This is a genomic window from Actinokineospora sp. NBRC 105648 (genome assembly GCF_030269645.1).
GTDB lineage: Bacteria > Actinomycetota > Actinomycetes > Mycobacteriales > Pseudonocardiaceae > Actinokineospora.
Genome location: NZ_BSTR01000049.1, coordinates 1 through 56,036, shown reverse-complemented (window position 1 = coordinate 56,036; position 56,036 = coordinate 1). Strand labels below are relative to the sequence as shown.

The following is a 56,036-nucleotide window of genomic DNA, read 5'->3' as shown; positions in this document are numbered from 1 at the left end:
CAGAGCACCGCCGGGTGGTCGCCGCGCTCGGCGGCGTGCCGCGCCGAGGTCGCGGTCAGCGTCCAGTCGCTTCTCATCTTTTCTCTCCAGCGAGGCTCAGGTCCACGAACTCGGCCAGCAGGGTCGGGGTCGGGTAGTCGAAGGTGACCCCCGACGGCAGCGGCACGCCCACGGCGCCCTCCAGGGTGTTCTTCAGGTCGACCGAGGCCAGCGAGTCCATCCCCATCCGGACGAACTCGGTGCCCGCCTCGATGTCGGCGATGTCCTCGACCTGCAGGATCCGCGCCACCGTGGCCCGGATGAAGTCGCGGACCGCGGCCACCCGCTCCTCGCGCGGCAGCGCCCGCAGGGCGTCGGGGTCCAGGCCCCGGTCGCCCTCGACCGCGGTGAACAGCTCGCTGTAGAGGCCGCTGACCACGGGCTTGGCCGCGGTGAACTTGGCCCAGTCGACCTCACCGGCGGCGACCTGCGGGGCGCCGTTGCCGAGCAGGGCGGCCAACGCCCGCAACGCCTTCGTGGGGGTGAAGAACCGGACACCCTCGTGCTCGAGCGCCTTGACGTGCAGCTCGCTCAGCCGGGCGGACATGCCGACCTCCGACCACGGACCCCAGTTGACCGCCAGCGCGGGCAACCCTTGGGCGGCGCGGTAGTGGCAGAGCTGGTCGAGGAAGGCGTTGGCGGCGGCGTAGTTCGACTGCGAGACACCACCGACGACCGCGGCGGCGGAGGAGAAGGCGACGAAGAACTCCAGCTCGGGGATGTCCTTGGTGGCCTCGTGCAGCAGCCAGGAACCGTAGACCTTCGGGCCGAACAGGCCGTCGATCGTCGCCCAGGTCTGCGCCGGGATGGGCGCGTCGGCCAGGCCACCGGCGGCGTGCACCAGACCACCCAGCGGGAGGTCCAGGCTCGCGAAGATCCGCTGGACGTCCTCGGCCTTGCCCAGGTCACCCTGCAGGACGGTGACCTTCGCCCGCTCGTTCAGGCGCTCCCAGACGTCGATCGCGTCGGCCGCCGGGGTGGCCCCGCGGCCGACCAGGGTGACGTGCCGGGCGCCGAGGTCGACCAGCTTCTCGGCGGTGACCAGGCCGAGCGCGCCGAGACCGCCGGTGACCAGGTACGTCCGGTCGTCGCGGACCTCGACCTTGCGGGCGACGTCGGCCTCGGCGTCGTAGGCGCGCAAGCGCTTGGCGTAGCGGGTGCCGTCGCGGTAGGCCACCTGGAAGTCGCCGGTGTCGCGGGAGCGCAGCTCGTGCAGCAGGCCGTCGACGCTGTCGGTGTCGATCAGGGTGGGGCGGTAGGTCGGGTACTCGTTGAGCAGCACCTGGGCGAAGCCCCACAGGGTCGAGCCCGCGATCCGGGTGTCGGTGTCGCCGGGCAGGACCTGGGCGTGGTCGGTGACCAGCCAGAGCCGCTGCGAGCGGCCGAAACCGCTCTCCGACAACGCCTTGAGCGAGTCGAGCAGGCTGGTGAAGTTCAGCTCGTTCTCGGCCCGCAGACCGTCCACACCAGACTGGTCGAGCGACCGCCAGAACCACACCACGTCGGTCGGCTCGTCGGCTAGGCGCTCGGTGCCGAACTGGACGTCGACGCCCGCGACGTCGGCGGCGGCCGCCAACTCGGGGTCGACCTCGCGGCCGAGGACCACCACGCGCCGCGGGGCGAGCGCGGACGTCGGCTCCTCGGCGACCTGGGCGACCCAGTGCAACCGGTGCAGGAAGTGCGCGGGGGCGCCCTCGCGCAGGCCGACCTCGGACAGCTCCGCGACCAGCCGGTCGCCCTCGTAGACGGCGATGTCCACCCGGGTGTCCTCGTCGACCAGCTTCGGCTCGCCGGGCCGGACGACGATCCGCAGGTCCGCTGAGCGCGGCTTCTTGGCCAGCCGGACGGAGCCGACCCGGATGGGCGTACCGCCGTCGAACAGCGCCGACGGCAGGTACTCGCCCAGCTCGGTGGTCAGCGGCGTCGACAGGCCGTCGAACCCGCTCGGTGCGTCCGGGAGACCACCGATGGTCGCGGTGGCGGCCACGGTCTCTCCGATGTGGACAGTCACCTCGCCGTCGCGCAGCACGGTCCGGACGTCGACGCTGTCGGCGTCGGCGTTCTCGGCGACCGGGTGCAGCCGCACCTCGGACACCGCGCGGGCGATCTCGCCGTACACCTTGTCCTGCAGGGCGAACAGCAGGTCCAGCAGCGCCTCGGGGCCGGGCGCGGTGGGCACGGTGGCCCGGAACTCGCGGACGCCCGCCTCGCCGGTGACCTCGGTGCCCAGCACCGGGTGGCCGCCGCCGCGGGTCTGCGCCCACGCGCCCTTGCCCTCGGGCAGCCAGTAGCGCTTGTGCTCGAAGGCGTAGGTCGGCAGCACGAGCGTGGTGCCCGCGCGGTCGCCGTGGAAGTTCGCCCACGCGACGGTCGCGCCGGAGGTGTAGAGCTGGGCGACGGACTTGCGGACGGTCGCGCCCTCGGGGTCCTTGGGGTGCACGCTGGTCAGCCAGCGGTGGTCCTCGGCGGTGACGCACTTCTTGGCCAGCGAGGTCAGCGCGCCGGACGGGCCCACCTCGATGAACACGTGCTTCCCGCGCCGCTCCAGGGCCTTCATGCCCGCGGCGAAGTTGACCGCCTCGCCGATGTGGCGCACCCAGTACTCCGGGTCGGAGATCTGCGCGACCCGGGCGACCTTGCCGGTGAGGTTGGAGATCAGCGTGAGCTTGGGCTCGTGGAAGGAGATCTCGGCCAGCGCGGCCCGGAACTCGTCGAACACCTCGGTCATCAGCGGCGAGTGAAACGCGTGCGAGACGGCCAGCTGCTTGACGTTGACGCCCTGCTCGGTGAGCTTGGCGGTCACCGCGGCCAGCGACTCGGTGCCACCGGAGACCACGCACTGCGACGGCGCGTTGTACGCCGCCATCGCGAGGTCGGAGTAGCCCGCCAGCAACGGGAGCACGTCCTCGGCGGGCGCCGTCACCGCGGCCATGCCACCGGGTGCGGTGACCGACTGCATCAGCCGACCTCGGGCCGCGACCAGCTTGATCGCGTCGGGCAGCGTGAACAGCCCGGCGACCGTGGCCGCGACGACCTCGCCGATGCTGTGGCCGATGAGCGCGGCGGGCTTCGCGCCCCAGGAGATCCAGAGCTGCGCCAGCGCGTACTCGAGGGCGAACAGCGCGGCCTGGGTGTAGCGGGTCTGGTTGATCGCGCCGTCGTCCTCGGCGTTGCCGAGCACCAGGTCGCGCACGGAGCGGCCCAGCAGCGGCTCGAACAGCCGGTCGGTCTCGTCGAGGTGCGCGGCGAAGACCGGGTGCTCACGGTAGAGCGAGGCGCCCATGCCGAGGTACTGCGAACCCTGGCCGGTGAACAGGAACGCGATCTTGCGCGAGTCACCCGCACTGACCCCGTCGGTGTCCCGGCCCAGCAGCGCGTCGAGCTCGTCGCGGTCGCGGACCAGGCCCGCGACCCGCAGCGAGAAGTGCGAGCGGCCGGTGGTGACCGTGCGGCACAGCTCACCGAGGTCGACGTCCGGGTGCGCGGCCAGGTACTCCCGGTACTGCTCCAGCTGCGCCTTGAGCGAGCGCCGGTTCTTCGCCGACAGCGCGAACACCTCGCCCGCGACCGGACTCGGCCGACGCTCCACAGTGGACGTGGGTGGCGCCTGCTCCAGCACGGCGGCGGAGATGGTACCGCCGAAGCCGAAGCTGTTGACCAGCGCGCGCTTGGTCTCCGCCTCCCACGGCCGCACCTCGGTGGGGATCTCCACCGGGTAGCTGGCCCACGGGATGCGGCCGGAGGGGTTGGTGTAGTTCAGGTGCGGGAAGATGCGCGACTCGCGCAGCTGCAGCACGGTCTTGATCACGCCGACCACACCGGCCACCGGCTCCATGTGGCCCAGGTTCGTCTTCACCGAACCCACCACCACCGGCGCGTCCTTGGTGTGCGACTGGGCGAACACGTCGGCGATGGCGCCCATCTCGATCGGGTCGCCCAGCGGGGTGCCGGTGCCGTGCGCCTCGACGTAGGAGATGTCCTTGGGCGCGAGCGCGGCGGCGGTGATCGCCGAGCGCATCACCTTCTCCTGCGCGGGTCCATTTGGGACGGTCAGGCCGGCGCTGTCGCCGTCCTGGCCGACCGCGGTGCCGCGGATGAGCGCGAGCACGGTGTCACCGTCGCGGCGGGCGTCGGAGAGGCGCTTGAGCACCAGCACGCCGCAGCCCTCGGCGCGGGCGTAGCCGTCGGCGGACTCGTCGAAGGTCTTGCACTGGCCGTCGGTGGCGAGCATGTTCGCCGCCGAGAAGATCACCTGGGTGCGCGGGTGGTGCAGCGCGTTGACACCGCCCGCCAGCGCGATCTCGCACTCCCGCGAGCGCAGGCCCTTGACGGCCAGGTGGATCGCGGTGAGCCCGGACGCGCAGGCGGTGTCGACGGTCATGCACGGCCCGTGCCAGCCGAGGAAGTAGGAGAGCCTGCCCGAGAGCGGGAAGAACGTCACCCCGGAGGCGAGGTGGCCGTCGAGCTCGGGGTAGGCGAGCTGGTCCATCTCGAAGGCGTAGTCGATCGAGCTGGCACCGACGTAGACCCCGCCGTTGCCCTTGCGCAACGGGGTGGGGTCGAGGTTGGCGTGCTCCAGGGCCTCCCAGGCGGTCTCCAGCAGCAGCCGCTGCTGGGGGTCCATGTACTGGGCTTCCTTGGGCGAGATGTTGAAGAACGGCGCGTCGAACAGGTCGAGCCGGTCCAGGTAGCCGCCGTTCTCTGCGCGGATCTTGCCCTTGTCGTCGGGCCCCTGCGGGGTGAACGCCTCGGCGTCCCACCGGTCGCGCGGCAGCGGCGAGATGCCCGAGCGGCCCTCGCGCAGGAAGTCCGCGAACTCGGCCGGGGTCTCGCTGCCACCGGGGAACTTCAACCCGATGCCGACGATGGCGATCGGCTCGTACTTCTCCAGCAGCAGCGCCCGGATCGTGGCCTGCTGGCGCGCCAGCTCGTCGGTGCGACCGGTCTGGTCGTCGGGCTTAGCCATGTCCGCCTCCGGTAGGTGCGCCCGCTAGGCGCTGTACAGGTCCTTGAGCAGGTCGTCGACCAGCGCGCGGTCGCCATCGGAGACATCGCCGCCCGAGTCGGACGGGGCGGCGGCCCGCGCGGTCGGCTGGGGGAAGAGGTCGGTGAGCACGTCGGTGCTCAGGTACGCGACCAGCTCGCGCACGGTCGGTCGGTTGAACAGGGCGTTGGCGCTGATGTCGCAGCCGAGCCGGTCCTCCAGCCGCCGCTTGACCTCGGTGATCCGCAGCGAGGTCAGCCCGAGCTCGAAGAACGCCTTGTCCAGCGGCAGCCCCTCGTCCTCGGTCATCAGCAGCGCGGCGCGGAACTCGGTCACGACCACCGACTCCAGTGCTTCGAGGCGCTCGTGCCCGGGCAGCGCGAGCAGCGCTTGGACGGTCTCGGTCCGGTCGGTCATCGCACGCCTCCGCGACTGGGCTTCTGGTTCGCCGGAATCGGACCACGCGCGCCTGACCTGCTCCTGATCACCGCCTGACACGCGGCCGTTGGTGTGAACGCGGCGGGCGCGCTGGCATTCACCCGACAACAACCTGCCGAAATACCGCGACCCTCGGTAATGTCCTGCGCGGCCGAACACGCCCGTCGTCAAGGGGAGCCATGCCCGAAGGCACACAGCCGTCCACGCCGATTCCGCCGCGGACCCCGGCCGACATCCGGGAATGGGTCCGGGCGCACCCGCACGACACGGAGTCGGACGGACCGTGGGGGTCGATTTTCGGGAACTTCCTCCAGGGATTGGAGGAAGCGGCCGCGGTCGCCGGGGCGACTGGTTTCGCCATCTCCCCGGACATCCGCGCGGCGATCGTCACCCAGCTGACCACGGTCAAGGACAGCGTCGAGCAGATGTCACGGGCGACCCGCCAGATGTCCCTCGACATCCCGCTCGGTGGCGGTTTCGCGCACGAGATCAGCAGGTTCAACCAGGACTTGGCCGCGGGCGGCCCGGAGTCCGCTCAGGAGCTGCTGACCAGGTTCAGCCAGCACATCGACGAGCTGAAGGCGGCCGTCGAGTCCAACACGACCGCCTACAGCCACGCCGACGACGAGCACGCCGGGGCCCTGCGCGCGATCGGCGGTCCCGAGTGAGCGGGTCCGTGCGCGCACTCGGTGCGGTCTTGGCCGCGCTGGCGGTGCTGACCGGGTGTTCCGGTGGCGCGGTCAGCGGTAGTCCGCAGGCGGCCACCCCAGCGGTGACGACCCCGGTGGCGGAATCCGAGTCCGCCACCACGAAATCCCCGCCGACGACCGCCAGCGGATCATCGGCGTTGTCGCGGATCGAACCGTGTGAAATGTTCTCGGATTCGGAGCTGGCCCAACTCGGCGTAGCGGGCGGGGAACCCGCGGACACCGCCAAGTCGCGGGGATGCGACTGGACCAAAAGCGGCGACTACGGATTCGGAATCAGCATCCGCGAGAACTTCAGCCTCAAGGACGCCGACTTCCAGGGTGGCGTGCCGACGCCGGTCGAAATCGGCAGGCACGAGGCCACCGAACTGGCGAACCTGGGCGGCGGCGCGGGTGGCTGCGACATCTACGTCGTGATCACCGAAATGTCCTCGGTGCAGATCACCGCCACCGCCAGCGGGTTGAAGGACACCGCGAAGGCGTGCGCCAAGGCCCTCGTCGTCGCGCGGATGATCGACCCGAAACTGCCGTAGGGAGGCACCGAGGTGACCAGACCGGGTTGGCGGCACGTCCCGCGTCCGAACGTGAACTACCAGGCGCACGACCACGACGCGCTCAAGGCGATGACCGACCCGGCGGACGTGGGCACCGCCCAGAAGGTCGCCGACGAGTGGAAGAACCTGGGCGCCGAGCTGCGCCAGGCCGGAATCGCCATCCAGGAGGCGGTCGTCGGGTCCGAGGCGAGCTGGACCGGCCCGGCCGGGGACGCCATGCGCTCCCGGTTGCGCGAGGTCGCGGAGTGGAGCGTGCAGTCGGGGAAGCACTTCAGCGCCGCCTCCACGGCGATCTCCGGGCAGGTCGACGCCGCCGAGTTCGCGCAGACCACCATGCCCAAGCCGGTCCCGTACGACCCCGGGCAGATGTACCGCGACGCCTTCCCGAACCCGTTCAAGATGGTCGCGCTCACCTGGGAGATCCCCCAGCGCTACGCCGAGCACACCGCCGCGCACCAGGAGGCCGTTCGGGTCGTCGAACGGCGTGACCTGCTCATGACCGCCTCGGCCGCCGCCGTCCCCGCTTTCAGCGCGCCGCCTGAGTTGCCCGACGGCACCACCGAGCCCCCGGATCGGGACTCCGTCGAGGGACGCGGTCAATGGGGTGTCACGAACAGCCACGGCGGGCGGGACGGGTACCCGCGGCCGAGCACCAAGCCGGGTGACCAGGTCGGCGGGTCGTCCGACCGGACCGGGGGTGGCGGCCGGGATGGCGGTTCGGGCGGCTCCGAGCGGCCCGGTCCGACCGGCACCCAGCCGCCCGGCGGCGGTCCTGGCGGCCCGAGTGGCCCGGGAAACCCAGGTAGGCCTGGCAATCCCGGTGGCCCCGACGCCGGCACCAACCCGGATCGGTTCGCGCCACCGTCGGGCGGTGGTCTGCCCACCGGGCCCGACCTGGTCAACGGTGTTCGCCCCGGTCCAGTCGACGCGAGCACCGGCGGTCACCCCAACGGGTTGTCCGGCGGCTTCACCCCGGGCGGCTACGACCCGGGTGCGGCGGCGCGATCCGGTGGTCTCTCAGGCCGAGGGGGCGCGGGCGGCGGCGCGAGTGGTGGCGCGGGTGGTGCACACGGTTCCGGTGAGCGCGGTGGTGCGGCACGGACCGGGGTGGGCACTCCTGCCGCTGAGGCGGCAGCGGGGCGCGCGGGTAGTGGCCCGGCAGGCGGCCGCAGTGGCGCGATGGGTATGGGCGGTGCCGGTGCGGGCACCCGGGGCCAAGGCGAGGAAGACGACGAGCACACCCGGGCCGCCTACCTGCTGGAGGCCGATCCGGACTCGATCTTCGGTACCGACGAGCGGACCGTGCCCCCGGTGATCGGCGGTTGACGCCGCCGATGAGACCGGTGGCCGACCTCCCGCCCGCGGCCTTCGACGTGCTGTGGGACGACCTGCGGCTGGGCCCGCAGCCGTTCCCGCTCCAGGTCGCCTGCCACGGCGACACCCTGGACGAACGGGCCCGCATCAAGGCCGCCGTGTACGCCGAGCTGGACCGTCGCGGCCTGACCCGCGCGGGTGCACCGGTACCGGAACTGGTGAGCGGGCTGCGGCTGCTGGCTGCCCCGGACATGACCGTCGACTTGGTCGTCCTGCACAACGCGGAATCGGACGCGCGGCCGAGGGCGGTGGTGGCGACGCGCGGGCGGCACGCGGTGCGGGCCGTGCAGACGGCCCGGGCGATCCACCTCGCCGAGGTGCGCGACACCGCTGTTGTGGCATCCGTGTTGGAGTTGCTCCCCGCGTGCAAGCCCGGACCCGGCCGGTCGATCACCGTGCCCGCCTCGGCGGCACAACCGCAGGCGAGCGGTGGGTACACCGAATCGCTGACGGGCCAGGCCGCGCACCGCGTCGCGCTCAGTCACCTCAGTGCGGTCATGCAACGCCCGATCCAGCGAGCGGGCACGCTCGGCGTCACCGTCCGCGATGCACAGGGCAAGCCACGGCGGCACCCCGGCCTGCTCTGGCTGGACAACGACCAGGGCCGCTACCTGCTCAGCACCCAACACACGACCGACGGCGAGGACTGGACCACCCTGTCCCCCGCCGACACGGCGCGCTTCGGCGCGCGCATCACCGAGATCGTCGCGGCACTGCGCCAGGACTAGCGGCACCACAAGCCGAGACGGTGGGACCCCCGGGGGGTTCCACCGTCTCGGCTTGTGGCGTTCGGAACCATCACGCGGCGGCGAGGGCCAACACCGCGTTCTGGCCGCCGAAGCCGAAGGAGTTGCTCAGCACCAACCCCTGGCCCACCGGCGTGGCCGCGAAGGCCACGTCGATGTCGATCCGCGGGTCCAGCCGCTCGGTGTTGGCCGTCGGCGGGACCAGCCCGTTGGCCAGGGCGAGCAGGGAGAACACCGCCTCCGCGGCCCCCGCGGCACCCATCATGTGCCCGGTGACGCCCTTGGTGGAGGTCACCAGCGGGCGGTGCGGCAGCACCCGGGCGAGCACCTGCGCCTCGACCAGGTCGTTGAGCGGGGTGGAGGTGCCGTGCGCGTTGACGTGCACGACATCGGCCGTGGTCGCCTCCGCCTCGGCCAGCGCCGCCTCGATCGCCGCCCGCACACCCCTGCCGTCCGGGTCCGGCGAGGTGATGTGGTGGGCGTCGGCCGTGGCGCCGTAGCCCAGCACCCGCCCGCGCACCCGCCGCCCGGCCGCCTTCGCGTCCGCGGCCCGTTCCAGCACCAGCATCGCCGCGCCCTCGGCGCCGACGAAGCCGTCCCGGTCCAGGTCGAACGGCCGCGACGCGGTGCTCGGGTCGTCCCGTTTGGACAGTGCGCCCATCCGGGCGAACCCGGCCATGGTCACCGGGTTGAGCAGCGCCTCGGTGCCCCCGGCCAGCACGATGTCGCACCGGTCGCGGGCCAGCAGGTCCCGGGCGATGCCGATCGCGGTGGCCCCGGACGCGCACGCCGTGGCCACCACCATGTTCGGACCGCGGGCGCCGAACTCCATGGCGACCTGGCCCGCGGCCATGTTCGACAGGTGCATCGGCAGCAGCAGCGGGGACACCCAGGCCGGGTTCTCCTCGAGCAGCACCCGGTGCTGGGCCTCGAAGGTCTCGGCACCGCCACCCGCGCTGCCGATGACCACCCCGACCCGGGCACCGTCCCAGGTCGCGGTGTCCAGACCGGCGTCGGTCACCGCCTCCTTCGCCGCCACCAAGGCCAGCTGCACGAACCGGTCCAGCCGGTGCGCCCGGCGGCCACCGAGTAACGCAGCGGGATCGAAGCCCGGCACCCGGCAGGAGATCGAGACCGGGTTGTCCGCCAGTACGGGGTCGTGGGCCGCGGCCGAGCGGCCCGCCACGACGGCCGCCCAGCCTGCCTCGACCCCGATGCCGCCGGGGGTGACCAGGCCCAGCCCGGTCACCGCGACGTCGTCGGGGCCCGCCATCAGACCGTCACGCTCCGCTCGTTCATCAGGGCCACGATCTCGCCCACGGTGTCGACCTCGATCAGCTCGTCGTCGCTGATCTTGAGGCCGAGCTCCTTCTCCAGCACCAGCGAGAGCTCGACCACGGCCAGCGAGTCCAGCTCGACGTCCTCTTTGGACGCCTCCAGCGTGATCTGGTCCGGGGAGATCTTGAGCTTGTCGACGAGGATGGTCTTCAGCGTCTCGAACACGGCGATTCTCCTTAGCGTCGTTCAGGGTTAGAGCGGGGGGACTTCGAACCGACTACGCGGGCGGACCGGAGAGCCAGTCGGTGGGCAGGCCCATGTAGGCCATCCGCGACTCGGCCATCTCGTCGGTCCACCGCTCCGCCGCGTCGTAGCGCTCGTCGGGGGTGGTGTCGAGCATCCGCACACCGGGCCACAGCTCGTAGTCGCCGATCAGGTCGGCCTGCTGGTGCATGCCCTTCTGGAAGAGCTCCTCGCGGTGGATGACGTACTCGCGGTCGGGCACCTCGTTCCACAGCTGCCGACCGGCCTCGAGGATCTCCAGCAGCCGCGGCTTGTACTCCGGGGTCTTGATCAGGTGCTCGCGCAGGATGGAGCTGCCGACCACGAGGTGGCGGATCTCGTCGATCGAGGTGCCCCGGGAGATCTCGCCCGCCGCCGGGTTCAGCACGCCCCACTTGCGCTCGCTGAGCTCGGCCGCGGGCGCCAGCACGCCCTCGATGACGATGGTGAACACCGCGACGCCACCGTAGAAGTCCTTGCGGTCGCGGACGATGTCGAGCGAGTACTCCTCGACCGGGTTGAGCACGCGGCGGCGGTAGTCGGCCGTCATGTCCTCGATCTCGGCGAAGACCTTCTCCTGCGGGATGCCGAGCGAGACCAGGTGCTGGCGGAACACCCGGGAGTGCCGGGCCTCGTCGATGAGCTGGGTGGCGAAGAACTCCATCTCCGGGATGCCCGGGGCGTTGGCCACGTAGTGGGCGAGCAGGCGGGTGGCCAGCTCCTCGGACAGGGCGCGGTAGCCGAACTCCAGCACGAGCGCGTCGCGCAGCGGCCCGTCCTCGAGCATGAAGTCCGGGATGACCGCGTCCGGGCCGTGCCCGGTGGCACCGCGGCCCGCCAGGGTGCCCTGGGCGACATCGGTGAACCAGTAGGCGAGGTCGCAGTGCTCGGCGGTCAGCACCAGGTTCTTGGCCCCGTCGAGCAGGGTCGGCGCGGCGTCGAAGTCGGCTTCGGGGGCGATGGTCACGACTGTCCCTTTCGGATTCTCAAGCGGCCGGCTGCAGGGCGGGGGTCTTGGCTTCCTTGGGTTCGTGCCCCTTGGGCGCCTTCTCCTTGACGCCCAGCGCGTCGAGCATCTTCTGGTACGCGGGCTGGGCCTCCGGCTCGAACGGCAGCGCGAACGGCTTCATGAAGTTGCCGAACAGGCCGCGGTCGCCGAACAGGTGGAACGGGATGATCAGCAGCGCCCACTCGGGGCCGACGGTCAGGCACCAGATGAGGATGACCGCGCCCTGGGTGATGAAGCTGTGCATGAAGTTGTAGAGCACGTAGTAGATCTTCGGCACCGGGCCGCCGTTGGCCTTCTTGTAGGCGATCGCGCCCGGCAGGTAGCCGATCACGTCGATGTAGAAGAAGCCCGCGACGACGACCCACCAGCGCAGCTCGCTGAAGTTGGCGATCATCAGGCCGGTGACCACGGCGACGCCGAAGAGGTACTCGGCGCGGTGCAGTTGGAAGGTCTTGGGGGTCTCGTAGGGGTTGAGCTGGTCCATGTCTGGCTCCTCGGGCGGAACTGGCTACTGGCCAGGGGTCGCCGCGGCGACCGGCTGGAGCTGGAGGTCACCGGCGAAGGTGACCTCGGGGAAGGAGCCGTCGATGGCCCAGGCCACCGTCTCCCGGATGACCCGCTCGGCGATCGGGTCGAGGATGCCCTCCATCGAGGGGATGCCGAAGTCGAAGTCGGCGGCGAAGCGCACCGTGGTGTCCGCGCCGTCCTGGACGAAGGTCCAGGCGCCCTCGAAGGTGTCGAAGTCGCCGTCGTCCTGGGTGAAGGCGACGGTCAGGGTGTCCAGGTCGAAGGTCTCGGCCTCGGTCCAGCGCAGCAGGCCGCTGCGGAAGTGCAGCTCCCAGCTGGAGCTGCCGGTGGTCGAGGGCAGGCTCTGGTGCACCTCGGTGGCCCGCACGTGCGGCGCCAGGTGCGGGTAGCGGTCGAAGCGCACCAGCTGGGCCAGCACCACCTCGGCCCGCTGGTGGAGCACAGTGGCTTCCAGTTCGACGTGTCGCACTTTCCTACCGCCCTTCCGGCATGGTGGCCGACCCCGTGACGAGGTCCTTGGTGGCCTGGTCGATCGCATTGAGCAGGAACTCCACGTCGGCGGGGGTCAGGATCGCCGGCGGGGTGAAGCGCACGACGGCGCTCCCGGTCATCGAGTGGTTGGCGACCACACCGGCGTTGAACAGCTCGGTGAGCAGCTCCCCGGCCAGGCCCGGCTCGGCGAGCTCGACGCCGATCAGCAGGCCCTGCCCGCGCACCTCCTTGACCAGGTGGCCGATGTTGCGGGTGACGATCTCGGTGATCCGCGGCAGCAGCGCGGCGCCGAGCTCGGCGGCGCGGGTGACCAGCCGCTCCTCCTGCAGGGCCCGGATCGAGCCGCGCACCGCGGCCATCAGCACCGGCATGGCGGCGAAGGTCCCGGTGTGCAGGAAGGGGTCCTTGTCGAAGGGCTTGTACGCCTTGCGGCTGGCGATGGCCGCGGACACCGGCAGCACGCCGCCGCCGAGCGCCTTGCCCGCCAGCAGCACGTCCGGGGTGACGCCGTCGAAGTCGGCGCCCCACCACTCGCCCAGCCTGCCCATCCCGGTCTGGACCTCGTCCAGGATCAGGAAACCGCCGTACTCGCGGACCAGCGCCTCGACACCGCGCAGGTACCCCGCGGGCGGGATGATCACACCCGCCTCGCCCTGGACCGGCTCGAGGATCACCGCGACCTGGCCCGGGTGCGCCTTGAGCTCGGCCTCGAGCGCGTCGAGGTCACCGTAGGGCAGGTGGGTGAAGTCGGGGATCAGCGGGCGGAACGGGTTCTGGTAGACGTCCTTGGCGGTGGCCGAGAGCGCGCCGAGCGACTTGCCGTGGTAGCCGTTGACCATCGACACGGTGCGCTTGAACCCGTTGGCGCGGGCCAGCTTCAGCCCGGTTTCCACCGCCTCGGCGCCGGAGAGCGAGAAGTGCACGCGGTCGAGGCCCTTGGGCACCACCGAGCACAGCTGCTCGGCCGCCTCGGCGGCGGTGGGCTCGAGCAGGATCCGGGTGCCCATCGGGTTGTCCCGGAGCTGTCGCTCCACTTCGGACAGCACGATCGGGTGCCGGGCGCCGAGGATGAACACCCCGTAGCCGCCGCAGTTGAGGAACCGCTCGCCGTCGCTGGTGGTGATCCAGGCGCCGTCGGAGAGGTGCTCGACGTGGCTGCCGAGCAGCTCGGCGAGGGTGACCCGACCCCGGCTGAGGTGGGTGCGGTAGAGGTTGAGGATGCGCTCGTCGTAGGCGCTGTGGTTCTCGACGGCGCCGTGGGCGGGTGCGGTCTGCGTGGTGGGCGCGTCAGCGATGGCGGTCATGGTCGATCAGCCCAGTTCCAGGTCGGCGCCGTTGTAGTACGCGACCAGCGCCTCGGCGACGCTGTTGCGCGACGGCGGGTGGAAGGCCAGCGGGCGCACGCCGGTGGCCAGTCGCGCGCTGTCGGCCGAGGTGATGAAGTCCAGGCCGCCCAACAGCTCCAGCGCGGTGGCCGTCGACTCGGCGATGGCCTGCTGCGCGGCGAACCTGGCGACCAGCGCGTTCGCGACGGCCTCCTCGCCGTCGACCCCGTCGAGCACGCCGCGGGCGGCGCCCTCCAGCACGGCGAACGCGGACTCGACCTTGATCACCAGCTGCACCTGGTCGGTGGCGCTGCCGCGACCGCGCTTGAGCACCTTCTCCACCAGGGCGGAGGCGGCGCCGACGTACCCGGCCGAGATCAGCAGCTCGAACCAGACGAACCCGGCCAGCTGCAGCGCGACCATGCGCTCGGGGTCCTCGGCGGTGGTGCGGATGACCAGGTCCTCGGGGACGAAGACGTCGACCAAGCGCACCTCCTCGCTCTCCGCGGCGGCCAGGACGTCGTTGCCCCAGAACGGGTGCACCGAGATGCCCTCGGCGTCCGCCGGGATGAGCGCCATCGCGAGCTCGGGCTCACCGGTCGCGCCCGGGACCGCGATCGAGGCGGTGAGGTAGTCCATCGACTTCGACAGGCTGCACGGCTTCTTGGTGCCGCTGAGCCGGTAGCCGCCCTCGACCGGGACCGCGGTGACGGCCGGCACCAGGATGTTCTGCTCGGTGCGCCCCTCGGCCCAGCCCGAGGCCAGGATCTTGCGGCCGGGCACCACGCTCTTGAGCAGCTCGACCTGCGCGGCGCTGAGCCGACCCTCGGTGGGGGCCAGCGCGTACAGGGTGGCGGCGGTGAAGTGGTGCATGGTCGCCGCGGCGGCCAGCGACGGCGACAGCGAACCGATGGCCCGCATGACCTGCACGGCCTCCACCAGGTCGGCACCGTGGCCGCCGTGCTCGGTGGGGACCAGCAGGCCGACGCCGCCGTGGTCGCGGAACAGCTCGATGACCGGGCTGCCCGGGGTCTCGCGCTCGGCGAAGGTGAGCGCGTCGAGCGCCTTGACCAGGCCGGGGTGGAACTGCTCGCAGACCTCGCGAGCGGAGTCGAGGGAACGCACGGGAACTACCTCCAGCTGGGGTTAAGCGTCGCCGAAGACGGCTTGGCGGGGACGGATTCCGGTGGCGACGCTCACGCCCTGCACGTGCGAGGTCTTGAGCATCGGGTAGTTGGCCTCGCCGAAGACGCCGCCGGTGAGGCCGGTGCCGCCGTGGCTGGGCAGGTAGGGCAGGAAGCCGATGTGCGAGTCGTTGACCTTGAGCAGGCCGCCGTTGACCACCCGGGCGACGAAGGCGTCGATGATCTCGTCCGAGGCCGCCCACACCGAGTTGCGCAGACCGTAGGCGTTGGTGTTGACGAACTCGATGAAGTCGTCGAGGTGCTCGGAGTCCCCGGCCGCGGCGGGCACGATCACCGGCAGCAGCGGGAAGAACGTCTCGTGCTTGACCATGTCCAGCTCGCGGGCGGTGTCCAGACCGTCCACCCGCAGCACGGTGGGCTGCAGGAACACGCCGGTGTCCGACGGGGTGCCGTCGATCTCCATCCGACCGCCGCCGGTGACCAGCACCGCGCCGTTCTCGATGGCCTGCTTCTGCAGGGCGAAGAACTTCTCCGCGCGGCGCACCGGGGAGAGCAGCACGCCCTCCTCGTCCGGGTAGCCCGGGCGGATGTCGACGATCTGCTCCTGGATCTTGGCCAGCAGCTGCTCGGCGACCTCGGGGTGCACGACCACGCAGTTGGGCACCATGCAGATCTGGCCGGAGCCGTAGAAGCACTCCAGGATCGCCTCGACCGCGGCGTCGAGGTCGGCGTCCTTCCACACCACGATGGTGTCGTTGCCCGCCAGCTCCAGGATCGGCTTCTTGCCGTTGGCGATGCAGCGCTCCTGGAGCTTGAAGCCCTCCTCCGAGCCGCCGATGAAGAAGATGTCGTTCACCAGCGGGCTCTCCACCCACCGGTCCATGGTCTGCTTGGGGTTGCTGCAGATCACGTTCAGCACACCCGCGGGCGCGCCGACCTCCTCGAGCAGCGGCGCGATCAGGTCGCGGCACAGGTACATGGTGGACAGCGGGATGCTGCGCGGCGCGCGCACGACCACCGCGTTGCCCGCCATCAGCGGCAGCACGGCCAGCGCGGCGCTGGGGCCCGCGGCGTTCTGCGGCGGGTTGAAGCACACCACGCCGTCGGGCTGGCGGCGCACGATGAGCCTGCGGCTGCCGTGCTGGAACTCGGTGTGCATGCGCTGCGAGTACCAGTCCAGGCTCTCCGGGCCGTAGACCTGCTGCAGGCAGCTGAGCTCCCAGCGGGCCAGGTTGACCGGGTGCGACTCGGCGATGAGCAGCTCGAGGAACTCGTCCTGGTTGTCGACCAGCGTCTGGCGGAACAGCTCGCCGAGGCGCATCCGCTGCTTGAGCGGCACCGCGGCCCACTCCCGGGTCGCGTCGGCGGCGGCCTGCAGGGCCTCGTCGATGTGCTCGGTGGTCGCGACGCCGCAGCGGCCGACCACGTACCGGTGCTGCGAGGCCTCGTCGTCGGGGTTCTTCTCCAGGGCCCGCTTGAGGCTGATGCTGGTGAACACGTCCTCCAGCAGCGAGGCGGCGCTGGTGGTGTAGACCCAGCCGTCGCCCGGGACGTCCTTGCCGCCGATGAACAGGTCGTAGCTGCGCAGCGGGGTCTGGCGGCCCGTGCCGACCGTCCCGCCGGACAACTGGCTTGGGTCTTGCTCGAAAAGCATCATCACATGCCCTTCCCGGTGCATTCTTGCCCGCGCGGTACGGTTCGACTCTCGCATCCGAATCTGACCGGCTCCTGACACGCTATTGATCCGGACTAATTCGGACCCAATGCTGACAAGATCCATTCCCGCAATTCGACAGCGGTCATGGAATCGAGTTTCCCGGCCTGCTCGGCCACCTCGGCGCGACCGCCGGTGGCGGTGAACTTGGCCCGCATGAGCTCGGCGTGCCGGGCGCGGGTGTCCGGGCCCGCGGCGCCCAGCGGCACGGTCTGCTCGCCGCGCAGCGTCCGGCCGTCGCGCAGCCGCACGGTGACCCGGGCCGGGGTGGCCTTGGCCGCGTGGGCGAAGTCCGGCCGCGGTGGGCCCTGGTCGGCCAGCGCGACGAGGTCGTCGCCGCCGAAGGCGCGCAGCCAGTCGTGGCCCGCGGCGCCCGCGTGCCGGATGGCCTCGCCGAACGGCGCCTCGGCCGCGAGCAGCTCCCTGGTCATCGCCGGGTCGTGCGCGAGCCGGACCCGGCCCGCCAGGTCCCAGTGCCGCTGATCGTCGAGGTCCTCGACGGTGAAGTGGCCGGTGACCAGGGCGGTGGCGACGGGGTAGGCGACGTTGAGCACCAGGGCGCCCAGCGGCGTCGCCGGGCCGTCGAGGTAGCGGCGGGAGGTCTTGTCGGCCATCAGCGTGTACGCCGAGGCCTCGACCAGCACGTCCTCGACGTCCTCGGCCACCAGCGGCCCGAGCCGGGCGGCCACGTCCACGGCGGCGTCGATCCCGGGGCCGCCGGGGTGCAGCTTGAACGAGAGCGTCTCGGTGTGCCAGCGCTCGCCCAAGCCGTGGTCGACCAGCTCGGGTAGCGGAGCGGTGGCGAACCTGGCGAGGAAGCCATCCGGGTGTTCGAGCAGGTCAGGAGCACCCTTGAGGCCGACCCGGGCCGCGTCGACGGCGTCGTTGGCGGTGCGCACCGGGGTGAGGGTGCACAGCAGGCGGGCGTCGCTGGCCAGGAAGGCGCGCAGCAGCGGCCAGTTCGGCATGGCGAAGGCGAGGGCGAACGCGTCGGTGTAGGTGTCCGCGTCGGCGCCCTCGCACTTGAGCCTGCCCGCGACCGTCCCGGCGAGGTGGGTGTGCACCGCGCTCTGGCCGCGGAGCGGGCCGAGGGTGGCGGCCGCGGTGATCCGGGCGGCGCACTCATTGGCTGTGATCACGGCTGTGACCAGGTCGGACCCGTCCAGCCCGGCGGCGAAGGCGAGCGGGACGGCGACCGTGGAGTTGGACAGGTGCCCGGCGAACGCGGTGTCGTCGAGGTTGAGCCAGGAGCCGAGCCCCGCCAGGACGGCTGCGGCGGCCTTCGGGTCGTTTTGGGTGGGCGACCCGAAGGCTCTTATCAACTTCTGGCCAAGAGGGTGCGCGGCGCCCGCGCGGATAGACGCGATCTGCGAGAGCACCTGGCTGACGGCCAGTTCCCGCACTCTTACCGGGATGTCTTCCGCGCGCAGCCCGGCCGCCCACGCGGCCAGGCGCTCTAACCGGGTGCTCACCACAGTTCCCGTTGCGTGCTCGGCGGCACCACCGCGGGGTCGCACCACACGCGCAGCGCGCCGGAGAGGACCTGCAAGGACATGCCGTTGGCGACGTCCTGCTGCAGCTCGCCGTCGTGCTCGAAGACCAGGGCCTGACCGTCGGTGCGCAGCACCTCGATCCGGCTGCCCCGGCCGTAGAACACGCCGGGTTCGCCCAGGTGGTCGCCGTTGCGGACCAGGTCGGGGACCCGCTGGACCGGCACCTGGGCGCTGACCACGACCACGTCGAGCAGCCCGTCACCGAGCTCGGACAGCGGCAGCAGCAGGTACTGCCCGCCGCGGTAGCGACCACCGCCGACGTTGGCCAGGATCGTCCGTCCCTCGAACAGCACCTTGCCGTCGACGATGACCTGCCCGGGGTAGGGCTCGAACGCGGCGGCGGCGTCGGAGAGGGCCTGGGCGTAGCGGGCGCGACCGGTGAGCACGGTCTGCTTGGCGTGCACCAGGGCCTCGGCGACGACGCCCGAGCAGGCCCCCAGGAACACCAGGGCGCGGGTCTCCTCGATCCGGGCGAGATCCAGCCTGCGCGGCTCGGCGGTCCCGGCGAAAACGCTTGCGAGGGCGTCCGACCAGGACTTGTCCGCCCAGAGCATCCGGTACGCGGAGTTGCCGGTACCGCCAGGGATGATCATCAGGTTGGCCGTGGACGTGCCGACCAGGCCCTCGACGACCTCGCGGACCGTGCCGTCCCCGCCGATCACCACGACCAGGTCGGGCGGGTGCACCTCGGCGAGCGCGCGCTGCACGCTCTCGGTGGCCTCGCCGCGGGCGGTCGTGATGTGCAGGGTCGTCGGCGCGAACGCGCCGCACTGGTCCCGGACCCCGGCCAGCAGGGCGCTCGTGGCGCTCCCCGCCGTCGGGTTGGCGATCACCAGCACCCGGGTGGGGGCCTGGCTGGGCTGCGGCCCGGTCATCGGCTCTCCTGACTTTCCTCGCGCGAGATTCACCGGACACCGATGACCATGGCCGCCCATTCTGACAGTGCCCTGATACCGCCCTGACAATTCGAATACGTGGGGTTTCCAAGGCAATTTCCCCGGTGTTCTACTGACCCAAGCCGCCAGAGTCGCCAGAAAGGGTGCGTACGGTGACGACCACAGTCAGCAGGACCGAGATCCCGGCGCTCGACGCAATTCGAGCGCACACCCAGGCCGAGAACGCCTCGGCGTTCCTCGCCCTCAACGCCCGCACCGAGACGTTCACCAGCCCGGTGGCCGAGGGTGCCATCGCCTACCGCCGCGCAGGCGGCTACCTCGTGCAGATCGGCGGCGCGTTCGCCCCGACCGCCGACTACGAGGCCCTGCTGACCGCGTTCCTGGCGCACGCCCGCGCCGAGGGGCTCAAGGTCGTCGCCGTGCAGCTGCAGCGCCACGACGCCGAGATCTACGCCCGCAACGGGTTCACGGTGAACCAGATCGGCGCGTCGTGGGCGGTGTCGCTGCCGGAGTTCTCGTTGCGCGGCACCAAGTTCATGCAGCTGCGGAACAAGATCTCGCGCGCCCACCGCAACGGGCTGGTCGTCACCGAGGTCACCGCCGACGGCTACACCGGCCCGATCGCCGACATCGACCGGCAGTGGCTGGGCTCCAAGGGCGAGGACGCCCACCAGCTGGAGTTCCTGGTCGGCGAGGTCGGCGGCGACGGGCAGCCGCACCGCCGGATGTTCCTGGGCACCATCGAGGGCAGCCCGGTCGGCTACATCTCCTACTCCCCGGTCTACGGCACCCGGCACGGCTGGATGCACGACCTGAGCCGCCGGATCCCGCACGAGTCCCCGGGGATCATGGAGGCGATCAACGCGCACGCCATCGAGACCTTCCGCGGCGAGGGCGTGCCGTGGCTGCACTTCGGCTTCACCCCGTTCACCGGCCTGGACTCCACCCAGGAGATCGCGGGCCACAGCCTGGGCTTCCAGTGGCTGATGCACGCGCTGTTCGCCCAGGGCGCCGACCTCTACCCGGCGCAGACCCAGCTGGCCTACAAGCAGAAGTGGGCCCCGACGCTGGTCATCCCCGAGTACATCGGGTTCCAGGACCGGGCCTCGCTGGCCGGTTTCGCGCACGTCTTCCGCGCCTGCGGCGCGTTCTAGGAGGTCTGGAGAAATGTCCACTGAGGAACTGATGCAGGCCACCGTCGGCGCGCTGTTCGGCATCTTCGGCGCGCCGGACGACCCGGCGGTCGCCGAGGCCGCCGACGACACCCTGGCCGCACTGCACGACAGCCTCGCCGCCGCCGCGGGCAACTAAGGAGCGCAAGAGTATGTCCACCAACGCCCTCGACTCGGCCCCGCCCTCCGCCCCGGCCCAGTCGGCCACCTTCACCGAGCTGCTCAAGCGGGTGAAGAAAGAGGGTCTGCTCGACTTACAGGCGGGCTGGTACTACCGCCGGATCGCCCTGAACATGGGGATGTTCCTCGCCGGTGTCGCCGCGTTCTTCGTCGTCGGCGACTCCCCCTGGCAGCTGCTCATCGCCGTCTGGTGCGGAGTGTGGTGCGCCCAGATGTCGTTCATGTTCCACGACGCCGGGCACAAGTCGATGTTCCGCGCCCGCCAGTCGGCCACCGTGGTCGGCTACACCCACGCCAACCTGGTCAACGGCTTCAGCTACGGCTGGTGGGTCAACCACCACAACCGGCACCACAGCCACCCCAACCACCTCTCGCTCGACCCGGACATCGGCCGCCGCACGGCGATCTTCGACATCAAGCAGTACGCGACCCGCACCCCGGTGCAGCGGTTCATCGTGCGCTACCAGGCGGTGCTCTTCTTCATCCTGCTGACCCTCGAGTCCTACAAGATGCAGAAGACCGCGGTGAAGATGATCGCCAAGCGGGGCGAGCTCAAGCAGCCGCTGCTCGAGCTCGGCCTGATCCTGCTCCGCCAGGCGATCTACCTCACCTGCCTGTTCACCGTCCTGAACCCGGTGCTGGCCATCGGCTTCCTGCTGGTGCAGCAGGCGGTCATGGGTGTCTACTTCGGAATGATCTTCGCCCCGAACCACAAGGGCATGGAGATCCGCGACGGCGAGGAGGAGACCCTGGACTGGCTCGAGCGCCAGGTGCTCACCTCGCGCAACATCAACCCCTCGCCGCTGATGGACTTCATGTACGGCGGCCTGAACTACCAGATCGAGCACCACCTGTTCCCGGCGATGCCGCAGAAGTCGCTGGCCAGGGCCAGGGAACTGACCATCGAGTACTGCCAGGAGAAGGGCATCCCCTACCACGAGCTCGGTTTCTGGGCCTCGTACAAGGAGGTGGCGAACTTCCTGCACGACGTCAGCGCCCCCGCCCGCCACGGCGAGGTCACCGTCGAGAACGGCGTCCTCAAGACCGCGGCCTGAGTTCCCCCGCCGGAAGCCCCCGCCTCACCGGCGGGGGCTTCCGGCTTTCAGCTGCACCGCCGCGAGGGCCAAGAAGCAAAGCAGGAAGGCCGCGTCACCCAGCGAGCCCCACGAGGTCACACCAGCCAGACCAAGCACCCCGCGCACGACGACCAGCGCCAAGAACACCAGGGTCAACACGAGTCGCCAACCCCGCGGCGCGGGCTGCCGCATGGCGCGGTCGCGCTTGCGGACCATGAACACCAGCACCGGCACCACCAGGACGAGGCCCGCGTACCGCAGCCACCACAACCCGGTCATCTTCTCCAGACCGGCACCGAGTACCCCGGCCGCCGCGGCGGTGGCGACGAACGCCAGGGCGAAGAGCGCGCGCTTGCTCACCGGTCCTCTTCCGATTCCCTCTTCAAGCGCCGGATCTCGGAGACCGCCAACAGGGCGATGCCCCCGACGATGACGACGAGCAGGCCGACGGCGAAGATCATCGACCACCGTTCGGGCCCGACCAGGTCGGCCATGGCGTCGTAGAAAACCTTGAGCAGCAACCACAGTGCGCTGCACTCCACGACCGCGACCAGCACCCGTACCCAGCGGCGTCTCATCGGCTCCCCCCAGAACTCGCCGGTGAGGTGCCCCGACCAAGATCAGTCCAAACGGCGGAACCTGATCCCGGCGGCGATCAGCCGGTCCAGCAGCGCGTCGCCCATCGCGACGGCGGTGGTGACCTGGCCCGAGGTCGGCGGCAGCTCGTCGACGGCCAGGCACATCGCGGCCTCGGCCAGCATCTTGGAAGTCTCGCCGTAGCCCGGGTCGCCGCCGGAGACCTCGGTGACGACCCGGTGCCCACCGCCCTCGGCGTGGAAGACGACCTTGAACCACGCCTTGTCCCGCTGCCGCGCCGTCGGCCCGTCGCCCGCCTTCTTCCGCCCCAGCAACCAGTTCCGCGCGGGCGGCAGCTGCGCGAGCGCGACCAGCCCGGCCACACCACCGACCAGCCCCACCGCCACCGGCAACCGCTTGACCGCGACGTAGTGGCCGTAGGAGAACTCCGACCCGTACCGCTCCAGAGCGCGCGCGGACCGCAACACCACCTGCGGGTCGATCGATGGCATCGGCAACGCCCACCCGATGTCCTTGACGTGCTTGGGTTTCCCCGCGGTCCCGCGCACCCGCCGAACACCGCGCCCCTCGACCTTGCGGCGCTGAGCCGCCGTCCGCGCCCCCTGCCGCAACCGCGAGAATGCGGTGATCGCGGAGTGGAACGTGCCACCGGAGAAGGTCCCCGAGGCGCGCACGAACCCCTCGACCGCGATCGGCACCCCCTCGGGCAGCTGCTTGACGGTGAAGTAGACACCGAGGTCGTGCGGGATGGAGTCGAACCCGCAGCAGTGCACCAACCGCGCACCGGTGGCCACCGCCTTGGCGTGGTGGCGCAGGTACACCTGGTCGACGAACTCAGGCTCACCGGTCAGGTCGACGTAGTCCGTCCCCGCCTCAGCACACGCGGCCACCAGCGCGTCCCCGTAGGTGATGTAGGGCCCGACGGTGGTGATCACCACACTGGCCGCCTCGGCCACCGCCCGCACCGCGTCCCGGTCGCCCACATCGGCGACCAACAGCTCGAGCTCGGCCAACGCCGGATCGATCATCGCGGCCAACCGCCCCCGAACCGCGACCAGCCGGTCCAGGCTCCGCCCAGCCAACCCCCACCGCAGCCCGGCGGGCGCGTGCCGGGCCAGGTACTCGGCCGTCAGCTCACCGGTGAACCCGGTGGCCCCGAACAACACGACGTCCAACCCGCGACCGGTAGCCATCCACCAACCCTACCCAGCGGTAACCCGGGCGGCCCACCACCTGGCAACTTTCGTTTTTTTCGATTAGTCTGTGGTCACCGCCCACTCCGGAGGAAACGATGACCGCCGCCATGGAACAGCACACGGTGCTGCCCCCGGAGCACCCCGGCCCCGACCTCGAGGCGCTCACGAGGCTGCTGGCGCCCCAGCAGGGGCGCGCCAAACTCGTCGCCCCCGACGGCGCCGAGGTGGAGCTCCCGGACGTCGTCTACCGGATCCTGCGCCAAGTGGTCACAGCGATGTCCAACGGCCTGGCGATCACCGTGGCGCCGCACACGATGCTGCTCACCACCCAGCAGGCCGCCGACCTGTTGAACATCTCGCGGCCCACCCTGGTGCGCCTGCTGACCGACGAGGTCATCCCGTTCGAGACCCGCGGCCGCCACCGCCGGGTCCGCCTGGTCGACGTCGTCGAGTACCAGGAGCAGGCCAGGGTCACCCGGCGCGCGACACTCGATCGGATGACACAGGACGCCGAGGCGGAGGGCCGCTACGACTCCGGGGACGATTTCATCCACACTCGCTAGCCGTGCCCTTCCCGTCCTTCCTCGACGCCTGCGTCCTCGTCCCCATGCCATTGGCCGACCTGCTCTTGCGCATGGCCGAGGCAGACCTCTACCGGCCGCTCTGGTCGGAGGAGGTCCTCGACGAGGTCACCCGAAGCCTGCCCAAACTGGGCGTGACACCGCTCGCGGCGGCTCGTCGCGTCAAGCAGATGCGCGACACCTTCCCCGATGCGGCCGTCCCGGGGTGCGAGTCGCTCGTCTCCGTGATGCGCAACCACCCCAAGGACCGCCACGTCCTGGCCGCGGCCGTCCGCGCCAACGCCGAACTGATCGTGACGGCCAACCTCCGCGACTTCCCGCCGGACGCGCTCGACCCCTATGACATCGTCGCGGTCCAGCCGGATGACTTCCTGCTGGACCAGTTCGACCTCTACCCCGAGGACACGCTGCGCTGCCTGCGCGAACAGGTGGCCGCGTTGCGCGAGCCGCCGGAGTCGATGAACGCGTTCCTCACCCAGTTCGCGAAGACCGCGCCGACCTTCGCCTCAGCGGTGCGGGACCACCTGGACGACCGGACCTGAGCGGCCCGTCGCCGCTCACGTCCAGAAGACCGCCAGCCCCACGTTCAGCACCACCAGGCCCACCAGGGCCTGCGGCAGCCACCCCGGGTTCTGCTTGCGGGCCGTGTACAGGAACGCCAGCCCGGTGATCACCACCAGCACCACGAGCTTGACCCCCAGCTTCACGTGGTTGTACTCGGCCCCGGTCAGCGGGGACAACCCCATCAGGGCGATGCCGGTCACCAGTTGTAGACCGGCGCCGTGCAGCCAGCCCTTGTTCACCACATCGGGCGAGCGCCGCTGGACCAGGAACGCGCCCACCAGCACCCCCATGCCGAGCAGGTGCAGGAAGACCAGCAAGTGTCGGACGAACTCCACGTCAACTCCTCCGTCGCGTGACCCAGGCCCGCCAGCCGATGACACCGATGATCGTGCCGAACGCCAGTGAGGCGGCGGTGAGCAGGGCGTGCACGACGAAGAACGCCGTCGGTCCGGGGGCGAACGAGCGCGGGTCGGCCCAGATGTTGCGCAGGAACATCGGCCAGATCACCCACGACCAGACCCCGAAGGCGAGCAGGAACAGCGCGGACCGGCGGCTCAGCGTCACACCGGCAGTATCCAGCGCCGATAGCGCGGCGCCACGTGTGGGTGACAGGGCGGATCGTGGCCGGATCGTGACAGGCCCTAGTCTGCAGGGGTGCGCTTCACAGCCCGCAGGACCGTGCCCGCTCTGCTTGCCCCGCTGTGCGCCCTGATCGTCGCGGCCCTGCTCGCGACGCCCTGGGCGGCGGCGTCGACGAAGGGTCCCCGCAAGGCCCAGCAGACCACCGCCGGTCAGCCGCCGACGCAGAACAGCGCCCAGTGCCAGAACCACGACCGGCCGCCGCCCCCGGTGGACACCTCCGAGGAGCCCAAGCCGGGCCAGCCGAGCCCGCAGGCGCTGCCGGTGCCCGACGAGCCGGTCGGCGGCACCCGGATGGGCGAGTGCGGCGTGATCGCCCCGGCAGGCGCCAAGGCCGTGATCGCCGGTGAGGTCATCTCCGCGTCCTGGGTGATCGCCGACCTGGACACCGGGGCCGTGCTGGCCGCCAAGGACCCGCACGCGCGCGAGCGGCCCGCCTCGCTGATCAAGACCCTGCTGGCGATCGCGGTCATCCGCGAGCTGCGGATGGACGAGGCGGTCACCGGCACCCAGGAGGACGCCGACCAGGAGGGCACCAAGGTCGGTGTCGGCCCGGGCGGCCAGTACACCGTCCGGCAGCTGCTGTTCGCGCTGGTCATGCGCTCGGGCAACGACGCCGCGCACGCGCTGGCCCGCCAGCTCGGCGGGGTCCCCGCGGCGCTGGACAAGATGAACGCCCTGGCCAAGGAGCTGGGCGCGCTCGACACCCGGGCCGCCACCCCGTCCGGGCTGGACGGCCCGGGCATGAGCACCTCGGCCTACGACCTGAGCCTGGTCTACCGCGCGGCGATGAAGCACAAGGAGTTCGCCGAGGCCGTGGGCACCAAGTCGATCGACTTCCCCGGCTACGGCACCAAGCCCGGCTACAAGGTGGTCAACGACAACAAGCTGCTCGGCCGCTACCCCGGCTTCCTGGGCGGCAAGACCGGCTTCACCGACGACGCTCGGCACACCTACCTCGGCGGCGCCAAGAAGGGCGACAAGCGCATCGCGGTGGTCATGATGCGCGGCGAACTGAACCCGGCGCCGCTGGCCGAGCAGGCGGCCAAGCTGCTCGACTACGGCTTCGCGCTGGCCGCCGAGTCGGCCAAGCCGGTCGGCGAGCTGGTCGACCACGCCCCGGAGGCCCAGCCCAAGCAGGGCACCGGGATGGGCACCGCGTCCACCCAGGCACCCGAGCCCACCCCGGCGGCGGCGATCGAGGACCGCGAGGTCGCCGACACCCAGCGCTCCGCGTTCGGCAACTACGGCGCCCCGCTGGTCGGTCTGGCGGGCGTGGCGGTCCTGGCCTCGTTCGCGCTCTGGTTCCGCCGCAAGCGCGCCAAAGCCGCCCGCGCCCGCCGCGCCGCGGCCTGATCCACCGGTTCACCGCACCTACGAGGTAAGTCCTCGGGCCAGGGAGTGTCCACAGCGGGGCTCGGCCCGCTCACGGCACCGATGGCGCGCGGTCGCACGACCACGAGCGACCGCCTCCTGAGCTACCGGACTCCGCAGCCCGCGCACGGGCGGCAGCACGGCGGGGCACCCGATGAAGGCACCGGCGGATCCGCCGGTGCCTCATGCGACCAACTACCCCGGGTCGGTCAGGGCTTGCGGCGTCCCCGCCAGGCCAGCGCCAGCACCGCGCCGACGCCCACCAGGCCCACCGCCTCCTTGGCGCGCGGGGCCCGGGAGACCTCCACCACCGGCCGGATCACCGCGGGCGGCGGCGCGGCCACCGGCTCGCGGATGATGTTCTCCTTGGCCGTGGCCGTCCACGCGGTGATGAACAGCAGGAACCTCGACACCAGGTTGGCGAACACCAGCAGACCCACGATCGGCCCGACCAGCGAGCCCAGCGGCCCGCCGATCACCGAGTTCAGGTAGATCGTGCCGACGACCTTGAGGATCTCGAACCCGATCGCCGCCGCCAGCGCGCCGCGCACCGCGCTCTTCACGCTCACCTTGCGGCGGGGCAGCCGGGAGATCACCCAGAGGAACACCAGCCAGTTCGCGCCCAGGGACAGCAGGGTGGTGATGATGAACAGCAGGACCTTGGCCCACGTGTACTCGCCGAGGCCGATCCAGTCCAGGATCGTGTCGGCCAGCCCGCTGCCGAAGGCGCTGAGCCCGAACGAGATCGCCATCGCCGCGCCCAGGCCGAGCAGGGACAGCAGGTCGACCAGCATGCCGCGCAGGAACGGCTGCTCCACCGGCTTGTGGCCCCACTGCGCGGTGAGCGCGTCGCGCAGGTTGCTCATCCAGCCGAGGCCGGTGTACGCGGCGGCGATGAGGCCGATCACGCCGACCTTGCCGCGCTCGGAGATGGCCGTGTTGACCAGGTCGGTGAGCAGCCCGCGCAGGTTGCCCGGGGCGGCGGAGGTGATGCTGTCCTGCAGGCTCTGGAGGGTCTCGGGCTGCCCGGCGAGCACGAAGCCGAGCACCGCGAAGGCGATCAGCATGAGGGGGAAGAGCGAGAGCACGCTGAAATAGGTGATCGACGCGGCGAAGTGGTTGCCGTAGCGCTCGGTGAACGCGTCGAAGGCCCTGATGAGGTGGTCGATCCCGGGGCGCCGCTGCCGCAGCCTGGCCAACTTCGACTCGTTCTCGGTCACCGCCAGAAGTCTAGCCACCCGACCGTCCCGCGCAACGCGAAAGATCTTCACCCAAATGCCGGGCGCCTCGATTCCACCGTGGACCCGCACCGACTTATCGTGACGGGAAAAGCACCGGGGAGGGCGGCATGTATTCCATCCGGATCTTCAACGATTCCCCGCTCGACGGGCAGAACGCGATCGTCTTCCAGCAGCCGCTCGCGACCGCGCCGGTCTCGGTGCTCGCCTGGCACTCCAGGATGTGCCACCCCGACACCCGGGTCCGGTTCGAGTGGACGGTCCGGCACTGCTTCGTCTGGGGCCACGCGGGTGAGCTCAGACCGGGGGTCGACTACGACGCGGGCCAGGAGGTGCCCGCCGACCTGGACTCCCGCAACGAGATAACCCTGGACTACCCCGACGGCGGTTTCGTCTTCACCGACCAGGCCGACGGCCTGCACGAGGCACTGACCGTGCGGGAGAGCGCGGCGGTCCCGGGCAACGGGAACCCGCGGCGCGGCTGCGTCGGCATCGGCATGGACGGCGCGGGGACCGCCGTGCTCCCGACCACCCCGCACGACTGGGTCCAGTTCACCCCGACGCCCGCGTACTGGGTCGCGTTCGGACGGTTCGGCCCGGGCACCGTGCTGCCGCCGGACGGACTCGTTGTGCCGCAAGAGATCGACTTCCCGGTCACGACCGGCACCGCGGACTGCGTCTTCGACGGTGACAAGTGGACAGTCCACTACTGGTGAAACACCGCCGGAAACACCCGGAGGCACCAACATCACCAATTCCGGCAACCATTCTCCGTAGCCGGGGTAGGCCATCGGAACAGGTCCAGAACACCTTCGTGTGGCAGGCGTTTCACCGCTATCCGGGCCGGGTCTAGCGTGGGGAAGCGCCGCACTCGCGGCCATTCCCACACCGCCGACCAAGGAGTTCCCGCATGTCCAGCGCCCTCAACGACATCGACATCTCCGACCTGCAGGCCCTGCTCGGGACCTCGTACACGATCAAGGTCAACAACAACTCGAACCTGGACAACCACAACGCCGTGGTGTTCCAGGACGCGCCACAACTGCCCTCGGACGTGTCCAAGCTCGCCTGGCTGTCCAAGACCTGCCACTCGCACACCAGGGTCAGCTTCAACTGGACCCTGAGCTACAACTTCGTCTGGGGGCAGAACGGCAACCTGCGCCCCGGCGCCAGCTACGACGCGGGCCAGGAGATCCCGGCCGACATCAACTCCAACAACCTGGTCAACCTCAGCTACATCGGCGGCGGCTTCGCCTTCGACACCCCCACCGACGGCACCCGGGGCAGCCTGGTGATCAAGGAGGACGGCACCGTGCCCGGCTCCGGCAACCCGAACCAGGGCTGCGTGGGCATCGGCATGAGCGGGGCGGGCACCTTCGTGCTGCCCACCGAGCCGGGCTACTCGGCCCAGTTCGACCCGCACCCGCAGTACTGGCTCGCCTTCGGCCGCTACGCCGCGGGCGTCGTGGTGGACGAGAGCGGCATGACCAACCCGGTGAACATCGAGTTCAGATCCGGCAACACCGTCGCCGACTGCGTCTTCGACGGCAAGAACTGGAACATCACCTACTCCTAGGACCCGGCGGGGGCGGCGCCTGCGGGGCGGCGCCGCGGCTCGGCGGGATTCAGACCCCGCAATCGCCCGAACGGGGCGGTTTTCGGGGTGATCGGGTGATCATGATGTCCGGCGGCGGGGTGGAGTTCTAACGTCGTCGGAACCCGTACCGACCCGATCGCAGAACAGGACACACCGTATGACTGTGACATTCCAGGACGTCGACGTAGCCGACCTGGTGCCGTCGCTGGGAGCCAAGCACACCCTCAAGGTCACCAACAACTCCACAGTGGACGGTCACAACGCCGTGCTGTTCCAGACCTCGCCGTCGCTGCCCGACGGCGCGGTCCCGCTGGCCTGGCTGGCCCGGCTGTCCAGGCCGCACACCGAGACCACCCTCGAGTGGACGCTGCGCTACTGCTTCGTGTGGGGCAGGCAGGGCAACCTGCACGCGGGCGTCGACTACGGCGCGGGCGGCCAGCTCGACGCCGACCTGTCCCGGCACAACCTCGCCCGGCTCGTGCACGGCGGCAGCGCGTTCGGCTTCCGCCGCGAGCCGGGCAGCCACCCCGCGGGCGCGCTGGCCATCGTCGAGGACGAGTCCGTCCCCGGCGCGGGCGCCTACCACCGCGGCTGCGCGGGGATCGGGATGGACGGCGCGGCCACCTTCGTCGCACCGACCGAACCCGGCGCGGGTCTGCACTTCGACCCGCACCCGGACTACTGGCTCGGCCTGGCCCGCTACGCCGCGGGCGCGGTGGTCGACCCGGACGCGGTGCTGGCCCCGGTGCGACTGGTCTACCCGAACGGCAAGACCAGGGCCGAGGCCACCTTCACCGGCGAGAGCTGGACGATCAGCTACCGCTAGCGCAGGAAACCGACCTTGTCGTAGACCCTGGACAGCGTGGCCGAGGCGACCTCCCTGGCCCGCTGCGCGCCGTCGTGCAGGATCTTGTCCAGCTCGGCCGGATCGTCCAAATAGGACTTGACCCGGTCGCGGACCGGCGTGGCGAACTCGGCGACGACCTCGCCGAGGTCCTTCTTCAGGTCCCCGTAGCCCTTGCCCTCGTAGGCCACCTGCAGCTCGTCGACGGTGCGGTCGGTGAGCGCCGAGTAGATCCCCAGCAGGTTGCTCACCCCGGGCTTGTTCTCCTGGTCGAACACCACCTCGCGGCCGGTGTCGGTCACCGCCGACCGGATCTTCTTCGCCGAGGCCTTGGGGTCGTCGAGCAGCTCGATGATGCCCGCCGGGCTGGACGCCGACTTCGACATCTTCGCCGTCGGGTCCTGCAGGTCGTAGATCTTGGCGGTGCCCTTGAGGATGTAGGGCTCAGGCGGGGTGAACGTCTTGCCGAAGCGGGAGTTGAACCGCTGCGCGAGGTCGCGGGTCAGCTCCAGGTGCTGGCGCTGGTCCTCGCCGACCGGCACGTACTGCGGCCGGTAGAGCAGGATGTCGGCGGCCTGCAGGATCGGGTAGGTGAACAGCCCGACGCTGACCACGCCCTGCTTGGCCGACTTGTCCTTGAACTGCGTCATCCGGCCCGCCTCGCCGAACCCGGTGAGGCACTGCATCACCCAGCCCAGCTCGGCGTGCTCGGGCACCTGGCTCTGCGCGAAGAGCGTGCTGCGGGCCGGGTCGAGCCCCAGCGCCAGCAGCTGCGCGGCCGAGGTCCTGGTGCGCTTGCGCAGCAGCTTGGGGTCGTGCTCGACGGTGATCGCGTGCAGGTCGGCCAGGAAGTAGAAGGTCTCGTGCGTCTCCTGCAGCGCGACCCACTGGCGCACGGCACCGAGGTAGTTGCCCAGGTGGAAGGAGTCCGCGGTGGGCTGGATGCCGGACAGCACGCGCGGCTTGCGCTCCGGCTGGGTGCTCGTTGGCGTGCTGGTTGGCTCAGTCGACACCCCCGAAGTGTCCCAGGCACGCGCATCCGGCTCGCGTCCGACCTGCCCAGGCCGGGTGGGCTGCCCCATCCGGCGGATTGATCGCGCGGGTCGGGGGTGACAGGTTCACCGCAGTCCAGGTCGCCCCTGACGCCCGACCGGCGCGCGACCTGGGCCAAGGCAAAACTGTGGAGGTTCACCCGTGCAGAGACGTTCACGACTCCGCCTGCTCGGCGCCGCGGTGGTGATCGCGACGGCCACGACCGGCCTCGCCACCATCGCGGGCCAGGCTTCGGCCGCACCGGTGGTGCAGACCGCCGAGGCCGCGCACTTCGCCGTGCTCGGGCAGCCGGGCCACGGCCTGTCCAAGGTCGAGAAGGCCGTCCGGGACTCCGGCGGCACCGTGGTCAAGAGCTGGCCGCAGATCGGTGTGGTGATCGCCAGCTCCACCAACGCCAACTTCGCCGCCACCGTGCGCGGCAAGCACGGCGTGCAGGGCGCGGGTGCCACCCGCGCGCTCGCCGAGCTCGCCGTCCCGACGCCGACCGCCCGGATCGCCGCGGACAGCTCGCGGACCCTGGAGAACACCGAGGCCACCATCGCCGCGGGCGCCAAGCAGGTGCCCGCCGACGAGGGCGACCCGCTCAGCCCCAACCAGTGGGGCCTCAAGGCCATCAAGGCCGACAAGGCGCACGCCATCTCCCTCGGCAGCCCCAACGTCGTGGTCGGCGTGCTCGACTCCGGCGTCGAGGCCACCCACCCCGACCTGGCCGCCAACATCGACGCGGGCCGCTCGGTCGGCTGCACCAACCAGGGCGTCCCGGACACCACCCCGGCCGCCTGGGCGCCGACCACCAGCGACCACGGCACGCACGTCGCGGGCATCATCGCCGCGGCCAAGAACGGCGTCGGCGTCGTCGGCGTCGCCCCGAACGTCAAGCTGGCCTCGGTGAAGGTCGTCGACGACGGCGGCTTCATCTACCCCGAGTACGCCATCTGCGGCTTCGTCTGGGCCGCCGAGCACGGCATCAAGGTCACGAACAACTCTTACTTCGTCGACCCGTACTACCTGTGGTGCCGGAACGACCCGGACCAGAAGGCGGTCGCCACCGCGGTCACCCGGGCCATCGAGTACTCCGCCGACCGCGGCGTGGTCAACGTGGCGGCGCTGGGCAACAGCAACTGGGACCTCTCGCACGACATCGTCGACTCCGGCAGCCCGAACAACGGCACCCCGGTGACCCGCGAGACCGGCCCCGAGTGCGTCGAGCTGCCCGGTGAGGTGCGCGGCGTGGTGGGCGTGTCCTCCACCGGCGTGCAGAACCTCAAGTCGTACTTCTCCAACTACGGCCGCACCGAGACCGAGGTGGCCGCCCCCGGTGGCGACGCCAAGCAGATCCCGGGCACCCCGGACGCCAACGGCCGCATCCTGTCCACCGTCGTCGGCGGCGGCTGGGGCTACAAGCAGGGCACCTCGATGGCGTCCCCGCACGCCACCGGCGTGGTCGCGCTGATCCGCTCGACCCACCAGAACTGGTCGGCCGACCGGGTCATCGCCGAGCTGCAGCACGACGCGGACCGGCTCCCCTGCCCCGAGGGCGGCGTGTACGACCCGGACGGCACCGGCACGTGGAAGGCCACCTGCGAGGGCGGCCGCTCGGGACGGGGCTTCTACGGCTCCGGCCTGATCGACGCGCTGGACGCGGTCCGGTAGGACAACCGGTCAGGTAGCGCAGACCGAAAGAGCCCCCGCGGGTACGCCCGCGGGGGCTCGTCCACGCGTTGGGGAGGACTCAGGCCGAGTTGTCGACCTGGACAGCGGCCCGGCGCGGCGCGGGCACCGGGACCTGAACGACGGTCGGCACGACCACCTTGGCCACCTTCCGGCGGCGCAGCAGCCCGACGACCAGGCCACCGACACCGACGATCACCGCGGCGATGCCGACGGGACCGGCGATGGTGAACGGAACGCTGCTCTCGACAGCGGGGGCGGCCGAGGCCACCTCGGCCGTACCGACGAGCAGGGCAGCGGAGAACACCACGGGCACCGTTGTCCGGACACCCAGGGAGCGCACTATCCGCGCTTTCACAAGCTGACACCGCCTGACACTGTTGTACCGTCCCTCGATTGGACGAAGCACCACCGGCCTGGCCCCCGAAAACCACGACCGATCGCGGTCACCAGCGACCGCCCGCTCGGCTGATGCAGGCGAGCGTAGCCCTGTCGGGTGTGGCCTGCGGCACGGGGTAGTCGATCAACCGGCGATAAAAGTGAACGCTGCGTGCCCTCTCGTGCGCACACCGTCGCCCACCTGCGCGAACACCGCGGGCAGCAGAACGGTCGGCAGCCGCGGCTGTCACCCGTTGGTGGGCCAGGCGAAGGTGGCCGTCATCGGGGCGTGGTCGGACCAGCGTTCGGCGTAGCTCGCCGGGCGCTCGACCACCGCCGAGACCGCCGTGGCCGAGATCGCCGCGGTGCCGACGACCAGGTCGATGCGCCAGCCGGAGTCGTTGTCGAACGCCTTGCCGCGGTAGGACCACCACGTGTACGGCCCGGGCCCCTCCGGGTGCAGCAACCGCAGGACGTCGCGGTAGCCGGTCTCGGCGGACAGGACGCTGGACAGCCAGTCGCGCTCCTGCGGGGTGAACCCCGCGTTCTTGCGGTTGGTCTTCCACGCCTTCAGGTCGATCTCCTGGTGCGCGATGTTCCAGTCGCCGCAGACCAGGACCTCGCAGCCACCCGCGGCGGCCTTGTCGCGCAACTCGACCAGGTAGGTGTGGAACGCGGCCAGGAACCGCTCCTTCTCGTCCTGCCGCGCCGTGCCGACCTCGCCGCTGGGCAGGTACACGCTGGCCACGACGAGACCGGGGAACCACGCCTCGACGTAGCGCCCGCTGTCCTCGAACTCCGCCGCCCCGAACCCGGTCCGCGTCGCGCTCGGCTCGGTGCGCGAGTAGACCGCGACACCGTTGCGGCCCTTGACCGCCGACTCGGCGTAGACGGTGTGCCAACCGGGCACATCCGGCCGCTCACCGTCGGCGGCGCGCACCTCTTGCAGGCACACGACGTCCGCCGGGGTGGCGGCCAGCCACTCCAGGAAGCCCTTCTTGGCGGCCGCGCGCAGACCGTTGACGTTGATCGTGGTGACCGTCAGCACGCGATCACCCTAGAGACCCGCCCGCGCGCCGCCGAACAGGCCCGACGGCCCTACCCGCAGTTGCGCCCGGCCAGCGGTTTCAGGAACTCGGTCGAGGCCCACCGGTTCTCGCCGAGCTTGCGGAAGCCGTTCTGCACGGCGGGGTCCGCGTCGGTCTCGGCGCCCTGCTTGAACTTGCCCACGACATCGGCCTTGGCGTCCGGCGCGACCCGGACGTTGAGGATGTCGGCGGTCACCGAGACCCGGCACGCGGCGGGGTTCGTGGTCGACGAGGCGCCCTCGGACGGCGCGCCCATGGAGTAGATGACCGCCACCGCGATCACCCCTCCACCGATGAGAATCCCCTTCGGCACTACCACGGCACGTCACGCTCCCCATCGCACGGCACAGACGACACCACCAACGGTGGCTCACGCACACGGTCGCACGCCAGTGGCAGAACGCGGAACCACCCGCAGGGGCCAACGGCGGGCACCCACGGTCACGAAAAGGGCCCCCGCCGCGCGAACGCGACGGGGGCCCACCCGGGCGTGGCTCAGCCCGCGGCCTTCTGCAGGTTCTCGTCGAGCGTGCCGAGGAACTCCTCGGTGGTCTGCCAGGCCTGGTCCGGCCCGACCAGCAGCGCCAGGTCCTTGGTCATCGCGCCGCTCTCGACGGTCTCGATGACCACGCGCTCGAGGGTCTCGGCGAAGCCGGTGACCTCGGGGGTGCTGTCCAGCTTGCCGCGGTGGGCCAGCCCGCGCGTCCAGGCGTAGATCGACGCGATCGGGTTGGTCGAGGTGGGCTTGCCCGCCTGGTGCTGGCGGTAGTGCCGGGTGACGGTGCCGTGCGCGGCCTCGGCCTCGACGGTGCGGCCGTCCGGGGTGGAGAGCACGGAGGTCATCAGGCCCAGCGAGCCGAAGCCCTGCGCCACGGTGTCGGACTGGACGTCACCGTCGTAGTTCTTGCAGGCCCAGACGTACCCGCCCTCCCACTTGAGCGCCGCGGCGACCATGTCGTCGATCAGGCGGTGCTCGTAGGTCAGGCCCTTGGCGTCGAAGTCGGCCTTGAACTCGGCCTCGAAGACGGCCTGGAAGATGTCCTTGAAGGCACCGTCGTAGGCCTTGAGGATGGTGTTCTTGGTCGAGAGGTACACCGGGTACTCGCGCTGCAGGCCGTAGGAGAACGAGGCGCGCGCGAAGTCCTCGATGGACTTGTTGTAGTTGTACATGCCCATGGCGACGCCGCCGTCGGCACCGAAGTTGGTCACCACGTGCCGGATCGGCTCGGAGCCGTCCTCGGGCGTGAAGGTGATCGCCAGCTCGCCCGCGCCGGGCACCTTGAAGTTGGTGGCCTTGTACTGGTCGCCGTGGGCGTGGCGGCCGATGATGATCGGCTTGGTCCAGCCCGGCACCAGCCGCGGGATGTTCGAGATGATGATCGGCTCGCGGAAGACCACGCCGCCGAGGATGTTGCGGATCGTGCCGTTGGGCGAGACCCACATCTTCTTCAGACCGAACTCCTCGACCCGCGCCTCGTCCGGGGTGATCGTCGCGCACTTGACGCCGACGCCGTGCGCCTTGATGGCGTTGGCGGCGTCGATCGTCACCTGGTCGTCGGTGGCGTCGCGGTGCTCGATGCCCAGGTCGTAGTACTCGAGGTCCACGTCGAGGTACGGGTGGATCAGCTTGTCCTTGATGAACTGCCAGATGATGCGGGTCATCTCGTCGCCGTCGAGTTCGACGACCTTTCCCTGGACCTTGATCTTGGCCATGAGCCGCGGTGCTCCTCTCGCCTTACCACCTGTGGAAAACGGTACAAGCGTACTGCTAACCGGGCGCACGTCGCTCGCTTGTGTGCACGGTCACCCGACCCGGATGGTAGAGCGTCAGGGTATCTTGACGTGCATGCACGATCTGGAACTCCCGGGCCACCGCGGCACCGTCATCGACCTGCGCCCCACCTGCGACTGCGGCTGGGCCTCCGAGCACCGCTTCCCCACCCCGGCCGCGGCCGAGGAGGACTGGTGGCGCACCCACGCCCTCCCGACCGCCGAGGCCGAGCCGCCGTCCTGGCTGCTGGTGAAGTCCGACGTCCTGCGCGAACAGGTGCAGGAGATGATCTCCACCCGCCCCGAGGCGGCCCTGAAGCTGCTGGCCGAGGTCGACGCCTGGCACCGACCGCTCACCCACGAGGCGGTCGCCGCCGCCCGGGCCCGGGGCGCCTCCTGGGCCGACATCGGCGCGGCGCTGGGCACGACCAGGCAAGCGGCCCACGAGCGCTTCCGCACCCTGGGCTGATCCAGAGCCTGACCTTGGCAACTGGCGTTCCCGGCTTGTGATGCGGGGTGCTGGATTGGGTGAACTCGCTTTGTTCGGGGCCCCTAAGAAAAGAGGCGCCGTGGGTAGAGCGGGTGGGAAAGGGATACCCACCGCCTGGGCCAGGCTAGCGCCTCTTTTCTCCCCGAACAAAGCGAGTTCACCCAATCCAGCAGTGTGGTGCGGGGGCGACGGTCAGGCGGTTCTCCAGTTCGCAAGAACAGTGCCCGCGACTTGCCCTGGGCACGTCCTGTGGGCGTGCGGCCAGGGCGAAGTCAGCTGGATGCCCTGCAGCACAAGCTATCCCCGGGAGTGCCTACCCCTCGGTCAGGTCCCGCCATTCGTCGGCGAGCATCGCGTAAATGGTCTCGTCGGCCCACCGGCCGCGGACGAACTCGTTCTCGCGCAGGTGGGCCTCGTGCCGCATTCCCAGCCGCTCTAGTACGCGACCGGAGGGGCGGTTGAGGGAATCGAGGCGACCCACGATGCGGTGCAGGCCCAGCTCCTCGAAGCCGAGGCGCAGCAGTTGCACGGCGGCCTCGCCCGCGTAGCCCTTGCCGTGGTGGTCGGGGTGGAGGGTGTAGCCGATCTCGCCGCCGAGGTGCTCGGCGCTGTGCCAGCCGAGGGTGACGTCGCCGATGAGCTCACCGGTCTCGCGCAGGGCCACCGCGAGCACGATCTTGTCGCCCGCTTCCTCGATCTCGGTCATCAGCAGCCGGTCCTGGATGGCCTGCGCGACCTCTTCGCGCGTTCTGGGCCCCCAGTAGAGGTACTTCGTGACATCCTCGCGGGACTGGATCTTGAACAGGGCGTCGAGGTCGTCCTCGGCGAACGGGCGCAGGAACAGTCGGCGGGTCGTGATCGGATACGCGGGACGCAGCACGCCACCGATCCTAGGGTCGGCGCGGCGATACGGCTTTCGAGTTATCAGGGGGTAGGGCGTGTCCACGGGACCGACGCATGCGATGAGCGGCCTCGCGGCCTGGGGAGCGGTCACCGCTCTCGCGTCCGGTAGCGCTATCGGCAACCTCTCCCCCAAGGGCTGGCTGGTAGGCGCGGTCCTCGCCACCGGCGCGGCACTGCTACCCGACCTAGACCACCCGGAGTCGACCGTCTCGAGCACCTTCGGCCCGGTCAGCCAGGCGGGCTCGAAGCTCATCAACGCCCTCAGCCACGGCGTCTACCGGCTCACCCGCACCAAGAAGGACTCCAACCGCGACGGCGGCCACCGCGGCCTCACCCACACGCTGTTCTTCGCGGTCGTGGCCACCGTGGTCACCACCGCCATCATCCAGACCAGCCGCTCGTGGGCGCTGCCGGTGCTGATGTTCTTCTTCTGCGGCCTGGCGGTGCGCGGCATCATGCACAAGTGGTGCCCCCGCAACGACGCGCTGTGGATCACCGGCACCGCGCTGGTGCTCACCTACGCCTGCCTGCGCTGGACCGACCAGACCGACGCCAACGCCGCCGCCTGCGGGGTGGCGGTCGGCATCGGCTGCGTCGCGCACTACCTCGGCGACGCCATCACCGAGCAGGGCTGCCCGATCCTGTGGCCGGTCCCGATCGCGTGGAAGACCTGGTACCCGGTGGCCCCGCCGAAGATCATGCGGATGCGCACCGGCGGCCGGGTGGAGATGGCCGTCGTCGGCCCGGTGCTGACCGCGATCGCGGTCTGGATGTCGGCGATCGCCCTGCACCGCGCGGGAGTGCTGCCGATGCTGGACGGCGTGCCACTGGAGCCGTGGGCAGACGCGGGCTGACCGGGTGTGCCCGTTTGGGCTGTCCCGTCGTGTGTACCCACGGGTAAAGCGGTGGGCTCGATCTGGTGGACTGCCTTTGCGTGGGGCCCCTAGGGACCCTGCGTGGGGAAAAAGCGTGGGGTGAAGGGCATCCCCACGCACGGCAAGTTTGCAGGGTCCCCCACCCCACACAAAGGCAGTCCACCAGATCGAGCAGTGTCCGTCGGGGGCCGGCGGTACCAGCCGAGTCGGCTTCTCTTCAACAACAAGTGCTGGGCTGGGCTGACTGGTCTGGCGGTTCGCACCTCGAAGGCCGTCTAGTAGTTGTTCCCGCTAGTAGTCGCTCCCGTGCGTGTCACAGGTCGCCAGTGCCGCGCCCACCCCGGGTCAGGTGGTCCTGGAGCCGGGCGTGCCGGAACTGGTAGACCGCGCCCGCTTGTCGCAGGACACCGCGCTGGTAGGCGTCGTCGAGGAACTCGGGCAGCGCCCAGGGCAGCTTGCCGGTGAGCGGCAACCAGATCCGCCCGAACACCAGCCAGTGGCCCCAGGCGGTCAGCGCGAGCGCGTAACTGAGCCCACCGCCGAGTCCGCCCAGCAGCCAGAAGCGCAACCCCGGCCCGAACTCGAGCTCGATCGGCACCACGAACAGGCGCAGCACCTCGGTCATCGACAGGATCCCGCCGACCACGATGAATCCAAAGAGGACAGTGAAGATCAGCACCCGGGCGAGCACGTTGACCCGGTTGGCGCGCAGCAGGTCCGCGGGCCGGACGGCGGCCCGGACGTCGAGCTGGGTCTCCAGCGCGGACAGGACGCCGAACACCACCCCGCTCGCCAGGCCGAACACCGGGCCCAGCACGGACCCGGCCAGCAGTCCGGACAGCAGTGTGTCCAGCAGCCGGACACCGTCGAAGGTGAGGTAACCGAGCAGGCCGAACACCACTCCGTTGGCGACCCCGAAGGCCGTGCCCGCCACCAGCCCGGTGGCCAGCCGGGCGCGCCAGTTCGCCCGCGCGGGCGAGAGCCTGCCGGTGACCCGAACACGGGACGGCTCGAACGCGCTGTCCGCCCGCGCCAGGCGGCGGTAGACGCCGCCGAACATCACCCCGACCAGCAGCCCGTTGCCGAGCGCGTCGATCATCAAGATCAGGGCAGGCCGCTCCCTGAACACGTCGACGCGCGGGTAGGTCAGCAGGTCGATCGCCCCGTTCAGCACCGCGACCACCAGCGCGCACACGGCACCGAGCACGAACGCCCTGGCCCCCGGTCGAACCGCCGAGGACAGCCGCCACCAGGCGAGGTCCCGGGTGCCGAGCCGGTCGAGGTGCCGGGCCAGGTGGCCGAGCCAGTGCCGGGCGCGGTCGGCGTCCCAGCGCGGGTCGAGGCCGACCCGCCGGTACGCGGTCGGGATGACGTTGTCGAGGAGGTGCTCCTCGACGACCTCGGCGGTGCTGAACCTGTTGGTGTCCAACAACTCCGCGGGATCGCGGTGGGGTGTGTCGCTGTAGGTCGTGCGGGCAAGCGCGACCATCAGCGGCGTGGTGAACACCGCGGCCAACGGTCCCGAAGGGCTGCGGCGCACCTCGGCCAGGACGGGATCCCACGCGCTGGAGACGGTGCCCGCGGAAACGATCTTGCGGGTGCTGCGCGGCAGGTAGGCGTCCAGGTCAGCAGGCGCGAGGTCGGTCAGCTCAACCGCGGCGGCGGCGGTCAGCACATCCGTCCCCGCCACCGCGGCCGCGTACTCGGCAGTGCGGCTGGTCAGCAACAGCGGGAGGGCACTGGCGTTGAGCGCCTCAAGGGCAGCGCGGTGCAGGCCGTCGGCGATCTCGTCGAACCCGTCGAGCACCGGCAGCACCCAACCGGCCGAGACCAGCGCGGCGGCCATCGTCGACCCGCCCGGCGCGGCCGCGGCCAGCCCGGGGTGGTCGCGCAGCAGCGCCGCGGTGAGCCAGTCCCGCAGCTCGGTGCGACCGGGGTGCCAGGACCCGAGGCCGAAGATCACCGGAACGGGGTCGCCGTCGCCCCGGACCGCCAGGGTGTCCAGCACGAACCGCGAGGTCAGGATCGTCTTCCCGGCGCCGGCCCGGCCCAGCACGACCAGGCGCCCGGAGGGGATCCGGCGGTACAGCTCGGCGATCCCCGGCAGCCGACCGGAGAGCACCAGCGGTTCCGCCGAGCCGCCCGCGGGCGTGCCGCGGATGTTGGCCCAGTGGTCAGTCAGCTCCTCAGGCGCGGGCCGCCAGCCGACCGGCAACGGGAACGGGTCGCGCACCCGGCGCTGCTCCTCCTCGCGCCGCCAGCGGGTGGCGACAGCGTGCGCGAGCTGGTCGGCGGTCTCGGCCACCGCGTCCCGCCGCGGGTTGACGATGATCTTCCCCGCCTGCACCACCGAGCCGTGCACGGTGCCGCCGACCTGGTTGTGCGTCGAACCCATCAGCGGTACGCCCTTGTCGCCCATCGGTGGCCCCCAACCGACACCCGCAGCCAGCGTAGCGGGACGGACACCCAGAGTCACCAGTTCGGCGAGGTACCGTCGAGCGGACCAACCACTCACCGGGAGCAACGCATGGGCCTCGTCCACATCGAACTGTTCGCCACCCTGGACCTCGTCGGCCAAGCCCCCGGCGGCCCCGAGGAAGACCCCACCAACTTCCCCCACGGCGGTTGGCAGGCACCACTGCTGGACGAGGTCGCCGGGGCACAGGTAGGCGCCGCGTACGAGGGCACGGACGCACTACTCCTGGGCAGGCGAACCTACGACCTCTTCGCCGCCTACTGGCCACACCAGGAGGGCGGCCAGGACAACGAGATCGCCACCCTCTTCAACAGCGTCCCGAAGTACGTGGCGTCCCACGGCACCCCCAACCTCACGTGGGCAGGCTCCACCCAACTGGCCCCAGACCTGACAAGCGCGGTACGCGAGATCCGCGACCGACACGAGAACATCAAGGTCGTCGGCAGCCTGAACCTGGTACAGACCCTCCTGCGCGAAAAACTCTTCGACCGCCTCGACCTCTGGATCCACCCGATCGTCCTGGGCACCGGCAAGAAGATCTTCGACGGCGGCGCCGTACCCACGAACATCACCCTGCTCGAACCACCGGCAACCAGCCCAACGGGCACCGTTTACCTGCGCTACGGCCTCGCCGATGGCACCCCCGGCACCGGAGACATGAGCGCCCCCAACCGAGGCACCGACTAGCGGCCCACCACGATGTACCGCATGACGCCCAAGCTGCGCCTCGCCCAGAGCCCGGAGGCGGACGCCCTCCTCAAGCAAAGCCCCTAGGCACTGATCTCGGGAATGCTGCTGGACCAGCACAGTGGTTGATGTACGACTATGTGCCGTCGAGTTCATCGAGCAGACGGGCGGCCGCGGCGGGATCCATGAGGTTTGAGTAGACCTGTTCTCCTGGGCGGAGTGGGCGTTCAGGCATCGCGAACTCCGGATACCAAGTGTCCCGGTCACATCCTGGAACAAGGCTCAGAACCACGGCGACGAGGTCGTCCGGCACGGACCCGACAATGCGGAGTGCCACGTACGTCGCGTGATCCTCAGTTCCCTGGACCACGACACCCAATTCGGCCCCACCGATGTCAGCGACGTGCTCGCGTCCATCGAGAAGGGATGCGCAGACCACCTGGTGCACCGCGGCGCGAAGTTCGCGCAGCAGTCGGATTCCAGCTTCGGCGCGGTACCGATCGCGATCGTCCTGGTCCGCAAGCCACTCGCCGCTGTGAGTCTGAGTCGTGAGAGGTGGAGAGTGCTCGGCGTTGTACCGGGCGCGGGCCGCCTTCATCGCCGTGGCTAGCGCCTCGTAGAAGTCGTCACGACTTCCGTCCTCTCGAACGCCAGCCGCGATCAACCAACTCGGTTCACCGCCATCAACAACCGCGCCGCGCCAACGCTGCACCTTGACCTTGAACATAATCGCGTCGTCCACTGACCTGATCCGCTCACGCGGACCTGTCGGCACCGCGAACTGGCCGTTTGCCTTGCCGATCAGCGGGTGGTCAAGTTCATTCAAGGGCTCATTTACCGGCGGAACTTTGAGACCCAGTTCTTCGCGCAAACAGCGCAGGGTCGGACGAACAGACATCAGGACTCGCTGACCCCACCAAGCTCATCAAGGCGTTCCTGCGACAACCCTGTCAAGATCGCGACCCGACTGGCGTCGGTCCCGTCAATCAACTGCATAGTCCGACGAAGAGATGCGCCGATCTCCTCACGACGAGCACCGAGGTACTCGCGGACAGCAGCCTCCAGTAAATCTTTCTGCGTCGTACGCAGCGCTGTGGCCGCATGCGCGAGCAGCGAGTGCGTCTCCTGATCAATCTTCACCGGCACCGAAGCTCCAGCCATGACACACCTCCCGGTAGTCAATGCTACCTGGGTACCACAGCGTGTCAAGGCCGCCATCAGACACCCATGCTTCTTGACCAGGGACGATGCTCACCCAACAGCCTGTGCTCCCCGTCCCACACATGCTCAGATCACTCCGCGACCCCAGGCGAGGCGTGCCACGATGTAGCGCATGACGCCCAAGCTGTGCCTCGCCCAGAACCCGGAGGCCGACGCCCTCCTCGACCAGGTCACCTGGCGCTGATCTTGGGAATGCTGCTGGACCAGCACAGTGTTTGATGTATGACTAACTTCGGTGCAACGTCGCACGCGGATCGTTGTGAGGCGCGTCAGGCACGCGCGATCAACTGTCAATAGGATGGCTTTCTCGCACATTCAGGACAAACAGGATCATTCGACGAATGATCTCCTGTCGCCAAGCCTCCATAAACTGTGCCAATTTGAATCACAGTCTTAAGGCAATCCGCGCGAGCAACATTTGTCAGGTTACCGCCAGCCGGAGATTCAGCCTCAACATATACCGCGGTTCGCATTGACGCATCCTTGTTCATTCGAGCTCGAATGCGATCAACGAAGATGTTAGCCAGACCATAGAAGAAGCGAGCAGAGAAGACCACAAGCCCTAGAGCAACCGCCAGAACCAAACCCCAGAGGAGCACTTCGCCCGGCCGAAGGGCAGGCTCCGCCCTCGGACTAGATGACGAAAAGGCTCATGCGGTCCATTGCTCGGTTTCCTACAATCTCAACTTCTCCTTTAGGGCAGGGTCAAGCTAGCCGGAACCGGCCCGGCGAGCATACCGCCGCCACACCCACAGCGCAGGTGAACACGCCAACGCGCTCGCACCGACTCTCCACAGAAACCAGGTGACATCAACAGATGGTTCGATGTATGACTAGAGCATGACGCCTGCTGACCAGGTACGACGTGCTCACTGGGGCGACCTGACCGGCCTCAACATCGCCGGGCTCGTCCGCCTCTCGTTCGAGCTGGACCAGGACACCCCCACCAGGGCGATCACCGGCAAGGACATCCGAGGCCGCGACGAGCAGGAGAAGGACTGCCGCACCTACGTGGAGTCCCGGGGCGGCACCTACGCCCACACCTACATCGAGCCCGACACCTCGGCCTGGAAGCGCAAACGAGTCACGCTCCCCGACGGCCGCACGGTCTACCGCGTCATCCGCCCGGTCTTCGAGGGCGCTCTGGAGGACCTGAAGCGCGGCCACCTCGCCAACGGCACCCGCATAGACGGCCTGGTCGTCTACGACATCGACCGCCTCACCCGCGACAACCGCCACCTCGAAGACGCCATCGAGGTGGTCGAGCACTTCGGCCGCCCCATCATCGACATCACCGGCACGCTGGACCTGCTGACCGACAACGGCCGCACCGTCGCCCGAATCGTGGTCGCCACCAACAACAAGCAGTCCGCCGACACCGCCCGCCGCGTGAAGCGAAAGCACCGTGCCCTGGAACAAGCAGGCATCCCCACCGGCGGCCGTCGCCCGTTCGGGTGGAATGACGACAAGCGCACCCTGAACCAGCCCGAAGCCGACCTGATCCGCGAGTCAGCCCAACGCATCATCAAAGGCGCACCGCTGGGCGCCATCGTGGTCGACTGGAACGACCGCGGATTCACCACCAGCTTGGGCAACCGCTGGCTAGCCCAGACCGTGAAGATCGTCTTTCGCAACCCGAGGCTGTGCGGCTACCGCTCCCGCAACGTGCGTGAACAAGACCCAGAAACCGGCCACGACACCTTCCGCGTGGAGATCGTCCGCGACCCCGACGGCAACCCGGTCCAAGGCCAGTTCGAACCCATCCTGACCGTCCCCGAATGGGAGCAGGTCACAGCGATTATCGGCGCCAACGCGAAATCCGGCCGAGGCAAGAACACCCGCACCTACCTCCTGACCGGCACCCTCCGCTGCGGCAAGGACAACTGCAACTGCAAGCTCCGCGCCCTCAAAGCCCACGCCAGCCGCGTCAAGGACCCGAACCGCTTCTACTACACCTGCGAGTCCAAGCAGCAGGGCGGCTGCGGCGGAGGCGTCAGCATCCCCGGCAACGAAACCGACGAGTGGGTGACGGCAGCCGTCATCCGCAAGTACGAACTAGAAGCAGAACGCCGCAACGCCCAAACCGAGCCCGAACCCTGGCCCCAGGAAGCCGAACTGGCCGAAGTCCGAGCCGACCTGACCGAGCTGGCCAAGGCCCGCCAAGCACGCACCATCAGCGCGGCCCGCTACTTCGCCATGCTCCCCGACCTGGAAACCCAAGAGCAGGCCCTACTGTCAGACCGCAACCGCTGGCTGGCCCGCACCGCCACCGCAACCACCACCCACGCCGCCATCCGCGCGGACTGGCCGGACTACCCCCTGGCCCAGAAGCGCGCCCTGATCGAAGAGGCCCTCGCCGCGATCATCGTCCACCCCGCCCACGGCCGCCGAGGCTTCCACCCAGACCGCCTCGAACCCATCTGGCGAGAGTAGGGCGACGGCAGCGACCAATGCCCCCGATTTGTCCACCTCGACGCGCGATGATGACGTGGACACGTCAGCTATCCTGACGTGCGCGGTGGACAGCGGCAGACATCTTCAGGGGGCTCTGTGCACGAAGCAGATGAAGACGATGGCGATTCGATTCGGAACCTGTTCTCGGGCTACGCCGACCATGCAGTCCAAGCCGGGCACATCCACGGCGGAGTGCACTTCAATAGCACAAGTGACGATGAACACGACGACCGAGGTCCTGTCATCTACATTCCACGCTGGGCGCAAGTTGCGGTCTGGGGAGTTCTGTTCCTCGTATCAGCGTCATACTCAGTAGCCATTGGGCAGTATGAGCCCACTTTCTGGGACTGGGTGAAGTTATCCGTGTCGACGTTGCTGATACTTTACGCTTTCGTTGAGACCGAATACCAAATCAATGGCGACTTTTTCGGCCCACTGAGGTTTGTGTTCAGCATTGTCGTAATTGCTCTTGGAGTTGCCAAAGGCGTTGACTTCTTCGGAGAACTCGGGTGGCCTCAGACCGTCGGAAGCTGGCTCCTATGGCGATTCTGACCGCGCAGCACGGTAGCGTAAGCCCGTGACCGGGGAACTCGAACCAGCGCGCTGGACCATCCATGAGGAACGCCTGGTGGACGACACCCGTCGCCTGCACGTGGCGATCGCCCACGTCGAGTTGCCCGATGGCGTCCACTTCGAGCAGTACGTCCTGCGGATGCCCAAGGCCGCCATGACCGTCGTCCTCAACGACACCCGCGACCACGTCCTGATGATCTACCGCCACCGCTTCATCCCCGACCGCTGGACCTGGGAACTCCCCGGTGGCTACGTCGACCCCGACGAGGACGCGGCGCTCACCGCAGCCCGCGAGGTCGAGGAAGAAACCGGCTGGCGACCCCGCAGCCTCCGCCACCTCACCACCTTCCAACCGCTGGCAGGCACCGCAGACTTCGAGAACCTCATCTACCTGGCCGAAGGCGCCGAGAACACAGGCCAAGCCCCCGACATCAACGAAACCGCCCGGGTCGAATGGGTCCCCCTCGCGAACATCAAAGCCATGATCGCCACCGGTGAGATCATCGGCGCCGGAGCTCAACTCGGCCTGATGTTCGTGCTGGCTAACGCGACGGAACCGGAATCGCCGCCAGATCCATCTTCATGAGCAGCGCCGACACCTCCGGCACCGACCGATACCGGTTGAGCCGCCGCGCGACATCAGCCAGGTACGCGACGGTCCGAACAGACCGCACAGTCCCCGCCATCCCGAGCGCCACGGACGCAGTCACGCAGGCTTCCTCCGCCCGGCCCTGATCAGCCAACGCCGAAGCCAACAGGCACAGGTTGAACAACTTCCCCCGGTCGTACCCCTCGCTCATCTCCAACGACTCTCGCGCATACCGCTCCGACTCCACCGGGCGCCCCAAGTCCCGGAAGCAGTGCGCGAACTTCGCCGCTAGATACGCGGAATCGAAGTACCCCAACCATTCCGGCCGCTCCTGCCCCTCAGCCGCCGCCAATGCCCGCTCCGACTCACCCAGGGCATCCAGACAAGACCGCGTATGCCCCTGCAACGCATACCCATGCGCAGCCATCACCGCGGACTCCGACACCAACGCTGAAATCCCCGACCGCCCAGCGGTGGAGCGCGCCGACTCCGCCAGATCGATAGCGATCGCCCCGGACCTGAAGAACGCCGCTTGGTGACTCGTCCCAGCCAACATCTCAGCGGCACGGCCGTCGTCGTCAACGTCCTGGCACAACCGCAACGCCTGTCGCAGGTGCTTGCTGCCGGCGTCCGAATCCCCTGTGTCGTAAGCCATCCACCCAGCGAGCTGGTTCAACTCGGCTACGGCACCGTACAAATCCGCCCGCACCCTGTCCGTCGCCCAAGTCTCCCGCAGCAGCGGCACCACATCAGCGGAAAGGTAGTTGCTCACCGCCGACCGCGCGTGCCCGCCACCGAAGCGGTTGTCGACGCTGCGGAAGGTCCGGGTCATCTCCCGGATCATCGTCACTTCGGCGGCATCAATCCGCCGCTTCGCCGAAACCCCGGCCGCAGCCGTTCCGAACCACCCGAAGCCGGAAGCCGCCAGTCCGACCACCTTCAACATCTCTCGCCGACGCACGCTGTCCTCCCCGTTGGCATCGTTGATCACCAAGCTAGGGGCGAAGTCAGCGCTCGAATATGCGTGATGTGGTTGCTCGGACAGCCGGAACCACAGGTGCCGCTCCGGGATGCACAGCGCCCGCGCCCAGGCATCGAGCTTGTCCAGCTCGTTGATCGGCCCTTCCGACCGTTCGAGCCTGCTCACTTGACCTTGGGTGATCCCCAACCAACGCCCCAGCCGAGCCTGCGTCAACACGGGCCGGTGTTCATAGCGGTACGCGTAGAGGACCTGGCCGAAGTGCCGCACCCGGAACGCATCCTGTAGCGCCGGACGCCGCCAGAACTCCTCCGGCTTCGGTGGGGCCGACGAGGTCTTGCCGTCGCGCTTCAGGCACGGGCTGCACAACGCGCGCCGGTTGTCCGACGCCATGCGCGCACCGCAGCCGGCACACAGCCGCCGATCACTGTTCGTCCCCACCTGACCACTGTAACCGCACAGAGCGCCGCTGAGCTGCGGATATGCGCGACGTACATATGTCAGTGAGCCACGCTGTGGGGTGAATCCCGGTTGCTCCCGATGGTGGAGACATCACCTGAAGGAGGTCCAGATGGCGCACCCGATCCCGCGCGGCCCAACCATCAAGCTGCTCATCGACTCCATGCGCCGCGCGTCGGACGAACCGGCCAAGGGCAACCGATGACCATCAAGGTCCCGTACATCACCAAGTGGAGCGCGGAGGAATCCGCGCCCGCCCGAGTGCTGGCACTGCCCAGCGGCATCGGTTACGCGGACGAGACACTCGGCGACCGCGATTCACACGGCGTCCTATGGTCGAGAGGTGCATCGACGTTGGGCATTGGCAAACCCCAGTTCGGCCAAGTCCACACACCCCGCCAACGCCGAGCGATGCGCAAACTGCTGTGCCAGGTCTGCGCGGGCCCAGCAGATCAGGCCGACGACGGCGTGTTGTGGTTGCTCAAGGACCATCGCGACGATTGGCCCGGATGGCCCAACCGCATGGCGGTCACCGAGCCGCCGGTCTGCAAGCCGTGTGCCCAACTGTCCATCCAACTCTGTCCGGCTCTTCGCCGGGGCCACGTCCTGGTCCGCGCACGTGTCTGCCCGATCGTCGGTGTTCGCGGAATCCAGTACCGACTTCGGTTCTCAACCCTGATAGCGGACGAGCCGGAAGTAGTTCCCTTCGACAGTGCTCGCATCCGCTGGACACTTGCGGCCCAACTGGTTCGCGAACTCAGCGAATGCACGATCGGAGAGTCATGAGCGAAAGCCAGGAATGCCCCACTCCGGTGGCACCACCCGGTGGTGACGCCTACATGCTGTCCCGTCTTCCGCAGACCACCGCCCACGTGCTCAAGACGGCCGACCCCACGGAGCCCTGGCCAAAAGGAGTGCCGTCACTGGTGGAAGACATCGGGTATCTGATCAAATACGCCAATCAGGTACAACTGAGCCTGACAGAGGACTCTTTCGACGAAGGTATGGAAGTCGACAACCTCGACTCGACCGCGTACCGCGTGATCGAAGCGTGCCGTTGGCTGCAAGTCCACCAGGCCAGAAGGTATCGGATGATCGAATCTCGGAGCACACCACAAGGACGTTCGTAGCCGCAGCCAACCACCGGCAAGTCGTAGTACAACTAAAAGCTGCACCCCAAAAACATAAAAAAGCCTACGGGCGCGGCCACGGGTCGCAAAAACACTTCCATTCATGCTTCGGCATCGCAGCGATACGCATTTGCGCGCCAGACGCGACTTGCCACCGATGCATGAATGGAAGTGTTTTCGGTGGAGCAACACCCTGACCTGTGGGAGTGGGCCGATCAGGTGGCCCAGTCCGCACCGCTCTGGACCGATGAGCGCTGGGAACGCGCCAACGCCATCCTCGGTACCAAGATCGCCCAGCCACGCCCCGACCGCACCACATGGTCGGAGGCAGCCTGATGAACGCCGAGGACTGGCCCGTGTGGCTGCGGCAGCTCGGTGAGCGCGCCACCATGCCGGACTTCGACCGCTGGCGCCAGATGGTCGCCAGCGCCGGAGGCTGCACCCACCCGATCCGCCTGGTAGGGCAGTCGAGCACCGTCGACACAGCCACCGGCGAGATCCTGAGCAGCTACGACACCCGCGACGAGCCGACCGGCTACATCCTCACCGCCTGCGGCAACCGCCGGATGAGCCGGTGCGAGCCGTGCGCGCGGGTGTATGCGGATGACACGTTCCACCTCATCCGCTCCGGCCTGGCCGGAGGTCGCGACGTTCCGGAGTCAGTGGCCACGCATCCACGTGTGTTCGCAACGTTCACCGCCCCCACGTTCGGTCCCGTCCACTCGCGTGTGGACACCCGCCCATGCCACCCACGCGCAACCGGCCCGAGCTGCCGACTCAGGCACTCGGAGAACGACCCCGTCTTGGGCCAACCCATCGACCCTGGGACCTACGACTACCCAGGCGCCATTCTGTGGAACAACCACGCTGGCAAGCTGTGGCACGTCTTCACGGTCTACCTGCGGCGCCACTTGGCCGAGTTGCTTGGTGTGCCACGGTCGAAGCTGAGCAGCTACCTGCGGGTGGAATACGCCAAGGTCGCCGAGTACCAGTCGCGCGGCCTGGTCCACTTCCACGCCGTGATCCGCCTTGACGGCCCAGGTGGTCCCACAGACCCGCCACCGCTTGATACCGAGGCGCTTACGGACGCGATCAGCGCAGCAGCACGAGCTGCCCGCGTGTCCCTTCCAGACAGAACCCTGCGTTGGGGCAAGCAGCTGGACATTCGCCCGATCTCGTCCGGAAGCGGATGGTCAGACCAGCAGGTTGCCCGCTACATCGCCAAGTACGCGACCAAAGGCGCCGAAGCCGCGGGCACCATCAACCGTCCCCTAAAGACGATCAAGCACCTGCACCGCGTCCGCAGCCTGACCCCGCACGCCCGCCGCATGATCGAAACCTGTTGGAGCCTGGCTGACACCCACCCCGACCGCCACCTACGAGACTGGGCACACATGCTCGGCTATGGCGGCCACTTCTCAACCAAGAGCCGCCACTACTCAACGACGTTGGGGGCCATGCGCACCGACCGAGCCCGCCACCGCGCCGACGAGGCCCGCGAGTACAACGGCCTGCCGCCGCTGCCCACTGATGCCGATCGGATCGGCTCTTGGCACGTCCTCGGCACCGGCTACCGCACAACTGCCGAGGAGACCTGGGCCGAGACCATCCGAGAGCAGAAGCACCGTGGGTGATCCCGGTTCAAACTTTCTTCCCCCAGTTCAAGCGCGCCGCCAAGCGGCGCGGAGGGCGGCTGCGGCTTGGGCGAGCTTGCCGCCCACAGGCGGGAGCGCACGCCACGGCCGGGCTCCCGCTCCGCTCCGCCCGGCCGGGCGACCCTCCCACCGGGCGGCAAGCGTGCCAGTCCGCGCCGCCTCAAGACGATGTCCTCGCCGGACGGGCAGGTCTCCAGGATGGTCAGCGCGGATGGTTCGGCTTAGGTGGTCAGACCCGTGCCATCCCATCGACCTCCCAGAGGGATATCAGGTTGGGCGGGGGCCGCAAGCCTTGGTCAGCCACCACCAGACAGGCGGACGGTTGCAGCCCCCACCCAACCTGATCGGGCTACGCCAGGTCGACGGGATGGCACTCAGCCCGTCGTGTGGGTACAGGAGAGCCGCCTTATGCGATCCTCTCCCCATGACCGACAAGCCGAAGCTGTGCATAGCCCAGAACCCCGAGGCGGACGCCCTCCTGGAGCGCTCCCCCTTGGCCTTGGTGATCGGCATGCTCCTAGATCAACAAATCCAAATGGAGGTCGCCTTCAACGGCCCCTACAAGCTCTACACCCGTCTAGGCAACAAACTAGACGTCCACGAAATCGCCAACTACGACCCCGAAGCCTTCGCCACCCTAGCCACCACCCCACCCGCCATCCACCGCTACGGCGGCAGCATGGCCAAGCGAGTCCAGACCCTCTGCCAGTACATCGCCGAACACTATGACGGCAACACAGAAGCCATCTGGACTGACGACAAACCCACCGGCGCCGAAGTCCTCAAGCGCCTCAAGGCCCTCCCCGGCTACGGCGAACAGAAGGCCAAAATCTTCCTGGCCCTGCTGGGCAAGCAGTTGGGCATCACCCCGTACGGCTGGCGCAAAGCCGCAGGAGACTACGGTCTCGCCAACACTCGCAAGTCGGTGGCGGACGTCATCAGCACCGAGACGTTGCTAGAGGTAAGAGCCAATAAGAAGGCGGCCAAAGCTGCCGCTTTGAACAGTGACTGATCTATGACGAGCTGCAAAGTCGGCGCCGAATACACGGCTTCGACGCCCAGGGGCACACCTCTCCTTCAGCCCTGACCCTCGAACCCGAAAACCCCACCAAATACGGAAGACACCTCGGCGATAAGTTCGAACGCGAAGGCGGCGGCATGGTCGGCAGCTGCAGGCTGATTCGCAAGATCCATTTCGGCGGACTTTCCCGCAGTCAAGTCCGATATCCCTCGTACTACAATCGCAGGCAGGTCACCACTGGCGTGTGCGGCGAACAAGAAGCCCCAACCTTCCGTCTCGACCGCCAAGCTGTCGCCGCAAAACTGTTCGATCAGGTCATGTGTCTGCGTCCTGACTCCCGCCAAAATTTGTTCCCCCGACGCCAGAGGCCCCACATAGGACGTCGGAGTCTGCCCTGAAGTAACTCTATGGTGCCAACATTCCTTGCGCCGCACCATCCTCGCGACATGCACCAGAGGGAAACCGCAGCCGAACGACTTGATACGCGACTGAAATTTGTCGGTCAATTTCGCTGATTCATGTCCATACACGTAGTCGGCCGCAACAACGTCACCAATCTCCACATCCTTCAAACCACCTGCTACTCCCACAAAGATCGCCACCTCGGGCTCGAACCCATCGATCGCCCTACTTGTCTCGATCGCCGCAATATTGTTTCCCATTCCGGTTTCGACCAGCACGACGTTCCAATTGTTCGGACCACACCCGAAAGTTCCGACCTCATATATTGTTCCTGACGGATGCACAACTGTCCGAAGATCGACTAAATGCTTCCTGACTGCTCGGTATTCCAAACTGAGCGCAGTGACAAGCAATGCGGTTGGCCCATCACTGTTCAACGGTCCGCGACTTCGGACGACATCGACTCGCTTCGCGATCATTCCGCGGCGCCATCCAATCATGAATCAAGGATCCGTTCTACTGAAATCAAGGCTCGAACGTCCACAATGCACGCGTGCTGAGACCGCGCTCCATGCGACAACCGGCCCAGGCACGACCTCACTTTGATCGACGAAGACCAACACCGTGTTACACATGCGTTCACACATCTGTTGCGACCAGCAGATCGCCTTCAACGGCCCGTACAAGCTCTACACCCGCCTGGGCAACAAACTCGACGTCCACGAAATCGCCAACTACGACCCCGACGAGTTCGCCACCCCCGCCACCACCCCACCGGCAATTCACCGCTACGGCGGCGGCATGGCCAAACGAGTCCAAACCCTCTGTCAACACATCGTCACCGAGTGGGACGGCGACTCCACCGTCATCTGGACCCGCGACAAGCCCACGGGCGCCGATGTACTCGAACGCCTCAAGGCCCTCCCTGGCTACGGCGAGCAGAAGGCCAGAATCTTGCTCGCACTGCTCGGCAAGCAACTTGCCGTCATCCCGAAAGGTTGGCGGGAGGCAGCAGGCGATTATGGCTTGTCCGAAAGTCGCCGGTCAGTCGCAAACGTGGTTAACAAGGACACATTGGCCGAGGTACGAGCATACAAGAAGTCGCGAAGGCTGCCGCGAAGGAGAACAGCTAGGCGAGCAGGTATTGATAGCTCGAAGTAGTAAAAGGAGCGCCCAACGATATTTGACCACAGCGTCCAGTTCACACGTCAGGCAGGTCGCTTCTTCTGACACTTGTAGCAAGTACGAAAGTTGCCGCCGTTGCTAATCCCACAAGAAGGACATTTCCAGTCCAAATTCCGCACATGAGCCGGATTGGCGTGCGGGTTGAAATTATTGCACTTGTGGCAGGAATATCTGTCATCCGAGTTTTGTCGCTTGCACCGCTCACAGGTCCACGACATCGATGCCTCCTAGATTTAGCTTTTTCCAGAACATCGCTGTTCACCACCATCCATTACCGAACAATCGCCCTCCAGGCCATGTTCACCCCTTTGGCGGTACATACATTCGTCCATGTGTTGCGACCAGCAGATCCCGATGGAGGTGGCGTTCAACGGGCCCTACAAGCTCTACACGCGCTTGGGCAACAAGCTCGATGTCCACGAGATCGCGGACTTCGAGCCCGAAGCCTTCGCCACTCTGGCCACCACTCCTCCGGCCATCCACCGGTATGGAGGTTCCATGGCCAAGCGCGTTCAGGGGCTCTGCCAGTACATCGTCTCCGAGTACGGCGGCGACACCGAAGCCATCTGGACTCGGGACAAGCCCAGTGGGGCCGAAGTCCTTAGGCGGCTCAAGGCTCTCCCTGGTTTCGGCGAGCAGAAGGCCAAGATCTTCCTGGCGCTGCTGGGCAAGCAGTTGGGCGTCACGCCGTACGGCTGGCGGAAAGCCGCAGAAGGCTACGGGCCGGCGAACACCCGCAAGTCGGTAGCTGACGTGGTGAGTGCTGACACGCTGGCGGAGGTCCGCGCTTACAAGAAGGCAGCCAAGGCCGCGGCCAAGGGGAACGGCTGATCAACGGCTCAGCGGTAGACGGCGATCACGTTGAGTATCGCCAGGGGACCGCCGACCGATGCTTGGTCCGCTTGACCGGTTTTGGCGGCCTGCCGCCGCTGTTGCCGAGACAGGGGTGGGCGGCCTGGTAGGTCAATCAGTGTGTACCTCTTCGAGCGGGGTACCGCCTCTGAGAACCGCCCGAACACGGTGGCGCGGCCTTCCAACTCGTTGAACCGCTCGCCGATGACGCTTCGGCGGATCGGTAAGGCGAACTTGGGTGCGGCCGATCCAACACTGAGCACGACCGAGATCTTGTCGTTCAGGGCGTGCCTCACCTCTGTCAAAGCTGCCAGCTGCTCGTCGACCTTCTCGACTTCGGCCAGATCGTCAATCAGCCCGAACTTGCCGAACTGCTTCACGACATTGCTGATGGCTTGGTATTGGGGAGCGTTCATCACCGCGCTCACCACCTGCGAGATCTCGATCGTCCCCCTGATCAAACAGAACTGGTCCTCTTCGATCGCATCCAACTGCAATGCTTCACCTTGACGAAATTCGAGCAATCCCGCACTTTTCTGAATATATTCGTACAGTCGACTGAACCGGCCCGCCGGTGTCTGCCGGAGCGTCTTGCGCCAACTGTCCGATGACGAAACGTCAGTCTCATCCCCGGCTCCGACACCCATGCTACTAGCGGTGGTGTGCCGGTCTTCCTCATCGTAGAGCCCGCCCTCGAACGAGGACATGAAGCTATCGATCGTGGCGCTGTCGTAGTAGACGAAATCTCTGAGAATGCTCACGTCTGGTCCCCCAGCGTGTACTTTTCCAGCATCTGGGCGGATTCTTCGATACCTTCAGCGAAGTTACCATCGTTGAGCCAGTCGCTGCCTGAGGTGTCGACGTCCAGGCCCGCGCTCTTGAGCCGCTCGGTAAGCGTCTTGCGCTTCCCCGGAGACCCGTCGAACCGAACGATCAGACGACCGGCGACGTCACTGAACCGCTTGACCCGACCTACCTCGACCAGGACGGTCCGCTGCCTGCCGAGGGCATCGGCAATACCCGCCTCGTAGTAGACGTTCGGCCTCCCCTGTCCCTGAGCGGTCCGTTCGACGGGTCCGTCGTCATCGTTCTGCAAGTCTTCACGCAGCACGACAATCTCGTCGGGCGTGAGCAGCACAACCGCGGCGTCGGCCATGCTCAGGCCTTCGCCGACAACGTCTCCGACATATGGATTTGGTGTGCCCGTGCGACTGACCGCGTGGTCCCACTCGACTATCCTGAGCCCGAGCGCGCGAAGAAACGCCTTCATGGCAACGGCCGTCTTGCGATCGCGGCCGTGGATCAGGAAGACCCGCTTGCGGTCATCAGGCCCGGCATCCCGCCCAGGGGACCGGGCATCGGGCCGACTGGACGGCGCAGGTTCGGCCAATCCCCCGGGCGGGCCGACGACATACTCGTCTGTGACATCAGTGGCGCGGCCTGCCGCCCGCCACTCCAACGACGGCCCGCTGAGCAAGAGCACTGATGAGCGCGCGTCCTCCAGTTCGATCTCACGCATGATCACCTGGGCCGACACGTCACTTCGGGACACACGAAGCCGCTCAATCGCGTTCACCGAAACCGACTTGCCGTTGACGGTGATCACTGCTCCGTCCCGATATGGAGACAAGAATTGCTCTTCCAGTTGTTGCGCGGTCATGTCGAGTTTGACCTCGTCATGACCGGCACCTGTCACAGTTACACGGGCGTGAAAGTAGACCACAAGATCTCCGATTGAGGTGTTGCGCCGCTGGACGCAGAAGACAATAGCGTCTTCGAATTCCTCGATGCGCCTCAGACGCGACTTGACGGAGAAGTGTCGTCATACTGTCAACATGACGAGAATGCGACCTGCCGATCGCGGATCTACGACGAACTAGTACGGCAGCCGCCATTTGGGTTGTGACCTGCGGGAACGTGTGGTGGGGCCCGTGTTCGACGTGGAGCAGCCGCCTGTTGATCATGTGTTTGTGAAGACGACAGGATCGCAGGCGGCTGCGGCT

General features: G+C 68.7%; 58 protein-coding genes and 1 pseudogene (1 of these 59 running past the window's edge). 27 read left to right on the top strand and 32 right to left on the bottom strand.

The window, feature by feature from the left end; translation table 11 throughout:
• The 3 genes in view from QSK30_RS30110 to QSK30_RS30100 are tightly spaced (at most 24 nt apart) and all read right to left on the bottom strand, a layout consistent with a single transcriptional unit that may run on beyond the window.
• Positions 1–77, bottom strand: the 5' end (the start) of a protein-coding gene (locus QSK30_RS30110; protein ID WP_285508023.1) for a long-chain-fatty-acid--CoA ligase. It extends 1,486 nt beyond the left edge of the window; 77 of the gene's 1,563 nt are visible here — the first part of the coding sequence; its start codon is at positions 75–77; its stop codon lies off the left edge, out of view.
• Positions 74–5,005 (bottom strand): type I polyketide synthase, encoded by a 4,932-nt coding sequence (locus QSK30_RS30105; RefSeq protein WP_285508021.1) that lies wholly within the window; start codon positions 5,003–5,005, stop codon positions 74–76. The genes QSK30_RS30110 and QSK30_RS30105 overlap by 4 nt, the downstream gene beginning before the upstream one ends.
• Before the next feature lie 24 nt (positions 5,006–5,029).
• Entirely contained in the window at positions 5,030–5,440 is a 411-nt protein-coding gene (locus tag QSK30_RS30100; protein WP_285508020.1) for an acyl carrier protein, read from the bottom strand.
• Between the two features lie 200 nt (positions 5,441–5,640).
• Between QSK30_RS30100 and QSK30_RS30095 the strand changes: the two genes are divergently transcribed.
• The 4 genes from QSK30_RS30095 to QSK30_RS30080 are packed head-to-tail and all read left to right on the top strand — an operon-like array spanning position 5,641 to position 8,824.
• On the top strand, positions 5,641–6,129 hold the full coding sequence (locus QSK30_RS30095; protein WP_285508019.1) for a hypothetical protein: 489 nt from the start codon (positions 5,641–5,643) through the stop codon (positions 6,127–6,129).
• 8 nt (positions 6,130–6,137) lie between these two features.
• Positions 6,138–6,701 carry a DUF3558 family protein gene (locus QSK30_RS30090; RefSeq protein ID WP_285508017.1) on the top strand — a complete coding sequence of 188 codons (564 nt, stop codon included), beginning with the start codon at positions 6,138–6,140 and terminating at the stop codon, positions 6,699–6,701.
• Between the two features lie 12 nt (positions 6,702–6,713).
• A complete protein-coding gene (locus QSK30_RS30085; RefSeq protein ID WP_285508015.1) occupies positions 6,714–8,048 on the top strand; it encodes a PPE domain-containing protein in 1,335 nt (444 codons plus the stop codon).
• Between the two features lie 8 nt (positions 8,049–8,056).
• Positions 8,057–8,824: an ESX secretion-associated protein EspG gene (locus QSK30_RS30080; protein WP_285508013.1), complete on the top strand. Its 768-nt coding sequence runs from the start codon at positions 8,057–8,059 to the stop codon at positions 8,822–8,824.
• Between the two features lie 70 nt (positions 8,825–8,894).
• Here the strand turns inward: QSK30_RS30080 and QSK30_RS30075 are convergent, their stop codons facing one another.
• The 10 genes from QSK30_RS30075 to QSK30_RS30030 form a co-directional block, all read right to left on the bottom strand.
• Entirely contained in the window at positions 8,895–10,115 is a 1,221-nt protein-coding gene (locus QSK30_RS30075; RefSeq protein WP_285508011.1) for a beta-ketoacyl-[acyl-carrier-protein] synthase family protein, read from the bottom strand.
• Entirely contained in the window at positions 10,115–10,345 is a 231-nt protein-coding gene (locus tag QSK30_RS30070) for an acyl carrier protein (protein WP_285508010.1), read from the bottom strand. Before QSK30_RS30070 ends, QSK30_RS30075 begins: the two co-directional genes overlap by 1 nt.
• Before the next feature lie 52 nt (positions 10,346–10,397).
• Entirely contained in the window at positions 10,398–11,369 is a 972-nt protein-coding gene (locus QSK30_RS30065; protein ID WP_285508008.1) for a ferritin family protein, read from the bottom strand.
• Between the two features lie 19 nt (positions 11,370–11,388).
• Positions 11,389–11,895, bottom strand: coding sequence for a hypothetical protein (locus QSK30_RS30060; protein ID WP_285508006.1), 507 nt, complete (start codon positions 11,893–11,895; stop codon positions 11,389–11,391).
• Positions 11,896–11,919: 24 nt separating this feature from the next.
• Entirely contained in the window at positions 11,920–12,408 is a 489-nt protein-coding gene (locus tag QSK30_RS30055) for a type II toxin-antitoxin system RatA family toxin (protein WP_285508004.1), read from the bottom strand.
• Positions 12,409–12,412: 4 nt separating this feature from the next.
• A complete protein-coding gene (locus QSK30_RS30050; RefSeq protein ID WP_285508003.1) occupies positions 12,413–13,735 on the bottom strand; it encodes an aspartate aminotransferase family protein in 1,323 nt (440 codons plus the stop codon).
• Between the two features lie 6 nt (positions 13,736–13,741).
• Positions 13,742–14,881 (bottom strand): acyl-CoA dehydrogenase family protein, encoded by a 1,140-nt coding sequence (locus QSK30_RS30045; protein ID WP_285508001.1) that lies wholly within the window; start codon positions 14,879–14,881, stop codon positions 13,742–13,744.
• Positions 14,882–14,902: 21 nt separating this feature from the next.
• Positions 14,903–16,558, bottom strand: a complete 1,656-nt coding sequence (locus QSK30_RS30040) for an aldehyde dehydrogenase family protein (RefSeq protein WP_285508000.1) — start codon at positions 16,556–16,558, stop codon at positions 14,903–14,905.
• Between the two features lie 92 nt (positions 16,559–16,650).
• Positions 16,651–18,087, bottom strand: coding sequence for an MmgE/PrpD family protein (locus QSK30_RS30035; protein WP_285507998.1), 1,437 nt, complete (start codon positions 18,085–18,087; stop codon positions 16,651–16,653).
• Positions 18,084–19,043 (bottom strand): diacylglycerol/lipid kinase family protein, encoded by a 960-nt coding sequence (locus QSK30_RS30030; RefSeq protein ID WP_285507997.1) that lies wholly within the window; start codon positions 19,041–19,043, stop codon positions 18,084–18,086. Before QSK30_RS30030 ends, QSK30_RS30035 begins: the two co-directional genes overlap by 4 nt.
• Positions 19,044–19,216: 173 nt before the next feature.
• On the opposite strand from QSK30_RS30030, the gene QSK30_RS30025 reads away from it, so the two are divergent.
• The 3 genes from QSK30_RS30025 to QSK30_RS30015 are packed head-to-tail and all read left to right on the top strand — an operon-like array spanning position 19,217 to position 21,471.
• Complete coding sequence (locus QSK30_RS30025; RefSeq protein ID WP_285507996.1) at positions 19,217–20,218, top strand: bifunctional lysylphosphatidylglycerol flippase/synthetase MprF; 1,002 nt, start codon at positions 19,217–19,219, stop codon at positions 20,216–20,218.
• Between the two features lie 13 nt (positions 20,219–20,231).
• Complete coding sequence (locus QSK30_RS30020; protein WP_285507995.1) at positions 20,232–20,375, top strand: hypothetical protein; 144 nt, start codon at positions 20,232–20,234, stop codon at positions 20,373–20,375.
• Positions 20,376–20,388: 13 nt separating this feature from the next.
• Positions 20,389–21,471, top strand: a complete 1,083-nt coding sequence (locus QSK30_RS30015; protein WP_285507994.1) for a fatty acid desaturase family protein — start codon at positions 20,389–20,391, stop codon at positions 21,469–21,471.
• Positions 21,472–21,495: 24 nt separating this feature from the next.
• Here the strand turns inward: QSK30_RS30015 and QSK30_RS30010 are convergent, their stop codons facing one another.
• From QSK30_RS30010 to QSK30_RS30000, 3 genes are read right to left on the bottom strand one after another with little or no spacing between them, the layout of a single operon-like run.
• Positions 21,496–21,852, bottom strand: coding sequence for a hypothetical protein (locus tag QSK30_RS30010; RefSeq protein ID WP_285507993.1), 357 nt, complete (start codon positions 21,850–21,852; stop codon positions 21,496–21,498).
• Complete coding sequence (locus QSK30_RS30005) at positions 21,849–22,070, bottom strand: hypothetical protein (RefSeq protein WP_285507992.1); 222 nt, start codon at positions 22,068–22,070, stop codon at positions 21,849–21,851. Before QSK30_RS30005 ends, QSK30_RS30010 begins: the two co-directional genes overlap by 4 nt.
• A 42-nt stretch (positions 22,071–22,112) precedes the next feature.
• Positions 22,113–23,282, bottom strand: coding sequence for a saccharopine dehydrogenase family protein (locus tag QSK30_RS30000; RefSeq protein WP_285507990.1), 1,170 nt, complete (start codon positions 23,280–23,282; stop codon positions 22,113–22,115).
• A 98-nt stretch (positions 23,283–23,380) separates the two neighbouring features.
• Between QSK30_RS30000 and QSK30_RS29995 the strand changes: the two genes are divergently transcribed.
• Both QSK30_RS29995 and QSK30_RS29990 read left to right on the top strand, forming a co-directional pair.
• A complete protein-coding gene (locus QSK30_RS29995) occupies positions 23,381–23,848 on the top strand; it encodes a helix-turn-helix domain-containing protein (protein WP_285507988.1) in 468 nt (155 codons plus the stop codon).
• A 2-nt stretch (positions 23,849–23,850) separates the two neighbouring features.
• Entirely contained in the window at positions 23,851–24,408 is a 558-nt protein-coding gene (locus QSK30_RS29990) for a PIN domain-containing protein (RefSeq protein WP_285507986.1), read from the top strand.
• A 15-nt stretch (positions 24,409–24,423) separates the two neighbouring features.
• Here the strand turns inward: QSK30_RS29990 and QSK30_RS29985 are convergent, their stop codons facing one another.
• Complete coding sequence (locus QSK30_RS29985; RefSeq protein WP_285507984.1) at positions 24,424–24,765, bottom strand: hypothetical protein; 342 nt, start codon at positions 24,763–24,765, stop codon at positions 24,424–24,426.
• A 1-nt stretch (position 24,766) separates the two neighbouring features.
• Positions 24,767–24,994, bottom strand: coding sequence for an SCO4848 family membrane protein (locus QSK30_RS29980; RefSeq protein ID WP_285507982.1), 228 nt, complete (start codon positions 24,992–24,994; stop codon positions 24,767–24,769).
• A 90-nt stretch (positions 24,995–25,084) separates the two neighbouring features.
• Between QSK30_RS29980 and QSK30_RS29975 the strand changes: the two genes are divergently transcribed.
• Positions 25,085–26,425, top strand: a complete 1,341-nt coding sequence (locus QSK30_RS29975) for a D-alanyl-D-alanine carboxypeptidase family protein (protein ID WP_285507980.1) — start codon at positions 25,085–25,087, stop codon at positions 26,423–26,425.
• 227 nt (positions 26,426–26,652) lie between these two features.
• On the opposite strand, the gene yhjD is transcribed toward QSK30_RS29975, so the two are convergent.
• Complete coding sequence (yhjD, locus tag QSK30_RS29970; RefSeq protein ID WP_285507978.1) at positions 26,653–27,663, bottom strand: inner membrane protein YhjD; 1,011 nt, start codon at positions 27,661–27,663, stop codon at positions 26,653–26,655.
• A 128-nt stretch (positions 27,664–27,791) separates the two neighbouring features.
• Here yhjD and QSK30_RS29965 point away from each other — a divergent pair, with 128 nt between their 5' ends.
• From QSK30_RS29965 to QSK30_RS29955, 3 genes are all read left to right on the top strand, one after another.
• A complete protein-coding gene (locus QSK30_RS29965) occupies positions 27,792–28,397 on the top strand; it encodes a RhiA family protein (protein ID WP_285507975.1) in 606 nt (201 codons plus the stop codon).
• A 194-nt stretch (positions 28,398–28,591) separates the two neighbouring features.
• Positions 28,592–29,257, top strand: a complete 666-nt coding sequence (locus tag QSK30_RS29960) for a RhiA family protein (RefSeq protein ID WP_285507973.1) — start codon at positions 28,592–28,594, stop codon at positions 29,255–29,257.
• 178 nt (positions 29,258–29,435) lie between these two features.
• The gene (locus tag QSK30_RS29955) at positions 29,436–30,104 is read left to right on the top strand and encodes a RhiA family protein (RefSeq protein WP_285507972.1); all 669 of its coding nucleotides are present in this window, start codon (positions 29,436–29,438) and stop codon (positions 30,102–30,104) included.
• Here QSK30_RS29955 and trpS read toward each other — a convergent pair.
• Positions 30,101–31,135 carry a tryptophan--tRNA ligase gene (trpS, locus tag QSK30_RS29950; RefSeq protein ID WP_285507969.1) on the bottom strand — a complete coding sequence of 345 codons (1,035 nt, stop codon included), beginning with the start codon at positions 31,133–31,135 and terminating at the stop codon, positions 30,101–30,103. The genes QSK30_RS29955 and trpS overlap by 4 nt on opposite strands.
• Before the next feature lie 181 nt (positions 31,136–31,316).
• Between trpS and QSK30_RS29945 the strand changes: the two genes are divergently transcribed.
• On the top strand, positions 31,317–32,828 hold the full coding sequence (locus QSK30_RS29945; RefSeq protein ID WP_285507967.1) for a S8 family peptidase: 1,512 nt from the start codon (positions 31,317–31,319) through the stop codon (positions 32,826–32,828).
• A gap of 79 nt (positions 32,829–32,907) precedes the next feature.
• Here QSK30_RS29945 and QSK30_RS29940 read toward each other — a convergent pair whose 3' ends face one another.
• The 4 genes from QSK30_RS29940 to QSK30_RS29925 all read right to left on the bottom strand — a co-directional run bounded on the left by QSK30_RS29940 (position 32,908) and on the right by QSK30_RS29925 (position 36,025).
• The gene (locus QSK30_RS29940; RefSeq protein ID WP_285507966.1) at positions 32,908–33,162 is read right to left on the bottom strand and encodes a hypothetical protein; all 255 of its coding nucleotides are present in this window, start codon (positions 33,160–33,162) and stop codon (positions 32,908–32,910) included.
• Positions 33,163–33,471: 309 nt separating this feature from the next.
• Complete coding sequence (locus QSK30_RS29935; protein WP_285507964.1) at positions 33,472–34,272, bottom strand: exodeoxyribonuclease III; 801 nt, start codon at positions 34,270–34,272, stop codon at positions 33,472–33,474.
• A 50-nt stretch (positions 34,273–34,322) separates the two neighbouring features.
• Positions 34,323–34,631, bottom strand: coding sequence for an SH3 domain-containing protein (locus tag QSK30_RS29930; RefSeq protein ID WP_285507963.1), 309 nt, complete (start codon positions 34,629–34,631; stop codon positions 34,323–34,325).
• Between the two features lie 176 nt (positions 34,632–34,807).
• On the bottom strand, positions 34,808–36,025 hold the full coding sequence (locus QSK30_RS29925) for an NADP-dependent isocitrate dehydrogenase (protein WP_285507962.1): 1,218 nt from the start codon (positions 36,023–36,025) through the stop codon (positions 34,808–34,810).
• Positions 36,026–36,158: 133 nt separating this feature from the next.
• On the opposite strand from QSK30_RS29925, the gene QSK30_RS29920 reads away from it, so the two are divergent.
• Entirely contained in the window at positions 36,159–36,551 is a 393-nt protein-coding gene (locus QSK30_RS29920; protein WP_285507960.1) for a hypothetical protein, read from the top strand.
• A 334-nt stretch (positions 36,552–36,885) separates the two neighbouring features.
• Here QSK30_RS29920 and QSK30_RS29915 read toward each other — a convergent pair whose 3' ends face one another.
• A complete protein-coding gene (locus tag QSK30_RS29915; RefSeq protein WP_285507958.1) occupies positions 36,886–37,452 on the bottom strand; it encodes a GNAT family N-acetyltransferase in 567 nt (188 codons plus the stop codon).
• A gap of 58 nt (positions 37,453–37,510) precedes the next feature.
• On the opposite strand from QSK30_RS29915, the gene QSK30_RS29910 reads away from it, so the two are divergent.
• Positions 37,511–38,329 carry a metal-dependent hydrolase gene (locus QSK30_RS29910; protein WP_285507956.1) on the top strand — a complete coding sequence of 273 codons (819 nt, stop codon included), beginning with the start codon at positions 37,511–37,513 and terminating at the stop codon, positions 38,327–38,329.
• Positions 38,330–38,663: 334 nt separating this feature from the next.
• On the opposite strand, the gene QSK30_RS29905 is transcribed toward QSK30_RS29910, so the two are convergent.
• The gene (locus QSK30_RS29905) at positions 38,664–40,769 is read right to left on the bottom strand and encodes an NACHT domain-containing protein (protein WP_285507955.1); all 2,106 of its coding nucleotides are present in this window, start codon (positions 40,767–40,769) and stop codon (positions 38,664–38,666) included.
• Between the two features lie 108 nt (positions 40,770–40,877).
• Here QSK30_RS29905 and QSK30_RS29900 point away from each other — a divergent pair, with 108 nt between their 5' ends.
• Positions 40,878–41,513, top strand: coding sequence for a dihydrofolate reductase family protein (locus QSK30_RS29900; protein WP_285507953.1), 636 nt, complete (start codon positions 40,878–40,880; stop codon positions 41,511–41,513).
• Positions 41,514–41,649: 136 nt separating this feature from the next.
• Here QSK30_RS29900 and QSK30_RS29895 read toward each other — a convergent pair whose 3' ends face one another.
• Together QSK30_RS29895 and QSK30_RS29890 are read right to left on the bottom strand one after the other, a co-directional pair.
• Positions 41,650–42,384 carry a hypothetical protein gene (locus QSK30_RS29895; RefSeq protein WP_285507951.1) on the bottom strand — a complete coding sequence of 245 codons (735 nt, stop codon included), beginning with the start codon at positions 42,382–42,384 and terminating at the stop codon, positions 41,650–41,652.
• Between the two features lie 26 nt (positions 42,385–42,410).
• Positions 42,411–42,659, bottom strand: coding sequence for a hypothetical protein (locus QSK30_RS29890; protein ID WP_285507949.1), 249 nt, complete (start codon positions 42,657–42,659; stop codon positions 42,411–42,413).
• Between the two features lie 915 nt (positions 42,660–43,574).
• Here QSK30_RS29890 and QSK30_RS29885 point away from each other — a divergent pair.
• The 3 genes from QSK30_RS29885 to QSK30_RS29875 all read left to right on the top strand — a co-directional run bounded on the left by QSK30_RS29885 (position 43,575) and on the right by QSK30_RS29875 (position 46,347).
• Positions 43,575–45,167: a recombinase family protein gene (locus QSK30_RS29885; protein ID WP_285507947.1), complete on the top strand. Its 1,593-nt coding sequence runs from the start codon at positions 43,575–43,577 to the stop codon at positions 45,165–45,167.
• A 117-nt stretch (positions 45,168–45,284) separates the two neighbouring features.
• Positions 45,285–45,740: a hypothetical protein gene (locus QSK30_RS29880; protein WP_285507944.1), complete on the top strand. Its 456-nt coding sequence runs from the start codon at positions 45,285–45,287 to the stop codon at positions 45,738–45,740.
• Between the two features lie 25 nt (positions 45,741–45,765).
• Entirely contained in the window at positions 45,766–46,347 is a 582-nt protein-coding gene (locus tag QSK30_RS29875; protein WP_285507942.1) for an NUDIX hydrolase, read from the top strand.
• On the opposite strand, the gene QSK30_RS29870 is transcribed toward QSK30_RS29875, so the two are convergent.
• Positions 46,304–47,722, bottom strand: coding sequence for a helix-turn-helix domain-containing protein (locus tag QSK30_RS29870; protein WP_285507941.1), 1,419 nt, complete (start codon positions 47,720–47,722; stop codon positions 46,304–46,306). The two genes, QSK30_RS29875 and QSK30_RS29870, sit on opposite strands and share 44 nt — an antisense overlap.
• A 267-nt stretch (positions 47,723–47,989) precedes the next feature.
• Here QSK30_RS29870 and QSK30_RS29865 point away from each other — a divergent pair, with 267 nt between their 5' ends.
• The 5 genes from QSK30_RS29865 to QSK30_RS29845 all read left to right on the top strand — a co-directional run bounded on the left by QSK30_RS29865 (position 47,990) and on the right by QSK30_RS29845 (position 51,585).
• Entirely contained in the window at positions 47,990–48,574 is a 585-nt protein-coding gene (locus QSK30_RS29865) for a hypothetical protein (RefSeq protein WP_285507939.1), read from the top strand.
• Positions 48,571–48,918 carry a hypothetical protein gene (locus QSK30_RS29860; RefSeq protein WP_285507937.1) on the top strand — a complete coding sequence of 116 codons (348 nt, stop codon included), beginning with the start codon at positions 48,571–48,573 and terminating at the stop codon, positions 48,916–48,918. The genes QSK30_RS29865 and QSK30_RS29860 overlap by 4 nt, the downstream gene beginning before the upstream one ends.
• Before the next feature lie 180 nt (positions 48,919–49,098).
• Positions 49,099–49,254 carry a hypothetical protein gene (locus tag QSK30_RS29855; RefSeq protein WP_285507935.1) on the top strand — a complete coding sequence of 52 codons (156 nt, stop codon included), beginning with the start codon at positions 49,099–49,101 and terminating at the stop codon, positions 49,252–49,254.
• Positions 49,254–50,552, top strand: a complete 1,299-nt coding sequence (locus tag QSK30_RS29850; RefSeq protein ID WP_285507933.1) for a replication initiator — start codon at positions 49,254–49,256, stop codon at positions 50,550–50,552. Before QSK30_RS29855 ends, QSK30_RS29850 begins: the two co-directional genes overlap by 1 nt.
• A 445-nt stretch (positions 50,553–50,997) precedes the next feature.
• Positions 50,998–51,585 carry an HhH-GPD-type base excision DNA repair protein gene (locus QSK30_RS29845; RefSeq protein WP_285507931.1) on the top strand — a complete coding sequence of 196 codons (588 nt, stop codon included), beginning with the start codon at positions 50,998–51,000 and terminating at the stop codon, positions 51,583–51,585.
• A gap of 65 nt (positions 51,586–51,650) precedes the next feature.
• Here the strand turns inward: QSK30_RS29845 and QSK30_RS29840 are convergent, their stop codons facing one another.
• Positions 51,651–52,475 (bottom strand): 5'-methylthioadenosine/S-adenosylhomocysteine nucleosidase family protein, encoded by an 825-nt coding sequence (locus tag QSK30_RS29840; protein WP_285508031.1) that lies wholly within the window; start codon positions 52,473–52,475, stop codon positions 51,651–51,653.
• A 154-nt stretch (positions 52,476–52,629) separates the two neighbouring features.
• On the opposite strand from QSK30_RS29840, the gene QSK30_RS29835 reads away from it, so the two are divergent.
• Positions 52,630–53,157: an HhH-GPD-type base excision DNA repair protein gene (locus QSK30_RS29835; RefSeq protein ID WP_285507930.1), complete on the top strand. Its 528-nt coding sequence runs from the start codon at positions 52,630–52,632 to the stop codon at positions 53,155–53,157.
• A 348-nt stretch (positions 53,158–53,505) separates the two neighbouring features.
• A pseudogene (locus QSK30_RS29830) lies at positions 53,506–54,012 on the top strand (HhH-GPD-type base excision DNA repair protein); the annotation flags it as partial.
• Positions 54,013–54,020: 8 nt separating this feature from the next.
• Here QSK30_RS29830 and QSK30_RS29825 read toward each other — a convergent pair.
• A complete protein-coding gene (locus QSK30_RS29825) occupies positions 54,021–54,794 on the bottom strand; it encodes a DUF6414 family protein (RefSeq protein WP_285507928.1) in 774 nt (257 codons plus the stop codon).
• Positions 54,791–55,693: a TIR domain-containing protein gene (locus QSK30_RS29820; RefSeq protein ID WP_285507926.1), complete on the bottom strand. Its 903-nt coding sequence runs from the start codon at positions 55,691–55,693 to the stop codon at positions 54,791–54,793. The genes QSK30_RS29825 and QSK30_RS29820 overlap by 4 nt, the downstream gene beginning before the upstream one ends.
• Between the last annotated feature and the right edge of the window lie 343 nt (positions 55,694–56,036).

Excerpts from the sequence above, each read along its gene's own strand:
- QSK30_RS30050 (WP_285508003.1), bottom strand. The coding sequence starts at position 13,735 with ATGACCGCCATCGCTGACGCGCCCACCACGCAGACCGCACCCGCCCAC.
- QSK30_RS30015 (WP_285507994.1), top strand. The coding sequence starts at position 20,389 with ATGTCCACCAACGCCCTCGACTCGGCCCCGCCCTCCGCCCCGGCCCAG.
- QSK30_RS29870 (WP_285507941.1), bottom strand. The coding sequence starts at position 47,722 with ATGGCGTCGGACAACCGGCGCGCGTTGTGCAGCCCGTGCCTGAAGCGC.
- QSK30_RS30040 (WP_285508000.1), bottom strand. The coding sequence starts at position 16,558 with ATGATGCTTTTCGAGCAAGACCCAAGCCAGTTGTCCGGCGGGACGGTC.
- QSK30_RS30095 (WP_285508019.1), top strand. The coding sequence starts at position 5,641 with ATGCCCGAAGGCACACAGCCGTCCACGCCGATTCCGCCGCGGACCCCG.
- QSK30_RS29995 (WP_285507988.1), top strand. The coding sequence starts at position 23,381 with ATGACCGCCGCCATGGAACAGCACACGGTGCTGCCCCCGGAGCACCCC.
- QSK30_RS30020 (WP_285507995.1), top strand. The coding sequence starts at position 20,232 with ATGTCCACTGAGGAACTGATGCAGGCCACCGTCGGCGCGCTGTTCGGC.
- QSK30_RS29835 (WP_285507930.1), top strand. The coding sequence starts at position 52,630 with ATGCGTTCACACATCTGTTGCGACCAGCAGATCGCCTTCAACGGCCCG.
- QSK30_RS29845 (WP_285507931.1), top strand. The coding sequence starts at position 50,998 with ATGACCGACAAGCCGAAGCTGTGCATAGCCCAGAACCCCGAGGCGGAC.
- QSK30_RS29865 (WP_285507939.1), top strand. The coding sequence starts at position 47,990 with ATGACCATCAAGGTCCCGTACATCACCAAGTGGAGCGCGGAGGAATCC.
- QSK30_RS29925 (WP_285507962.1), bottom strand. The coding sequence starts at position 36,025 with ATGGCCAAGATCAAGGTCCAGGGAAAGGTCGTCGAACTCGACGGCGAC.
- QSK30_RS29965 (WP_285507975.1), top strand. The coding sequence starts at position 27,792 with ATGTATTCCATCCGGATCTTCAACGATTCCCCGCTCGACGGGCAGAAC.
- QSK30_RS29885 (WP_285507947.1), top strand. The coding sequence starts at position 43,575 with ATGACGCCTGCTGACCAGGTACGACGTGCTCACTGGGGCGACCTGACC.
- QSK30_RS30105 (WP_285508021.1), bottom strand. The coding sequence starts at position 5,005 with ATGGCTAAGCCCGACGACCAGACCGGTCGCACCGACGAGCTGGCGCGC.
- QSK30_RS29955 (WP_285507972.1), top strand. The coding sequence starts at position 29,436 with ATGACTGTGACATTCCAGGACGTCGACGTAGCCGACCTGGTGCCGTCG.
- QSK30_RS29905 (WP_285507955.1), bottom strand. The coding sequence starts at position 40,769 with ATGGGCGACAAGGGCGTACCGCTGATGGGTTCGACGCACAACCAGGTC.
- QSK30_RS29820 (WP_285507926.1), bottom strand. The coding sequence starts at position 55,693 with ATGACCGCGCAACAACTGGAAGAGCAATTCTTGTCTCCATATCGGGAC.
- QSK30_RS29960 (WP_285507973.1), top strand. The coding sequence starts at position 28,592 with ATGTCCAGCGCCCTCAACGACATCGACATCTCCGACCTGCAGGCCCTG.
- QSK30_RS30000 (WP_285507990.1), bottom strand. The coding sequence starts at position 23,282 with ATGGCTACCGGTCGCGGGTTGGACGTCGTGTTGTTCGGGGCCACCGGG.
- QSK30_RS30100 (WP_285508020.1), bottom strand. The coding sequence starts at position 5,440 with ATGACCGACCGGACCGAGACCGTCCAAGCGCTGCTCGCGCTGCCCGGG.
- QSK30_RS29850 (WP_285507933.1), top strand. The coding sequence starts at position 49,254 with ATGAACGCCGAGGACTGGCCCGTGTGGCTGCGGCAGCTCGGTGAGCGC.
- QSK30_RS30080 (WP_285508013.1), top strand. The coding sequence starts at position 8,057 with ATGAGACCGGTGGCCGACCTCCCGCCCGCGGCCTTCGACGTGCTGTGG.
- QSK30_RS30030 (WP_285507997.1), bottom strand. The coding sequence starts at position 19,043 with ATGACCGGGCCGCAGCCCAGCCAGGCCCCCACCCGGGTGCTGGTGATC.
- QSK30_RS30060 (WP_285508006.1), bottom strand. The coding sequence starts at position 11,895 with ATGGACCAGCTCAACCCCTACGAGACCCCCAAGACCTTCCAACTGCAC.
- QSK30_RS29860 (WP_285507937.1), top strand. The coding sequence starts at position 48,571 with ATGAGCGAAAGCCAGGAATGCCCCACTCCGGTGGCACCACCCGGTGGT.
- QSK30_RS29840 (WP_285508031.1), bottom strand. The coding sequence starts at position 52,475 with ATGATCGCGAAGCGAGTCGATGTCGTCCGAAGTCGCGGACCGTTGAAC.
- QSK30_RS30005 (WP_285507992.1), bottom strand. The coding sequence starts at position 22,070 with ATGAGACGCCGCTGGGTACGGGTGCTGGTCGCGGTCGTGGAGTGCAGC.
- QSK30_RS30075 (WP_285508011.1), bottom strand. The coding sequence starts at position 10,115 with ATGGCGGGCCCCGACGACGTCGCGGTGACCGGGCTGGGCCTGGTCACC.
- QSK30_RS29920 (WP_285507960.1), top strand. The coding sequence starts at position 36,159 with ATGCACGATCTGGAACTCCCGGGCCACCGCGGCACCGTCATCGACCTG.
- QSK30_RS29900 (WP_285507953.1), top strand. The coding sequence starts at position 40,878 with ATGGGCCTCGTCCACATCGAACTGTTCGCCACCCTGGACCTCGTCGGC.